This is a genomic window from Thioclava sp. (genome assembly GCF_048263065.1).
Classification (GTDB): domain Bacteria; phylum Pseudomonadota; class Alphaproteobacteria; order Rhodobacterales; family Rhodobacteraceae; genus Thioclava.
In genome coordinates this window covers 1-57,671 of record NZ_JBLXEM010000004.1, presented here as the reverse complement: position 1 = coordinate 57,671, position 57,671 = coordinate 1, and the positions used below count along the sequence as shown (strand labels likewise).

47 protein-coding genes, 1 tRNA gene and 2 pseudogenes (1 of these 50 running past the window's edge) are annotated in these 57,671 nt (G+C 59.1%); 13 read left to right on the top strand and 37 right to left on the bottom strand.

What is annotated here, in order from left to right:
- The 3 genes in view from pdhA to ACN0SD_RS07415 are tightly spaced (at most 12 nt apart) and all read left to right on the top strand, a layout consistent with a single transcriptional unit that may run on beyond the window.
- Positions 1-789, top strand: the 3' portion of a protein-coding gene (gene pdhA, locus ACN0SD_RS07425; protein WP_417807592.1) for a pyruvate dehydrogenase (acetyl-transferring) E1 component subunit alpha. Its footprint begins 237 nt before the window's first position; the window shows 789 of its 1,026 coding nt (coding positions 238-1,026); its start codon lies beyond the left edge, outside the window; it ends in the stop codon at positions 787-789.
- A 12-nt stretch (positions 790-801) separates the two neighbouring features.
- Complete coding sequence (locus tag ACN0SD_RS07420) at positions 802-2,172, top strand: pyruvate dehydrogenase complex E1 component subunit beta (protein ID WP_417807591.1); 1,371 nt, start codon at positions 802-804, stop codon at positions 2,170-2,172.
- A gap of 12 nt (positions 2,173-2,184) precedes the next feature.
- Complete coding sequence (locus tag ACN0SD_RS07415) at positions 2,185-3,483, top strand: pyruvate dehydrogenase complex dihydrolipoamide acetyltransferase (protein ID WP_417807590.1); 1,299 nt, start codon at positions 2,185-2,187, stop codon at positions 3,481-3,483.
- A 73-nt stretch (positions 3,484-3,556) separates the two neighbouring features.
- On the opposite strand, the gene cysE is transcribed toward ACN0SD_RS07415, so the two are convergent.
- The 12 genes from cysE to ACN0SD_RS07355 form a co-directional block, all read right to left on the bottom strand.
- The gene (gene cysE, locus ACN0SD_RS07410) at positions 3,557-4,363 is read right to left on the bottom strand and encodes a serine O-acetyltransferase (protein WP_417807589.1); all 807 of its coding nucleotides are present in this window, start codon (positions 4,361-4,363) and stop codon (positions 3,557-3,559) included.
- The gene (locus ACN0SD_RS07405) at positions 4,302-4,709 is read right to left on the bottom strand and encodes a hypothetical protein (protein WP_417807588.1); all 408 of its coding nucleotides are present in this window, start codon (positions 4,707-4,709) and stop codon (positions 4,302-4,304) included. Before ACN0SD_RS07405 ends, cysE begins: the two co-directional genes overlap by 62 nt.
- 3 nt (positions 4,710-4,712) lie before the next feature.
- On the bottom strand, positions 4,713-7,169 hold the full coding sequence (locus ACN0SD_RS07400) for a baseplate megatron protein TIM-barrel domain-containing protein (protein ID WP_417807587.1): 2,457 nt from the start codon (positions 7,167-7,169) through the stop codon (positions 4,713-4,715).
- Positions 7,099-7,428, bottom strand: a complete 330-nt coding sequence (locus ACN0SD_RS07395) for a hypothetical protein (RefSeq protein ID WP_417807586.1) — start codon at positions 7,426-7,428, stop codon at positions 7,099-7,101. Before ACN0SD_RS07395 ends, ACN0SD_RS07400 begins: the two co-directional genes overlap by 71 nt.
- A gap of 199 nt (positions 7,429-7,627) precedes the next feature.
- Positions 7,628-8,794, bottom strand: coding sequence for an endolytic transglycosylase MltG (gene mltG / locus ACN0SD_RS07390; RefSeq protein WP_417807816.1), 1,167 nt, complete (start codon positions 8,792-8,794; stop codon positions 7,628-7,630).
- Entirely contained in the window at positions 8,794-10,059 is a 1,266-nt protein-coding gene (gene fabF / locus ACN0SD_RS07385) for a beta-ketoacyl-ACP synthase II (protein ID WP_417807585.1), read from the bottom strand. The genes mltG and fabF overlap by 1 nt, the downstream gene beginning before the upstream one ends.
- Before the next feature lie 282 nt (positions 10,060-10,341).
- Positions 10,342-10,590 (bottom strand): hypothetical protein, encoded by a 249-nt coding sequence (locus tag ACN0SD_RS07380; protein WP_417807584.1) that lies wholly within the window; start codon positions 10,588-10,590, stop codon positions 10,342-10,344.
- On the bottom strand, positions 10,578-11,738 hold the full coding sequence (locus ACN0SD_RS07375; protein ID WP_417807583.1) for a GGDEF domain-containing protein: 1,161 nt from the start codon (positions 11,736-11,738) through the stop codon (positions 10,578-10,580). The genes ACN0SD_RS07380 and ACN0SD_RS07375 overlap by 13 nt, the downstream gene beginning before the upstream one ends.
- A gap of 204 nt (positions 11,739-11,942) precedes the next feature.
- Positions 11,943-12,176 (bottom strand): acyl carrier protein, encoded by a 234-nt coding sequence (locus ACN0SD_RS07370; RefSeq protein ID WP_038061267.1) that lies wholly within the window; start codon positions 12,174-12,176, stop codon positions 11,943-11,945.
- Positions 12,177-12,425: 249 nt separating this feature from the next.
- Complete coding sequence (gene fabG / locus ACN0SD_RS07365; protein WP_417807582.1) at positions 12,426-13,163, bottom strand: 3-oxoacyl-[acyl-carrier-protein] reductase; 738 nt, start codon at positions 13,161-13,163, stop codon at positions 12,426-12,428.
- A 79-nt stretch (positions 13,164-13,242) separates the two neighbouring features.
- Positions 13,243-14,172: an ACP S-malonyltransferase gene (gene fabD, locus ACN0SD_RS07360; RefSeq protein ID WP_417807581.1), complete on the bottom strand. Its 930-nt coding sequence runs from the start codon at positions 14,170-14,172 to the stop codon at positions 13,243-13,245.
- Between the two features lie 112 nt (positions 14,173-14,284).
- The gene (locus ACN0SD_RS07355) at positions 14,285-14,704 is read right to left on the bottom strand and encodes a glyoxalase superfamily protein (protein ID WP_417807580.1); all 420 of its coding nucleotides are present in this window, start codon (positions 14,702-14,704) and stop codon (positions 14,285-14,287) included.
- Between the two features lie 339 nt (positions 14,705-15,043).
- Between ACN0SD_RS07355 and ACN0SD_RS07350 the strand changes: the two genes are divergently transcribed.
- On the top strand, positions 15,044-15,646 hold the full coding sequence (locus ACN0SD_RS07350) for a DUF6998 domain-containing protein (protein ID WP_417807579.1): 603 nt from the start codon (positions 15,044-15,046) through the stop codon (positions 15,644-15,646).
- Between the two features lie 115 nt (positions 15,647-15,761).
- Here the strand turns inward: ACN0SD_RS07350 and glnA are convergent, their stop codons facing one another.
- Together glnA and ACN0SD_RS07340 are read right to left on the bottom strand one after the other, a co-directional pair.
- The gene (gene glnA, locus ACN0SD_RS07345) at positions 15,762-17,171 is read right to left on the bottom strand and encodes a type I glutamate--ammonia ligase (protein WP_417807578.1); all 1,410 of its coding nucleotides are present in this window, start codon (positions 17,169-17,171) and stop codon (positions 15,762-15,764) included.
- Positions 17,172-17,243: 72 nt separating this feature from the next.
- Positions 17,244-17,582, bottom strand: coding sequence for a P-II family nitrogen regulator (locus tag ACN0SD_RS07340; protein ID WP_038130849.1), 339 nt, complete (start codon positions 17,580-17,582; stop codon positions 17,244-17,246).
- 325 nt (positions 17,583-17,907) lie between these two features.
- Between ACN0SD_RS07340 and ACN0SD_RS07335 the strand changes: the two genes are divergently transcribed.
- Entirely contained in the window at positions 17,908-18,771 is an 864-nt protein-coding gene (locus ACN0SD_RS07335) for an NAD(P)H-hydrate dehydratase (protein WP_417807577.1), read from the top strand.
- Between the two features lie 45 nt (positions 18,772-18,816).
- On the opposite strand, the gene ACN0SD_RS07330 is transcribed toward ACN0SD_RS07335, so the two are convergent.
- A complete protein-coding gene (locus tag ACN0SD_RS07330; RefSeq protein ID WP_417807576.1) occupies positions 18,817-19,344 on the bottom strand; it encodes a Hint domain-containing protein in 528 nt (175 codons plus the stop codon).
- Between the two features lie 143 nt (positions 19,345-19,487).
- Between ACN0SD_RS07330 and ACN0SD_RS07325 the strand changes: the two genes are divergently transcribed.
- From ACN0SD_RS07325 to ACN0SD_RS07300, 6 genes are all read left to right on the top strand, one after another.
- A tRNA-Leu gene (locus tag ACN0SD_RS07325) sits at positions 19,488-19,571 on the top strand.
- Positions 19,572-19,833: 262 nt separating this feature from the next.
- Positions 19,834-21,282, top strand: coding sequence for an amidase (locus ACN0SD_RS07320; protein ID WP_417807575.1), 1,449 nt, complete (start codon positions 19,834-19,836; stop codon positions 21,280-21,282).
- A gap of 42 nt (positions 21,283-21,324) precedes the next feature.
- Positions 21,325-22,380, top strand: a complete 1,056-nt coding sequence (locus ACN0SD_RS07315; protein ID WP_417807574.1) for an ABC transporter ATP-binding protein — start codon at positions 21,325-21,327, stop codon at positions 22,378-22,380.
- On the top strand, positions 22,377-23,279 hold the full coding sequence (locus ACN0SD_RS07310) for an ABC transporter permease (protein WP_417807573.1): 903 nt from the start codon (positions 22,377-22,379) through the stop codon (positions 23,277-23,279). Before ACN0SD_RS07315 ends, ACN0SD_RS07310 begins: the two co-directional genes overlap by 4 nt.
- On the top strand, positions 23,272-24,078 hold the full coding sequence (locus ACN0SD_RS07305; RefSeq protein WP_417807572.1) for an ABC transporter permease: 807 nt from the start codon (positions 23,272-23,274) through the stop codon (positions 24,076-24,078). The genes ACN0SD_RS07310 and ACN0SD_RS07305 overlap by 8 nt, the downstream gene beginning before the upstream one ends.
- 30 nt (positions 24,079-24,108) lie before the next feature.
- The gene (locus tag ACN0SD_RS07300; RefSeq protein ID WP_417807571.1) at positions 24,109-25,134 is read left to right on the top strand and encodes an extracellular solute-binding protein; all 1,026 of its coding nucleotides are present in this window, start codon (positions 24,109-24,111) and stop codon (positions 25,132-25,134) included.
- 82 nt (positions 25,135-25,216) lie between these two features.
- Here ACN0SD_RS07300 and ACN0SD_RS07295 read toward each other — a convergent pair whose 3' ends face one another.
- Complete coding sequence (locus ACN0SD_RS07295; RefSeq protein ID WP_417807570.1) at positions 25,217-26,248, bottom strand: histone deacetylase family protein; 1,032 nt, start codon at positions 26,246-26,248, stop codon at positions 25,217-25,219.
- A 210-nt stretch (positions 26,249-26,458) separates the two neighbouring features.
- Here ACN0SD_RS07295 and ACN0SD_RS07290 point away from each other — a divergent pair.
- Positions 26,459-26,553 (top strand): annotated as a pseudogene (locus ACN0SD_RS07290) (IS481 family transposase); the annotation flags it as partial.
- A 688-nt stretch (positions 26,554-27,241) separates the two neighbouring features.
- Here ACN0SD_RS07290 and cysG read toward each other — a convergent pair.
- From cysG to ACN0SD_RS07215, 15 genes and pseudogenes are all read right to left on the bottom strand, one after another.
- Complete coding sequence (cysG, locus tag ACN0SD_RS07285) at positions 27,242-28,669, bottom strand: siroheme synthase CysG (RefSeq protein ID WP_417807569.1); 1,428 nt, start codon at positions 28,667-28,669, stop codon at positions 27,242-27,244.
- A 49-nt stretch (positions 28,670-28,718) separates the two neighbouring features.
- Positions 28,719-31,349: a molybdopterin-dependent oxidoreductase gene (locus ACN0SD_RS07280; RefSeq protein ID WP_417807568.1), complete on the bottom strand. Its 2,631-nt coding sequence runs from the start codon at positions 31,347-31,349 to the stop codon at positions 28,719-28,721.
- Positions 31,349-31,678, bottom strand: coding sequence for a nitrite reductase small subunit NirD (nirD, locus tag ACN0SD_RS07275; RefSeq protein WP_417807567.1), 330 nt, complete (start codon positions 31,676-31,678; stop codon positions 31,349-31,351). Before nirD ends, ACN0SD_RS07280 begins: the two co-directional genes overlap by 1 nt.
- Positions 31,675-34,107: a nitrite reductase large subunit NirB gene (gene nirB / locus ACN0SD_RS07270; protein WP_417807566.1), complete on the bottom strand. Its 2,433-nt coding sequence runs from the start codon at positions 34,105-34,107 to the stop codon at positions 31,675-31,677. The genes nirD and nirB overlap by 4 nt, the downstream gene beginning before the upstream one ends.
- A gap of 5 nt (positions 34,108-34,112) precedes the next feature.
- Positions 34,113-35,792, bottom strand: coding sequence for an ABC transporter ATP-binding protein (locus ACN0SD_RS07265; RefSeq protein ID WP_417807565.1), 1,680 nt, complete (start codon positions 35,790-35,792; stop codon positions 34,113-34,115).
- A 5-nt stretch (positions 35,793-35,797) separates the two neighbouring features.
- Complete coding sequence (locus ACN0SD_RS07260) at positions 35,798-36,880, bottom strand: ABC transporter permease (RefSeq protein ID WP_417807564.1); 1,083 nt, start codon at positions 36,878-36,880, stop codon at positions 35,798-35,800.
- 88 nt (positions 36,881-36,968) lie between these two features.
- Positions 36,969-38,336 carry a CmpA/NrtA family ABC transporter substrate-binding protein gene (locus ACN0SD_RS07255; protein WP_417807563.1) on the bottom strand — a complete coding sequence of 456 codons (1,368 nt, stop codon included), beginning with the start codon at positions 38,334-38,336 and terminating at the stop codon, positions 36,969-36,971.
- A gap of 269 nt (positions 38,337-38,605) precedes the next feature.
- On the bottom strand, positions 38,606-39,781 hold the full coding sequence (locus tag ACN0SD_RS07250; protein WP_417807562.1) for an ABC transporter substrate-binding protein: 1,176 nt from the start codon (positions 39,779-39,781) through the stop codon (positions 38,606-38,608).
- Complete coding sequence (locus tag ACN0SD_RS07245; protein ID WP_417807561.1) at positions 39,778-40,362, bottom strand: ANTAR domain-containing response regulator; 585 nt, start codon at positions 40,360-40,362, stop codon at positions 39,778-39,780. The genes ACN0SD_RS07250 and ACN0SD_RS07245 overlap by 4 nt, the downstream gene beginning before the upstream one ends.
- A 255-nt stretch (positions 40,363-40,617) precedes the next feature.
- A pseudogene (locus ACN0SD_RS07240) lies at positions 40,618-40,760 on the bottom strand (integrase core domain-containing protein); the annotation flags it as partial.
- A gap of 294 nt (positions 40,761-41,054) precedes the next feature.
- A complete protein-coding gene (locus tag ACN0SD_RS07235) occupies positions 41,055-42,230 on the bottom strand; it encodes a thiolase domain-containing protein (protein WP_417807560.1) in 1,176 nt (391 codons plus the stop codon).
- Between the two features lie 34 nt (positions 42,231-42,264).
- Positions 42,265-42,912 carry a CoA transferase subunit B gene (locus ACN0SD_RS07230; protein ID WP_417807559.1) on the bottom strand — a complete coding sequence of 216 codons (648 nt, stop codon included), beginning with the start codon at positions 42,910-42,912 and terminating at the stop codon, positions 42,265-42,267.
- The gene (locus ACN0SD_RS07225) at positions 42,909-43,616 is read right to left on the bottom strand and encodes a CoA transferase subunit A (RefSeq protein ID WP_417807558.1); all 708 of its coding nucleotides are present in this window, start codon (positions 43,614-43,616) and stop codon (positions 42,909-42,911) included. Before ACN0SD_RS07225 ends, ACN0SD_RS07230 begins: the two co-directional genes overlap by 4 nt.
- Complete coding sequence (gene rpoN, locus ACN0SD_RS07220) at positions 43,609-44,943, bottom strand: RNA polymerase factor sigma-54 (RefSeq protein ID WP_417807557.1); 1,335 nt, start codon at positions 44,941-44,943, stop codon at positions 43,609-43,611. The genes ACN0SD_RS07225 and rpoN overlap by 8 nt, the downstream gene beginning before the upstream one ends.
- A 24-nt stretch (positions 44,944-44,967) precedes the next feature.
- On the bottom strand, positions 44,968-46,254 hold the full coding sequence (locus ACN0SD_RS07215; RefSeq protein WP_417807556.1) for a CobW family GTP-binding protein: 1,287 nt from the start codon (positions 46,252-46,254) through the stop codon (positions 44,968-44,970).
- 516 nt (positions 46,255-46,770) lie between these two features.
- Here ACN0SD_RS07215 and ACN0SD_RS07210 point away from each other — a divergent pair.
- Complete coding sequence (locus ACN0SD_RS07210; protein ID WP_417807555.1) at positions 46,771-48,684, top strand: sigma-54-dependent Fis family transcriptional regulator; 1,914 nt, start codon at positions 46,771-46,773, stop codon at positions 48,682-48,684.
- Between the two features lie 87 nt (positions 48,685-48,771).
- Here ACN0SD_RS07210 and ACN0SD_RS07205 read toward each other — a convergent pair whose 3' ends face one another.
- The 6 genes from ACN0SD_RS07205 to ACN0SD_RS07180 form a co-directional block, all read right to left on the bottom strand.
- Positions 48,772-49,602: a hypothetical protein gene (locus ACN0SD_RS07205; RefSeq protein ID WP_417807554.1), complete on the bottom strand. Its 831-nt coding sequence runs from the start codon at positions 49,600-49,602 to the stop codon at positions 48,772-48,774.
- A complete protein-coding gene (locus ACN0SD_RS07200) occupies positions 49,599-51,863 on the bottom strand; it encodes a hydantoinase B/oxoprolinase family protein (protein ID WP_417807553.1) in 2,265 nt (754 codons plus the stop codon). Before ACN0SD_RS07200 ends, ACN0SD_RS07205 begins: the two co-directional genes overlap by 4 nt.
- 66 nt (positions 51,864-51,929) lie before the next feature.
- A complete protein-coding gene (locus tag ACN0SD_RS07195) occupies positions 51,930-54,086 on the bottom strand; it encodes a hydantoinase/oxoprolinase family protein (protein WP_417807552.1) in 2,157 nt (718 codons plus the stop codon).
- Between the two features lie 121 nt (positions 54,087-54,207).
- Entirely contained in the window at positions 54,208-54,606 is a 399-nt protein-coding gene (locus tag ACN0SD_RS07190) for an acetone carboxylase subunit gamma (protein WP_417807551.1), read from the bottom strand.
- 5 nt (positions 54,607-54,611) lie between these two features.
- Positions 54,612-56,546: a hydantoinase/oxoprolinase family protein gene (locus tag ACN0SD_RS07185; RefSeq protein ID WP_417807550.1), complete on the bottom strand. Its 1,935-nt coding sequence runs from the start codon at positions 56,544-56,546 to the stop codon at positions 54,612-54,614.
- A 644-nt stretch (positions 56,547-57,190) separates the two neighbouring features.
- Positions 57,191-57,592: an ATP-binding cassette domain-containing protein gene (locus ACN0SD_RS07180; RefSeq protein ID WP_417807815.1), complete on the bottom strand. Its 402-nt coding sequence runs from the start codon at positions 57,590-57,592 to the stop codon at positions 57,191-57,193.
- Positions 57,593-57,671: the final 79 nt, after the last annotated feature.

Genomic DNA, 57,671 nt, shown 5'->3' with positions numbered 1-57,671 from the left:
CGCGATCACGGTCATATGCTGGCCTGCGGGATGGACCCCAAGGGCGTGATGGCCGAGTTGACCGGGCGTGCGGATGGCTATTCCAAGGGCAAGGGCGGCTCGATGCACATGTTTAGCAAAGAGAAGCATTTCTACGGCGGTCACGGCATCGTCGGAGCACAGGTGCCGATTGGCGCGGGGCTTGCCTTTAGCGACAAGTATAAGGGTAATGATAACGTCACCTTCGCCTATTTCGGCGATGGCGCGGCAAATCAGGGCCAGGTGGCCGAGACCTATAACATGGCGCAGCTTTGGGATTTGCCGGTCGTGTTCGTGATCGAGAATAACCAATATGCGATGGGCACCAGCGTTCAGCGTGCCACCAAATCGCCCGACTTCTACGAGCGCGGCATCGCCTATGGCATTTCGGGCGAGGAAGTGGACGGCATGGATGTACTGGCAGTGAAAGCGGCGGGCGAAAAGGCCGTGGCGCATTGCCGCGCGGGCAAAGGCCCGTATATTCTTGAGATCAAGACCTATCGCTATCGTGGCCACTCGATGTCAGACCCTGCGAAATATCGCACCCGCGAAGAAGTGCAGAAAATCCGCGAAGAACGCGACGCGATTGAGCATGTGCGCCAGCTTTTGCTGACGGGAAAACATGCCACCGAGGAAGATCTCAAGGCGATCGACAAAGAGATCAAGCTGGTCGTGAATGAATCCGCCGAATTCGCCAAAGAAAGCCCCGAGCCTGCGCTTGAGGAACTTTGGACCGATATTTACGCCGATGCGGCGCCGCAAAACGCCTGAGGGGGACCGACAATGGCAACGAAGATTTTGATGCCCGCGCTGTCTCCGACGATGGAGGAAGGCACGCTTGCAAAATGGCTTAAGAAAGAGGGCGATACTGTTTCGTCCGGCGACATCTTGGCCGAGATCGAGACCGACAAGGCCACGATGGAATTCGAGGCCGTGGATGAGGGCGTGCTTGGCAAGATTTTGGTCGCGGAAGGCACCTCTGGCGTGAAGGTCAATGATCCGATCGCGGTGATGCTCGACGAGGGCGAGGATGCCTCGGCGGCAGATGAAGCCGAAGCACCGAAAGCAGCAGCCGAGGCCCCGGCCTCGGTGCCCGCACAAGCGAAAGCAGCCGAAGAGCCCGCCGATGTGCCCCGCCCCGATACCAGCCCCGACTGGCCCGAAGGCACGCCGATGAAAACGCAGACCGTGCGCGAAGCGTTGCGCGATGCGATGGCCGAAGAGATGCGGCGCGACGAGAACGTCTTTCTGATGGGCGAAGAAGTGGCCGAATATCAGGGCGCCTACAAGATCAGCCAAGGTTTGCTGGATGAGTTCGGCGCGAAACGCGTGATTGATACGCCGATCACCGAACACGGCTTTGCCGGTCTGGGCGTGGGTGCGGCCTTTGGCGGCTTGCGTCCGATTGTCGAGTTCATGACCTTCAATTTTGCGATGCAGGCGATTGACCATATCATCAACTCTGCCGCCAAGACGCTGTATATGTCGGGCGGCCAGATGGGCGCACCGATGGTGTTTCGCGGCCCCAATGGCGCTGCGGCGCGCGTGGGCGCGCAGCACTCTCAGGATTACGGTGCGTGGTATGCGCAAATTCCGGGCCTGAAAGTGGTGCAGCCCTATTCGGCAGCCGATGCCAAGGGGCTGTTGAAATCGGCCATTCGTGACCCGAACCCGGTGATCTTCCTTGAAAACGAAATCCTTTATGGTCGCTCGTTCGAAGTGCCGGATATTGAGGATTTCACCATCCCCTTCGGCAAGGCCAAGATCTGGCGCAAAGGCTCTGATGTGACCATCGTAAGCTGGAGTATCGGGGTGAGCCACGCCTTGGAAGCCGCTGAAAAACTTGCCAAAGATGGGATCGAGGCCGAGGTAATCGACCTGCGCACCCTGCGCCCGATCGACTATGATACGGTGCTGGCCTCGGTGATGAAAACCAACCGCTGCGTGACCGTCGAAGAGGGTTTCCCCGTCGCCTCGATGGGCAATCACCTGTCTGCGGTGATCATGGAACGTGCGTTTGATTATCTCGACGCGCCGGTGATCAACTGCACCGGCAAAGACGTGCCGATGCCCTATGCGGCCAACCTTGAACGACTTGCCCTGATCACCCCCGATGAGGTGGTTGAGGCGGTCAAAAAAGTAACCTACCGGTAAGGAGACAGAGTTATGGCTACGCAGATTTTGATGCCCGCCCTGTCGCCCACGATGGAGGAAGGCACGCTCGCGAAATGGCTCGTGAAGGAGGGCGACACGGTCTCCTCTGGCGACATTCTAGCCGAGATCGAAACCGACAAGGCGACGATGGAATTCGAAGCCGTGGAAGAAGGCGTGATCGGCAAAATCCTTGTGGCCGATGGCACTTCTGGCGTGAAGGTCAATGACCCGATTGCTGTGATGCTGGAAGAGGGCGAGGATGCCTCGGCTGCGGATGCGGCGGCGGCCCCGGCTACGTCGGCACCTGCAAAAGACGCTCCCAAGGCCGAAGCTGCGCCCAAGGCGGAAACGGCAAGCGCCGCCCCTGCCCCCGCAGCCCCGCAAAGCACGGATGGGAAACGTATTTTTGCCTCTCCTCTGGCGCGGCGCATCGCGGCGGATAAAGGTGTGGATCTAGCGACACTGTCGGGGTCAGGCCCGAAAGGCCGCATCGTGAAAGCCGATGTTGAGGCCGCAAAAGCAGGTGCCAAATCGGCCGTGCCCACGGCTCAGGCGGCGACCAGTGCCCCTGCTGCGCAGCAAGCTTCTGCTTCAGCCATCGCCAAGATGTACGAGGGGCGCGAATACGAAGAAATCGAGCTGAACGGGATGCGCAAAACAATTGCCGCGCGTCTGACCGAAGCCAAGCAAACGATCCCGCATTTCTATCTGCGCCGCTCGGTGAAGCTCGATGCGCTGATGAAGTTCCGCGGTGAGTTGAACGCACAGCTTTCGGGCCGTGGCGTTAAGCTTTCTGTCAATGATTTCATCATCAAAGCATGTGCGCTTGCGCTACAAGCGGTGCCGACTGCAAACGCTGTTTGGGCCGGGGATCGGGTGCTTCAGATGAAGGCGTCTGATGTTGCGGTGGCTGTCGCGATTGACGGTGGATTATTCACACCAGTCCTGCAAGACGCGGAAAACAAATCGCTTTCTGCGCTATCTGCCGAGATGAAAGACCTCGCCAAACGCGCACGTGATCGCAAATTGGCGCCCCACGAATATCAGGGCGGTAGCTTTGCTATTTCGAACCTTGGGATGATGGGCATCGAGAATTTCGACGCGGTCATCAACCCTCCTCACGGTGCAATTCTGGCAGTTGGGGCGGGAATCAAAACTCCGGTTGTAAATGGCGCAGGCGAAATCGAGGTAGCCACGGTCATGTCAATGACTCTCTCGGTCGACCACCGGGTGATCGACGGCGCGCTTGGGGCAGAACTGCTTCAGGCAATCTGCGAAAACTTGGAAAGTCCGATGTTGATGCTGGCCTGATCAGCCAACCCAAAAACGACGAAAACGCCGGGCGTATAATGCCCGGCGTTTTCATATGAGACGATTCTCATGATCATCTATTGTGCAGCAATTGATCCATTTCGGACGCTGGACGATCACAGCCCGCGTCGCCAACGATTTTTGCCGGAACGCCTGCGACAGTCTTGCAGCACGGAATGTCCATCAAAACGACCGATCCGGCAGCAATGCGGGAATTGTCGCCCACCTTGATATTTCCAAGTACCTTCGCACCAGCCCCGATCAGCACGCCATTGCCGATCTTGGGATGACGGTCCTCGTCCTCTTTGCCCGTTCCGCCCAGCGTCACCGAATGCAGCATCGAAACATTGTCACCCACAACCGCCGTCTCGCCAATCACGATCGAATGGGCGTGATCCATCATAACCCCGCGCCCGATACGCGCGCCGGGATGAATATCAACACCGAACAGTTCCGACGTGCGCATCTGCACGAAATACGCCATGTCGCGACGCCCTTGAACGAACAGCCAATGCGCGACGCGATAGGCTTGAAGTGCTTGAAACCCTTTGAAAAACAGAAGCGGCTGTAGCAAACGATGGCACGCCGGATCGCGCTCATGCACAGCCACCAAATCCGCGCGTGCCGCCTGCCCCAAATCGGGTTCCGAGCCATAGGCTTCATCGGCAATTTCACGCAAAATCTGCTCGCTCATCTCGCCCGAGGCCAGCTTCATCGAAAACCGATACGCCAAAGCCCGCTCAAGCGTTGGATGATGCAAAAGCCCGGCGTGAATCAGCGCCCCTAAAAGTGGCTCATCACGCACCGCCGCACGTGCCTCATCGCAAATCCGCGTCCAGACCGGATCTACCGCAGCCACTTTCGCCATATGTTTCGTCATCGGGCACTCCCTTTGTCGCACTTGAGCCTATCACATAGGCTGCCGGCCCGGTAGAGGAAGGGGCGCGTGCGATTTTCAGCGCAATCAAGGCCGTACACACCGCCGCAAGCGCGCGTAAATACTCGGGGTTTCCCGCATCTCGAGATCCGGCAGGATACCCCAGCGCCCATGACATCAGCGACCCGTTTCCCCATTTCGGGTGCGCGCGCCCTTCGCGCTCCCGATGTGCGTCAGCCTCCTCAACCTGTGATATCGCCTCAGCCAAGCGCGCGCCCCGTTGCGCGGAAGGCCACGTCATCACGACGCGCGCCAAGGCGATCAGATCGCCATCCAGAACGGGTCTCATCGCCTAGCCTGACACCGAGACCTGCGCGAACAACCCCGGCCCGTAAATGTCGGATATTTGCGCAACGGCGACCTCGAAACCGGCTACAATCCCATCTGCTGATTTCTGCGCCTGCGTATAGCTCCACTGCGGTCCGCTGACCTCCAGTTCACGCCGAATCTGCGCGCCCTCCATGACCCGCACGAGGTAGCGCTCACTCGCCTCGCCTAGGGGGACATCATAGCCCGACCAGTCATCACCCCCGATCCGGGTCCGCCGAATCCAGCGGATATCCCATCCGTTTGCGCTCACCTTAGCTTCAAGATGGCACGGCGAATAGGGACGCAGCCCGATCCCCGAAAATGCCTGAACGGTGTGAACGTAAGAGGCGTCATCATAAGCTCGCGACGCCGACCCGATGCGGTAATGACGCGCCAGATTGCGCAGGCTTGACGGTAACAAAATCTGATCTACGCCCCCCGTTAACAGGACGACAACGGATCCCTTGGGCCAGACCTGCGACATCAAACCGTTGCTGCCCAACTGCCCCCTTAGCCGCAAACTCAGATCATATATTCCGGATTCTACCGGAGTTGCCTCGCAAAACTGAAAGATCTCCCAATTATCCGAACTGCCATCGCCAATAGCCATCGCGTTGGCGCCGCCAAGCACCGCCTCTTCACTTACACTCGACAGCGTCCCCCAAGCCAGTTTGACACGCAGCGCCGTGCCTCTGTCCCACAACCCCGTTTGCGCAGCATTTAGCGCATTTTGCGTCTGTCCAATCACCGAGCGCCGGTCAATCGTAGTGTTACGCGCATAGCCTGCATCTTCAGCTGCATCATAGACGGCCACAGCTCCCGGCCACGGACTGGCCGTAACCGCTAAATGCGGCGAGTAAGGGTCTTCATCACCATTCAACAATGGCAGATCCAAAAATACTGGCGTCACCGGAACGGGCACCGCAAAGGGCTTGATGGTGATCTGCTCTTCCGCCTCATCGGAGGGCTCGTATATGCCGGGCTCCACGCGCACCGCGTCAACGGAAATGGCATCACCGCGTTCGATCCGATCAATCCGATAGCGCCGCGCGGCCTCATCATCCTCCAGCGTCACAACATCGCCCGGCCCAAGCCACCCAAGCGACGGCGGCAACACTAATCGCGCAGTATCGCGCGCCACCCGTGCCTCTGACAGCCAGCGCTGCGCAATGCGCATTCCTTCTGCGCGCGTCAGCGCAAGGGGCACTTCACCCGACGAGGCAGCGCTTGAGGTCTCGTCGGGAAACACTGCCTCAACGGCGCGGCTCTCGAAGCTGCCATCTGCCTCGACATAAGACAGCCGCACCCGACCCGCCATTTCCGCCTCGCTCGCTCTGCGCGTCTCAAGGCTTTGGGAATCCTCATCCAGCGCCAACTCGGGCAGATGCAAAACTTCATCCACACTCGCATCGCGCATCCGAAACACCAAAGTTCCATCACGCTCCAGCGCATCGAACCCATAGGCAAGGCTGAGCGATTGCAATGCACCGCGCGGGCTGATCGCGCCCTCAACACGGTAACCACGCACCACCCCGTAAACAGCACTCGTATCAATATCGTTCAGCCCCGCCGCCGCGCAGATCTCGCTGATCACATTGGACAAGGGCTGCGCAGTCGCGCGCCCTGAAATCCAGTGGCCACGCGCATAGTTGTCGCCATCCGACCAAACCTCGCCCAGCGCTGGAAATTGCGGATAGGGCCGCGTATCCCACGCCCAGACATGCGCGCGCGCCATATCGACCATCGTACCGCCGTAAACCTCGGACACCGGGTTGCGAGCACTTTCTCCCCAATAGCTCACCATAGCGCGCAAATATTGCATCTGGAGAAAGTCATCGCGCCGCCCATCGGAATAATGGGGCAGCGAACTTTCGGAGCTTTTGGGATCAAGAAATTTGTTGGGTTGGTTGGTGCCCTTATCGACCGCCGCACAGCCCATTTCATCTACCCAAGCGGCATCGAATTGCGGCCCACGCAGCGACTCTGGCTCGAATGCCGAAAACGCCTGCGCAATCGCCCCGTTGGGCCAAACCAGCCGCTTGCGCCCGGCCTCCCAGACTGGGCGGCGATCCGGGGGCGAGCATGCCAATATCCCGCTTTCGCCAAAGATCATCACCTCTCGCACCTGATCAAACGTCTCGCCTACCAGCGCCACACGCTGCGCCTGACCGGGGTCGAGCGGTTTTGCACCTTCCACGATGGAACGCACCCACTCGGCCCCGGCCCGCGTCTTGCCCGCACCGCGCCCGCCCATGATGACCCAGGATTTCCAGGCACCACTGGGGGGCAGCTGATGGGGCAGCGCCCAAAATTCGAATATCCACGGCAAGGCCAGAAGAGCATTGCCATCCAGCCCTTCGAGGAACGCATCAACGTCCGTCTGCGTCGCGCAGGCGAGCCAAGCGGCGCCCGATTTCAGCGCGGGCGCTGTCGAAATCAAGCGCGCCCTCTCGGCCGGTTGCGACCCCGGCAAGCTGTTTGCGGAGTTTCTCGACACGCGCTCTCTCCTCCATCACCAATTGAAAAGCGGTGCGCAGATCTTTGACTGCCAACACCGCCGCTTTCGCCTCTGAAACCTCACCGCGCCGCACCCCGTGCAACGCCGATGCCAGCTCCTCGGCCACATCCCTGTAGAGCGCCTCCGTCAGATCAAGAAGATCGACCGAAGCACCGCCCCCACCCACAGTTTCCTTATTCATGAAGTCCGAACCCACCCTTCAAAGTTGGTCCGTTCGAGAGACATGAAAAAACGCCGTCGGGTTTCCCCGCGGCGCTTGCCCACTTCTCCTAGCATGTACAATATCTACTTTAGGGCGTTCGCAAAGTCAATAACTAAATCTTAGGTTGCACAACGAAGTCAAACAAAAACCCGGAATGAACCGGGTTTTTGTAATGAAATCAGTTATCTGAACCGCCTTCTTTCGCCTTTTTCTCAAGCGCGCGCCAGTCCGCAACGTTCTTGTTATGCTCGGCGATTGTGGTTGCAAACGCATGTCCACCCGACCCATCGGCCACAAAGAACAGGTATTTGGTCGAATCAGGATGCAAAGCCGCCTCTATCGCTGCCCGCCCAGGATTCGCAATCGGCCCGGGTGGCAGACCGTCAATAACATAGGTGTTGTATGGGGTCGCCTTGCGCAGCTCAGACTGGCGCAAACCACGCCCCAACATCCCCTTGCCGCCCGTCACCCCGTAAATCACAGTCGGGTCCGTTTGCAGCTTCATCCCCTTCTCAAGCCGATTCACAAACACACTCGCAACCTGCGCACGCTCGGAAGGAACACCCGTTTCCTTCTCGACAATCGAGGCCATCGTCAACGCCTGTTCCGGGTTCGCATAGGGCAGCCCATCCGCGCGCCCCGCCCAGGCATTCGCCAAGATTTTCGCCTGCCGTGCCTCCATCTGGTTCACCAGCGCCTGACGATCCGCACCGCGCTTCACCTCATAGCTATCAGGCGCCAACGCACCTTCGGCAGGCACCTCGGCGATATCACCACTCAGGAACGGTGCCTCGCGCAGACCTTGCACGATCTGCCAGCTCGTCACCCCGTCAACCACCGTCACACGGGTGCGCACATCGGCCGCCTCGGCCTTGCTCTCGAACCCCTCCGGCGGTTTCTCCGTTTCGGGGTTATACTCGGCGACCTTCTGGTAATCCCCCGTCGCTGGATCCAACTCGCGCAGCAAGACTTCATTGCCACTCACGCCGATGCGAAACACCAACTCGGTCCCGCATGTCGAGGGCCCGCCCGCCGTAATCTGATCGACAATCCCCTGCATCGTAGAATGCGGCGCGATCAGATACGAGCCGAACTTAAGCTGGCTCGCCTTGTCCTGATACTGCGCACCAGTGCGGAAAATATAAGCCGAGCGGATCGCCCCACCAGCCTCAAGATCGCTCGAAACCCCGCGGATATTCGCCCCCGGCGCGACGCGCAAACACATCGCCTGGGCCAGCGGGCCCGGCTCGACATATTGCCGCTTTGCCCAAGCTACCAACCCCGCCAAGGCGATCATGAAAACAATCGCGAGCGTCAGGAAATTCGAGACGATATTGCGCCACATCATCCTTGCACCTTGCCCAGCACGAGGCTTGCATTGGTCCCGCCAAAGCCGAAACTGTTCGACAAAGCCACGTCGATCTTTCGTTTCACCGCAACCTTCGGTGCCAGATCCAAACTCGATCCTTCCGGTGGGTTATCCAAATTCAACGTCGGAGGCGCCACCTGATCGCGGATTGCAAGCACACAGAAGATCGCCTCCACCGCACCTGCCGCGCCCAGCAAATGACCGATTGAGGATTTCGTCGAACTCATCGTGGCGTTCTTGACGCCGTCTTCGCCCAGCATCCGCTCGACCGCGCCCAACTCAATCGTGTCCGCCATCGTCGAGGTGCCATGCGCGTTGATATAATCGACCTGCGCGGGCGCAATACCGGCGCGCTCCAAGGCCGCCTTCATCGCACGGAATCCGCCATCGCCATCTTCGGCAGGCGCGGTGATGTGATAAGCATCGCCAGATAGACCATAGCCCAAAACCTCGGCGTAAATCTTCGCGCCGCGTGCCTTGGCATGCTCGTATTCCTCAAGCACAACACAGCCCGCGCCCTCACCCATCACGAACCCGTCGCGATCCGCATCCCACGGACGGCTCGCCGCCTGCGGATCGTTGCCTCGCTTGGTCGACAGCGCCTTGCAGGCGTTAAACCCGGCAATCCCGATCTCGGACACCGGGCTTTCAGCACCGCCCGCGACCATCACATCGGCATCGCCCAGCATGATCAAACGTGCCGCATCGCCAATCGCATGCGCTCCTGTTGAACACGCCGTCACAACCGCGTGGTTTGGCCCCTTAAAGCCAAACCTGATCGAGACCTGCCCCGACACCAGATTGATCAGCGAGCCGGGAATAAAAAACGGGCTGACACGACGCGCCCCGCGCTCCTTCAACAAGACGGCCGTATCGGCAATTGTGCTCAGGCCACCGATGCCCGAGCCAATCATCACACCGGTGCGGCAACGGCTTTCCTCATCCGCAGGCGCCCAGCCTGAATCGCGCACCGCCTGCGTTGCCGCGGCCATCCCGTATAGAATGAAATCATCAACCTTGCGGCGCTCTTTGGGCTCCATCCAGTCATCAGGGTTAAACGTGCCATCGCTGCCATCGCCCACCGGAATCTCGCAAGCATATTTTGTTACCACGCCCGACGCATCAAAGCGCGAGATCGGCCCGGCCCCCGATTGGCCCGCAATCAGACGCGACCAGGTCTCCTCGACCCCGCATGCCAGCGGCGTAACCATTCCTAAACCTGTGACAACAACCCGGCGCATCCCGACCTCTTTCGCTGAAAACTCTCGAAAGTTCTGATACACGCGAGGCCCGCGCGGCGCAATCATCCAGACGAAACGCGCCTCCCCTTAGGCTGCGGCGCGCAAGTCTCCGCCACCCGCATTGTGACAAAGCCCATCCGGAGGCGCGCCGCCACTCTCTCACAAATGCCAGAAAACTCCGCGCGCGCCATCCCGAGCCCGCGCAGAATACGCACAGCGCGCGCACTGAGTGCTTGTAGCAACGGCGCAACCCACCTTCCCCGTTACACCGCTCAATTCACGCTAGGCCACGACTCGACGCCGCTCGGCCACGCAGTCAGGTCTCTCAGCCGACCGAAACTGGGCTTCAATCACAGGCTCCATCAAAGTCTCGATCCGCTCACCAAAGCCCTGCCCTTTCGCCAACAAAACGCGGTTACGCCCCAATTTCTTCGCCTCATACAACGCGCCATCCGTGCGCGCATAAATCTGCTGCATACTCGCCCCGACAAGCCATTGCGCCACCCCAATAGAGGCCGTCACGCGCTGCACAGAGCCATCATCGCGCGCGACGTGCACATCTTCGATACAGGTCGCAGCCGCTTGGCAACCTCATAGCTCTCGATCAGATCGGCGCCGGGTAAAATAACCGCAAACTCCTCACCGCCGACGCGCGCCAAAGTGTCTTCCCAGCGCATTTCCAGCCGCAACGCCTGCGCAACATGATGCAACACACGATCGCCCAGTTCATGCCCGCCCAGATCGTTGATCGCCTTGAAACGATCCAGATCGATCATCAACAGCGAAAACGTCGCGTTGCCATGCTCCGCCTGCGCGACCGCGCGCACAAAACGGCGCTCCAGCATCACCCGGTTGAACACCTTCGTAAGCCCATCGCGCAGCGCCAGATCAGACATCTTACGCTCCAATTGACGGCGCTTGTGATCGGCGCACTCCATCAAAACCGCCGTCACCACGATCAACGCGATATTAAAGCCCGTCAGCGCCGCGACCAGTAAAAAGACCTCGCTTTGGCCCTCCAACCAATTAGGCACCCGCATGAAAAGCCCGCCCAGAAAAAGCGGCGTCAAGATCCCGAGGAATAGCTGCATGCGCGCATTTCGCCCCGACGCATAAGGACCAAGAAGCACCCGCATCACGCCGCGATTGGCATGAATTGCGGCGATCGAGGTCGCCAGCGCAATCGTCATCACCCCCGTCGTCAAAGAGATTTGCCCCAGTATTTCTTGCTGCTGCCAGATCCCCGCAATCAGCAAAATCACGGTTAATCCCAGCGCCAGAAAGCACAACAGCGCACCCAAAGAATGAAACCGCGCCTCGCTAATCAGAAAGCCAGCCGCAATCATGCCCAGCACCAACGCCGTGTTCCACCCCATCATGTAAGCCCCGCCCACTCCAAAACCGGGCCCGAATTGCGGCACGAAACGCGCCATCACAATGGCCAGACACAGCCCCGCCAACGCGCTTGCGACGCGCAAATCGCGCCGCCGCGTCACCACCGCCCCCCACAAAAGCAGCACCAAGACGGATGTCATTTCATGTGTTTTATAGCTGTCGGCAAAAACACCAAACATCCGGTCCGAGTGCAAATAATGCCCAACCAACGGCCAAAGCGCGATCGCCGCCGCCAGCCAAGCCAAAGGGCGCACCAGAATTTGGGAAAGACGATAGACTGTCAAATTTTGGCTCCTAGCAACAAGGCGATGGCAATCATCCCACCGCGCGAAGGCTTCCGCCAAAGTAGAAAGATTTACTAAACAAAGGCTTAAGAACCAGCCTGTAAACCGGGAAATCAGTCAAAATAATCAAATCTGCTTACCGCAAATGCAAAACGGCGCCCCAAGCCGGAGCGCCGTTCACAATACTCTATCGCCAAAAGCGCGTTACGCGGCTTCCGTGATGAATTTCACTGCATCGCCAACAGTTTGAATGTTCTCAGCAGCGTCATCGGGGATCTCGATGCCGAACTCTTCTTCGAACGCCATGACCAGCTCAACGGTGTCAAGGCTGTCAGCGCCCAGGTCGTCGATGAACGAAGCGCTCTCGGTGACCTTGTCTTCTTCCACGCCGAGATGTTCCACGACGATCTTCTTCACGCGATCTGCGATGTCGCTCATGTCAATTCCTCAAATTCGAGGGCCTACGCCCAGTCTATGCTTAACACAGTCTATGCTCAACCCAGCCTATGCTCAATCAAGCGTCTCATCCGCCCCGACGGATCACGAGGCCGCAAGCAGGCCCCGCGCAACATGCGCCAAGCCCGTCTGCTGCGCTCATACCGATTGGTGTTGCTCAAGGCAAGCCGTTTTTAGCCCCGTCGCAAGCTGCAATTACCCTGAGGGCGCGCCAATGTTAGCGCGCAACACTTAGATCATCGACATACCGCCATTCACATGCAGCACAGCCCCCGTGACATAGCCCGCCTCAGGGCTTGCGAGATAGCGCACGGCGGCCGCGATTTCCTGCGGTGTTCCCATCCGGCCCACCGGAATTTGCCCCATCAAAGCGCCCTTTTGATCCTCGCTCAGCTTCTCTGTCATCGCCGTCGCAATAAAGCCCGGCGCCACGCAATTCACCGTCACACCACGGCTTGCCACCTCTTGCGCCATCGACTTTGACGCGCCCACAAGCCCCGCCTTGGCGGCGGCATAGTTCACCTGCCCCGGATTGCCGGTCTGCCCCACGATCGAGGTGATATTGATGATGCGGCCCCAGCGCGCCTTCATCATCGTGCGCAGTGATCCGCGCATCAAGCGAAACGCCGCCGTCAGGTTCACATCAATCACCGATTGCCAGTCGTCATCCGACATCCGCATACTCAGCCCGTCGCGCGTGATGCCGGCGTTGTTAACCAGAATATCCAAGCTGCCCATCGCTGCAATCGCCGCTTTCGGCAGCGCCTCAACCGACTCCGGATCACTCAGATTGGCCGGGCACACATGCGCGCCCTCACCCAACTCCGCCGCCAAAGCATCTAGCGGCTCCACCCGCGTGCCCGACAGTGCCACCACCGCACCACCGGCATGCAAAGCGCGCGCAATCTCGGCCCCGATACCCCCGGAAGCCCCAGTCACAAGCGCACATTTCCCTTTAAGATTAAACATCTACAACCCTTTCTTCATCCCGCTTTCATCTGGCCGAAAATACTCTTGGGGGTCCGGGGGAAGATCCCCCGGCGCGCCCTCAGGCTTTCAGCGCCGCGATATCTTCGGGCGTGCCCACGGCGCGGCAGGTGACATCCTTGGCGATGCGGCGGATCATCCCCGACAGCGCCTTGCCCGCACCAATTTCCCAAATCTCATCCACGCCTTGCCCCGCCATCCACGCGACACTCTCGCGCCAGCGCACTGAGCCCGTCACCTGCTCCACCAACAACTGCCGGATCAGGTCGGGATCGCTCACCGCCTCGGCGCGCACATTGGCCACCAGCGGCACCACCGGCGCCTTGATCGCAACATCTGCCAAAGCTGCCGCCATCGCATCGGCCGCGGGCTGCATCAACGCGCAATGGAACGGGGCTGACACCGGCAACATCACCGCGCGCTTGGCCCCGGCCTCTTTCGCCAGAACCGTGGCGCGCTCGACCGCCTCTTTATGACCCGAAATCACCACCTGCGACGGATCATTATCATTGGCCGCCTGACAAACCTGCCCCTGCGCCGCCGCCTCGGCAACTGCCGACGCTGCCGCAAAATCAAGCCCCAGCACAGCCGCCATCGCGCCCACACCCACCGGCACCGCCGATTGCATCGCCTTACCGCGCAGACGCAACAACCGCGCAGTATCGGCCAAACTCAACGATCCCGCCGCACACAACGCCGAATATTCGCCCAGCGAATGCCCGGCCACAAACGCCGCATCGCCAACCGAAAACCCCTCGGCCTCCAACGCGCGCATCGCGGCAATCGAGGTCGCCATCAGCGCAGGCTGCGCATTGGCCGTCAGCGTCAGAGCATCGGCCTCGCCCTCCCAGATCAGTGCGCTCAAGGGCTCACCCAAAGCCGCGTCCACCTCGTCAAACACCGCCTGCGCGGCCGGATAGGCCGTAGCCAACGCCCGCCCCATGCCAATCGTTTGCGCGCCCTGCCCGGGAAATACGAATGCTCGGCTCATCTCCACCCTCCTGCGTTTTCTTTGCAAAACCATTAACGCGCGTGCGCCCTTGGGGCAAGTTGTGCAAGCGGATAGGAAAAAGGCGAGGCATCACGCCCCGCCCCCTGAAACCTCAGCTCAAATCCAAATGCGCCACCCCGTCCGAACGTCGCCCGACCGAGCGCCCATCAGGCCCCAGCGTCGCGCGCACCCTCCGGCGCAAGGAACTAAACGCCGCGCTTTGCACCACATCCACAGGGCTATCGAGCGCAATCTCGATCTCGACATGCTCTGCCCCCTTGCGTTTGAGCGCATGCACGCGGCCCGTAATCGGCTGGCCCATATAGCGCCCGCGCACAACGTCACCCAAGGCAAACCCCTGCCCCACAGGCGCACGCAACCCCGCCGCCATCGTGTTCCAGTCGGCATGCCCCGAAGCCTGCGCATGGATCTCATAAGCGCGCGACAGACTAATCGGCTGCCCCGCGCGTTTCATAGCATCCGCCAGACGATGCGCCTGCGCCTTGGCCGCCTTGATATCTTTACCAATCATGTTCGTCTCCACGGGGGAAAACCCACCGCTCCGGTGCCCGCATTGCCGTAACGCCCCCGATAAAGGAGAGCCATCTATCCGGATTTCACCAAGGGAGAACCCCGCAGGCGGCTGGCATCCGGGTGCCAAGGCGAGGAAATGGGGGGCGTGGGGATCGCTGTCAAGGGTTGGGGGGAAGAGAGGGTAAGTGATCCGACTTGCCGTTCAACGTTGCGTCATTTCTATTGTATAGATGTCGCCATGGCGTCCAAAATGCGGAAGGATAGGCATGTCATTATCACAAACCCAAGTAATACAATCACTTGCCGAGGCTCTAGCATGGTTTGAGAAAGAGCTTGGGTGGGTGTCATTCCCGCAGAAATGAACCACCTGACGGGTCGTATTGGCGAACTCTATGCCGCTACGATCACAAGGGAGCAGATGGCGCCGGAAACCAACCAACGCGGCTACGACGTGATTAGTGCAGATAACGAACGCATATCAGTTAAGACTATCACATCCAGCGTGCATGTTTCGTTTAATGCTAACACATTTGATCAGGTTGACAGGGTAATGATACCCAGGGTGAACGTGGACGATGAAGAAGGGGTTTCGGTCGAAACTCTGCTTGATTGCTCTGCTGCTGATTTTCTAGAAAGATTCGGAAAAGACAGCGGAAAGCATGTATTCTCAGTATCATCCGGATCTAGGCCGAGGAAGTCGTTGGATAACCTTCAAATTTCCGATGAGGCGACATTCGGGAACCACCTCATAAGGCAGTATGAAAACGGAATGATCGAAGCGTTATTGGAGGGCAAAGTTCAATCAATAACTAAGCCTCATCTGCGCACAATCGCCGCTAAGATCGGTGTCGATTTACTCAATAGCAATTCAAACACCAAGAACGTACGCCAACTGGGTGCAAACATAATTAAGGCACTTCGCGCCATGGAAAGCCCCTAATATTACCTAAACAATTTCAACCGCGTACGGATTTTTTCTTCGCTTCTCTTTTGCCCCCCAAACCAAAAAAAGGGCGCCCGCAGGCGCCCTTTCCGTCATTCCATCACGCCCTGCCTCAGCAGGAGTAATACAACTTATATTCCACCGGGTGGGGGCAATGCTCGTAGGCGTAAACCTCTTCCCATTTCAGGCCCATATAGCCTTCAAGCTGACCCTTGGTGAACACATCGCCTGCCAGCAAGAACTCGTGGTCTTCTTCCAGCGCCACAAGTGCCTCACGCAACGAACCACAGACGGTTGGGATCGCGGCCAACTCTTCGGGGGGCAGATCATACAGATCCTTATCCGAGGACGGGCCGGGGTCGATCTTGTTTTTGATGCCGTCAAGACCAGCCATCAGCAGCGCTGCAAAGCACAGATAGGGGTTGGCCGAGGGATCGGGGAAGCGCGCCTCGACACGTTTTGCCTTGGGGGATTCAGCCCACGGAATACGCACACAGCCCGAGCGGTTGCGGGCGGAATAGGCGCGCAGCACGGGGGCCTCAAAGCCCGGGATCAGGCGTTTGTAGCTGTTGGTCGAGGGGTTGGTGATCGCATTCAGCGCCTTGGCGTGCTTCAGGATACCACCGATGAAATACAGCGCCTCTTGGCTCAGATCGGCGTATTTATCGCCTGCAAACAACGGCTTGCCGTCTTTCCAGATCGACATGTTAACGTGCATTCCAGTGCCGTTATCACCCGAGATGGGCTTGGGCATAAACGTAGCCGACTTGCCGTAGGCATGCGCGACGTTGTGGATGACGTATTTGTATTTCTGGATCTCGTCGGCCTGATGGGTCAACGAACCAAAGATCAGACCCAACTCGTGCTGACAGCTCGCCACTTCGTGGTGATGCTTGTCGACCTTCATCCCCATGCGCTTCATGGTGGAGAGCATTTCCGAACGCAGATCCTGCGCCTCGTCAATCGGGTTGACCGGGAAATAGCCGCCCTTCACGCCGGGGCGATGGCCCATGTTGCCCATCTCATAGGACGTGTCGGTGTTCCACGAGGCGTCAATCGCATCGACCTCGAAGGACACTTTGTTCATCTCGACCGAATAGCGCACATCGTCGAACAGGAAGAATTCAGCTTCCGGCCCCCAGAACGACTCGTCACCAATACCCGACGCGATCAGATAGGCCTCGGCCTTTTCTGCCGTGCCGCGCGGATCGCGATCATAAGCCTCACCCGTGTCGGGCTCGACCACGGTGCAATGCACGCACATGGTTTTTTCGGCGTAGAAGGGGTCGATGTAAACCGAGCCCGCATCGGGGATCAGTTTCATGTCGGATTGGTCAATCGACTTCCAACCGGCAATCGACGAGCCGTCAAACATAAAGCCGTCTTCAAAGAAGTCTTCATCGACTTCCGTGTTGATCAGCGTGACGTGCTGTAGCTTGCCGCGCGGATCGGTAAACCGGACGTCGACATATTCGACCTCCTCGTCCTTCATCAGCTTTACAGCGTCCTTAATCTTGCTCATGTCGCTAAATCCCTTTCGTTGAGCGTTGGGAAGGCCCCGACCCGAAGGCGCGTGGGGCCGAATTGGGAAAACTTACAACGCGTCGTCGCCGGATTCGCCGGTTCTGATGCGGATCGCCTGCTCCATCGAAGAGACGAATATCTTGCCGTCACCGATCTTTTCGGTGCGCGCGGCCTGCGTGATCGCCTCGATGGCGGCATCGACCATATCGTCGGGCAGCACCATCTCGATCTTCACTTTGGGTAGGAAATCCACAACATATTCAGCGCCGCGATACAGCTCCGTATGTCCTTTTTGACGACCGAACCCTTTGACTTCGATCACAGAAAGCCCTTGAATTCCGACTTCCTGAAGCGCTTCTTTCACTTCATCAAGCTTGAAGGGTTTAATGATCGCTTCAACTTTTTTCATGCCGCCGACTCCCCCGTCTGGTCGTGTTACCGACCCTCTCAGACCACTTTCCACCAGCCCTCGCAATCGGCTAGGCTGGGCGCGTCGGAGGAGAGGCCGGGAAACCCAATTGCGCGCTAGTTTTTCAGGCTTGTCGCACAAAAAATAAGCAGTTTAGGAACAATTCGTCGTGGGAGCTGAGTGAAATGACATCGAAACGCCAGTTCCTGCGACACTCGAGCATTGTAGCCCTCCCCCTAAAGCCGTTTACCAATTCCTCAAACCTTGCTGGTAATCTGCATCTGCCCCTTACCGCACACCCCATGCTTTTCTGACGGAGGCCCCAATGACCCGCCAAATCGCGCTGACCGAGCAGATGCGCGCCAGCCTCGCCAAATCGCCGGAGGCGCATAAATACGGCCACGGACACGCCTTGGTGTTGTCGGGCGGTGCGGGCCAAGGCGGCGCTGCGCGTCTAGCCGCGCGGGCGGCGCTGCGTGTTGGCGCGGGGCTCGTCACCATCGCGGCCCCCACGGCCTCGTTTTATGAACAGGCCGCGCAACTCACCGCCGTTATGCTCACCGCCCTGCCCGACAGCTACAGCCTGCGCGGCTTGCTGCAAGATGACCGCGTCAACGCGCTGTGTCTTGGCCCCGGTCTCGGGCAAAAGCGCGCCGCTGAAATGGTGCCAGCCGCGCTTTGGGGGGCGCGCGCGACGGTGCTGGATGCGGATGCACTGACCGCGTTTGAGGACGACCCGGATCGTCTCTTTACCCAAACCCATGACAAGGTAGTGCTCACGCCGCATCTGGGAGAGTTTCGTCGCCTCTTTCCCGATCTCGCTGAAACGCTAGGTGCGGGCCCCGATGCGACCCAAAGCAAACTTGACGCCACAAGCGCCGCCGCAAAACGCGCGGGCTGTACTGTGTTGCTCAAAGGGGCAGAAACCACAATCGCAACGCCTGACGGCGAAACCGCGCTACATTGCGCAGCAGGCGCGCGCGCGGCGCCGTGGCTCGCCACCGCAGGCGCAGGCGATGTGCTTGCTGGCATCATCACCGGGCTAATGGCGCGCGGGCTATCCCCGTTTGAGGCGGCCTGCACCGGCGCGTGGCTGCATGTCGAAGCCGCCCGCACCTTTGGCCCCGGCCTCATCGCCGAAGATCTGCCCGAAACCCTCCCCCACGTCTTTCGCGACATCGGGCTTTAAGTTTCAATACATCAAACGCATCCAGCGACATGGATGCCGCGTCCTTTATACCGTAACCCGCGCAGGCGTCATCGCGATTTCAACCCCATCGGCATAGATCACTTCGGGGGCGTCAAATTGCAGCGCAAACAGGCGCGCGCGCGCCGTGACTTGGGTCACATACTGCCCGTCAACAACTGAACACGCCGCCACCAACGCCTCGCGTTTGCCGTAAATCAGTTTGACGCGCCAATCGCGCAGCAACAACCGCGCCTGTGGCCCCAGCAGCAACGGCGCTCCGGGGCGATCATGCCCAAGTGCACCGGGCGCAACCCGCACCAGCGGCCCGACATAGTCGCCCCTTAGCACGGCGCGCAGCTCGCGCGTGCCAGATCGCGTCACGATCCGGTCGCCCGGCTCAAGATACTCAACTGGCAAAGCGCCCTCTGACGTGTAAATCCGCGCGCCTTGTGCAATCGCACCTGCCAATTCGCGACTATTGGCGCGCGCATGATCGCGCGCGTCCGCTTTCAAATCGATCAATTCGTGCAACAAAGCGCTTGCCCCATCGCACCCCGGACCGGTTCTGTCCATGGTTACCCCTACTCGTCTGCCTCAAGTTTTGTGGCGTCTTTTGCGCCTTTCCAACAACTTAGGCGCATATTCGCACAAGTTACGAGCGAAAAATCACTTCCCCCCTTTCCAGCGCGCAAAGCTGTTGCTATTACGCCCCGCATGCGGGTGTGGCGGAACTGGTAGACGCACCAGATTTAGGTTCTGGCGCCTTTGGCGTGGGGGTTCGAGTCCCTTCACCCGCACCATCAACTTCGGTTGAGGTCATTCATTTCATTGAACAACAAGCACTTGCGTTGATGTCCCGGGCATATCCTTGGACACGACAGGTACATTTCGATGGCCGTCGCGATGAAGCTGAAGCATGTCGACGAATTGGCGGGAGGCCGTAAACGATTCCGCAGAGGCTAGCCTAGTCATGTGGCCGAGGTGATGTTTCGGCGATTACCGTTGACAGGGTGCGGACCCTCGGCAATCCTGACCTAGATCACTGACAGAAAGTGGAAATCCATGCAATCAGGCAGGCTTGACGATGCGACGGCTCTGGCACAGAAGGTCGCATCAGGCGCTGTATCGGCGAGCGAATTGCTGGATGACGCACTCGCGCGGGTCAGCGCCTTGAACCCGCATCTGAACGCGGTGGTGAACCTGCAAGAAGAGGCCGCGCGCGCTGCCATCCGCGCCGGGCTTCCCGATGGTCCCTTCAAGGGCGTGCCCTTTCTGCTGAAGGATCTCGGCGCCGAGGCGATCGATTTTCCCGGCGATAACGGGTCGAACCTGCTGCGAAATACGCGTTACAGCTATGACAGCGAACTCTTCATCCGCATGCGTGCCACCGGGGTCGTGACCTTCGGGCGCACAACATCGCCCGAAGGTGGCATCGGTCCTGTGACAGAGGCGGCTGTCTATGGCGGGCCGACGCGCAACCCTTGGGATTTGTCGCGCACATCGGGGGGCTCCTCGGGGGGCGCGGGCGCAGCGGTCGCGGCAGGCATCATCCCGATGGCGCATGGCTCGGATGGGGGCGGCTCGATCCGTATTCCCGCCTCCAGTTGCGGGCTGTTCGGATTCAAGGCGACCCGCGCGCGCTTTCCCGATGGGCCAGCCGCCGGAGAGGGGTGGGCGGGCATGGCGATCGAAGGGTTCCTGTCGCGCTCGGTGCGCGACAATGCCACGATGATGGATGCCTGCGCTGGCCCCGATGCGGGCGCACCCTACGCAGCCCCCGCGATGGAGACGAGCTATAGCGCCGCGATCGCGCGCCCGCCGCGCCGCTTGCGGATCGGCGTATGCGACACGACCTTTACCGGCACCCCAATCCATCCCGATTGCCGGACCGCCGTGGAAAACACCGCCCGCCTGCTGGAAACGCTGGGCCATGAGGTGACACCGACCTGCCCCAGCGCGGACCATATGGGCATGATGCGGGCTTGGACGCAGATCGTGGCCTGCGGCACGGCCCTTTCGGTGCGATCTACGCTACGCCGACTGGGGCGCGATCTGGTACCGGGCGATCTGCAGGGCGTATCCCGCGCGGCAATCCGCTATGCCAGCGCGATCAGTGGCGCGGATTATCTGCAAGCGGTCGAGGCCGTCCACAGCTACGGGCGTGAGATGGCGGCCGCATTTGCGGATTACGATATCCTGTTATCCGCGACACTGGCCGAACCACCGGCCAAGGTCGGCAGGTTTACCCATGATCGCGACGATTACGAAGCCTATCGCATCGGCGCGGGCGGGGTTTTCGAATATTCGCCGTTCTGTGCGACCTTCAATGCCAGCGGCCAGCCCGCCGCCACCGTGCCGATGAATTGGAATGCCCAAGGCCTGCCGATCGGCGTGCATCTTGCCGCCCCGTTCGGGCAGGATGCGACACTGATCGCCTTGTGCGCAGAATGTGAGCAGGCTCAGCCTTGGGCGCAGCGCCTGCCCCCGATGACCACCGAAATCCTTGACTGAAAAGTTAAATCGGCGCAGCGTTTCCCAGAAGGGGTTCTTATCTTGAGTAACAAGTATGCCATCAAGGCGCAGAATGTCGGCAAGATATATGGCGAAGGAGCCTCGGCGGTAACCGCATTGGGCGATGTCTCGATCGACATCCGGCAGGGAGAGTTTTTCACGCTTCTCGGCCCCTCGGGCTGTGGCAAAACCACGCTTCTGCGCTGCATCGCGGGGTTTGAAACGCCGACGTCGGGCAAAATCCTGCTATCGGGGCGCGACATCACTTACACGCCGCCCAATCAACGCCCGGTCAATACAGTTTTCCAATCTTACGCGCTGTTTCCCCACCTCACGGTCTCCGAGAATGTCGGGTTCGGCCTCAAGATGCAGGGCAAATCGCGCGCCGAGATCGACGCGGCCACGAAACGCGTTCTCGCGCTCGTCAAGCTTTCGGATTTCGCGGATCGTTTGCCCCAGCAGATGTCAGGGGGCCAGCAGCAGCGGGTCGCCCTTGCCCGCGCGCTTGCCCCCGCCCCCGAGGTGCTTTTGCTGGACGAGCCGCTTTCGGCGCTCGACCTCAAGCTGCGCAAGGAAATGCAGAGCGAACTGAAACGGCTTCAGGTGGAAACCGGGATCACCTTCATCTTCGTCACCCACGATCAGGAAGAGGCGCTGACGATGTCGGATCGGATCGGGGTTATGTCGGCGGGGCAGCTGCTGCAGGTGGGAACGCCGCGCGAGATCTACAATCACCCGGTCAACCGCTTCGTCGCGGATTTCATCGGCGAGACAAATTTCCTGCCAGGCCATGTGCAGGACGGCAAGGTGCGCATCGGTTCGGGGGATCAGTTCGAGGTGGTACTTGGCGACAAGACCGGCGCCGTCACTTTGGCCATCCGCCCCGAGCAAATCGCGATCGGCGCCCCGGGCTCGGGGCTTGCGGCCAAGGTGGTCGAGACGACCTATCTGGGCACCGACACGCATTACACCGTCGCGCTAAGCGATGACAGCCGCCTCATCGTGCGGGTGCAAAGCAACATGGGCGCGGCGCTCGAGATTGGCGATGCGCTGGATGTCGTCATCGACGCGCAGGCGGTGCAGGTGCTCGAAGCATGAAACGCACGAAATCCCGTAACCGCAACGCCACCAATGGCTGGTTGCTGTCGACCCCCGCGCTGTTGCTTCTGTTCATCGCGGCCACGGGCCCGTTGCTGATCGTGGTGACCTATTCGTTTCTCGCGAAGGGCGACTATTCCGGTGTGCGCTGGATATTGTCGGGCGACGGATGGTTCCGCGTTCTCTTCGAAAAAGACATTTTCGACGGCACGATCAGCTTTGCGGATGCGAACCTGTCGATTATCTGGCGCTCGGTCAGGCTCTCTGTGATGACGACGGTGATCACCTTCGTACTGGGGCTGCCAACGGCGTGGTTCATCGCCACGCGGCCCAGCGCGCAACGCGGATTCTGGCTGTTTCTCATCACCATTCCGTTCTGGACCAACCTGCTGATCCGCACCTTCGCGATCATGGAGGTGATCCGCAACCAAGGTCTGCTCAACACCTTCCTGATGCATTTCGGGCTGATCTCCGAGCCGATCCAGATCCTTTATACCGATACCGCCGTGCTGATCGGGATGGCCTATGTCTACCTTCCGCTGATGGTGCTGCCACTGTTTGCCGCCATCGACCGGTTCGATTTCAACCTGATCGAGGCTGGCTACGACCTTTACGCCTCGCGGCTCAAGATCCTGCGCTGGGTGATACTGCCCATCATCCGTCCCGGCATTGTGGCCGGTTGCATCCTAACCTTCATCCCAAGCCTTGGCGCCTATGTCACGCCGCGCGTGCTGGGGGGTGGCAAGAACATGATGATCGGGAATTTCATCGAGCTGCAATTCGGACAGGGTCAAAACTGGCCCCTTGGGGCCGCGCTCTCGACGGTCCTGCTGGTGATCGTCCTCGGATCGCTCGTGATCTACACCCGAATGTCGGCGCGGGAGAACATTGATGGCTAAGGCTCGCAAATTCGACGTCACCGCCCTGCCCGGTTTCACCTTCGTGGCGCTGATGTCTTTCGTCCTGCTTTATGCGCCCATCGTCACGCTGGTGATCTATTCGTTCAACGGGGGAAATTCCGTCAATCAATGGGGCGGGTTCTCGCTGGAGTGGTATAGGGTTGCCGCGCGCAACGAAGCCGTGCAGGGGGCTGCGCTGCGCTCGTTCATCATCGCGCTCTCGGCCTCGGCAATTGCGACGACCGTTGCGACGATGGCGGCATTGGGCACAACACGACGCGCCAAATATCGCGGCCAGACCTTTATCTATATCGTGATCAACCAGCCTTTGATGGTACCCGAGATCGTCACCGCGGTGGCCCTGTTGTTGTTCTTCTCATCAATCAAGATCGCCACTGGTTACTCGGGGCTGGGCTATCTGATCTTGGCGCATTCGGCATTCTGCGTGCCCTTCGCCTATCTGCCGATCAAGGCCCGCCTAGAGGGGATGGATATCGCGATGGAGACGGCAGCGGCGGATCTTTACGCCACGCCTTGGCAGACCTTTCGCTACGTGACCCTGCCGCTCCTGATGCCCGGCGTGATCGCGGGCGCGATGCTTGCCTTCATCATTTCGCTTGATGACGTCATCATCACAGAATTCGTAAAATCGGCGGGGCAGGATACGCTGCCCACTTACATGCTTGGGCAGCTGCGCCGTGCCCTGACGCCAGAGGTCAACGCGATCTCGACCGCCCTGCTGGGCATCAGCGTTGTGATCCTCACGATATTCTTTCTTGTTACCCGCAAGCGGGGCTAACCCGTGCAACCCAACAATCAGGAGACCCTCATGAAGACGCTCGCCCTTGCCAGTGCGGCATTGCTTATCAGTTCATTTGCGGCCCATGCCGAAGGCGAATTGAACCTCTACAACTGGGGCAATTACACGAGCCCTGAAATGATCGAAAAGTTCACCGCTGAAACCGGTATCAAGGTCACGATTACCGATTACGACAGCAACACCACAGCACTTGCCAAGGTCGAGGCGGGCGGCTCGGGGTTCGATCTCGTGGTGCCCTCGGCCAATTACGTGCCGATCTTCGTGCAAAAGGGGCTGCTGGCGGAACTTGATCATTCACGCCTGTCCAATATCGGCAATATCGATCCGAAATGGGTGGACGTGCCGTGGGACAAGGGGCGGATGCACACGATCCCGTGGCTCTGGGGCTCGACGGGGATTGCCGTCAACAAATCTGTCTATTCGGGTGATGTGAACACGTCCGAAATCTTCCTCGACCCGCCCGCCGAACTGGTCGGCAAGATCAACGTCGTTCCCGAGATGTCCGATGTCATGGCGCTGGCCATTTTTAACGCGGGCGGCGAGGCCTGCACCGAGGATCTTACGATCCTGAAAAAGGTGCGCGACCGGTTGAAGGCGGCAAAACCATCTTGGCTTTCGATGGATTACGGCACGACCGACAAGCTGTCCTCGGGCGATTACGCAGCCTCAGTGAACTGGAACGGCTCCACAATGCGCGCGCGCATCAACAATCCTGACATCGTTTACGGATACCCGCGCGAGGGCTACCCGCTGTTCATGGATTCGGTCGGTATCCTGTCGGATGCAAAGAATGTCGACGAAGCCTACAAGTTCCTCGACTTCATCATGATCCCCGAGAATGCCGCGATGCTGTCGAGCTTTGCGCGCTATGCGAACGGCATCTCCGGCTCGGAGCCATTCATGCCCGAAGACATGAAAACCGCGCCTGAAATCGTCGTGCCCGCAGAGTTGGTTTCGGCCGGGCGCTTCTTGCCGACCTGCCCGCAACCGGCGACGGAACTGTACACGGCGATCTGGACCGACCTCGTCAAGTAAGCACGCCCAATGAAACAGGAATGGCGGGGCTCATTACGGGTCCCGCCATTTTCATTGGTCATGCATGGCTTAGCCGCCAAGGTCAGGCATCGAGGAACCCTTCGAGCACATTGACGGTATTGATCCCGACCTCCTCTACTGCGTAGCCGCCTTCCATGCAGAACACGGTGGGAAGCTTCATGCGACCGATACGACGCCCCGCATCGGTGAAATCCTCGCTTTCCAGTTTGAAAAAGCTGATCGGATCCTTCTTGAAGGCATCCACGCCCAGCGAGACGACAAGCGCCTCTGCGCCCCAAGCGCCGATCTTTGCGATCGCGTCATCCAAAGCGCGCGCCCATTCGTCATAGCCCGTGCCGGGTGGCATCGGATAGTTGAGGTTGCACCCCTCGCCTGCCCCGCGTCCGGTCTCATCTCCGTAACCTATGAAATGCGGATAGGCCTGTTGCGGAGCGCCATGCAAGGAGGCGAACAACACATCGGCGCGCTCGTAAAACAGATCCTGCGTGCCATTTCCGTGGTGGAAATCGATATCAAGGATCGCCACGCGGCCAACGCCCGCATCACGAAACATTTGCGCGACCACGGCGGCATTGTTGATAAAGCAATACCCGCCGAACTGATCAGCCGTTGCATGATGCCCCGGCGGGCGGCACAGTGCGAATGCCGCCGTCGCGCCCGACGCAACATGGCGCTGCGCGGATTGCGCCGATGCCACCGAGGACAGCGCCGCACCCCAGGTGCCCCGCGTCATCGCAGTCTCCGACGCGTGGCAGTAATAGCCGACCTTGCCGTCGATGCTTTCGGGGATGCGATCCAGATGCATGCCCCGTGCGGGAATGTTCGAGGCGATGATCTCGCCCGCATTGCCCGCCGCTTTCCACGCATCCCAAGCCGTTTCAAGAAACTGCAAATAGCCCGGATCCAGCAAACTCCGAACCGGTGCCATGTCCACGGCGTCAGGTGCCACGATATCGCCAAACCCACGCTCCTTCAGGCGATTAAGCACGTATTCGACGCGCGACGGGCGCTCATAGGGCGTGACCAGCTCACCACCCGACAGCTCTGCTTGCGGAAAATGGAGGCGGTGGTTTTCACTATAGAATATGCGCATGTTCGGGTTCGCCCTTTCGATTCACTGCAGCCCAGCCGCAGTCCTGCGAGATATCACAGCATAGGTCGAAAAATCGCGAACATTCTAGGCATTTAATCCCATGAATTGATGGTGCGATTTTTTCTCAGCATTGTATGGCAGCACTATTGGACAAGTTCCTCATCGGAACGCCACGATCCCGTAGACTGGCAAGTGAATGCGCGCCTTCGCGATGACTGTCTCTATCCCTGTAGCCTTCGACTCCACAGCAGAGACGGTCGGCGTTGCATCGCTGCCTACCGCGACATGGCATCTCTCGCCTGCCCGGCGCGTCACAGGAAGGGACATTTCGGCGCGCTCGCCCATGAGCGGATACCGGAGTTCTGGAATTGCCTCTAGAGCGTGCGGTTGCGAGTGCCAGAGCGACGGTTTTCTAGGCTCCTATTCCGATCTGCTCAAAAGAAACCTGTCATGTCTGATTTCTCTCTCCCCATCTCTCCTTCTTTCAAAGAACCTTTTTCTTCGTCCGACCGCGCAACCCCAATTGAACCGCGCCGGCTCCGGCATCGGCCTCATTATTCTTCAGTCGCTCCACGAAGCGTTTGACGTAAGTTGGCGGGATGAGCCGCACGATAGCCGAGTTCGCCGATCTAACTACCCAATAAATGAGTTCCGCCACAGGCTTTCATCGCGACAACACTTGGCTACGAATCTTTGAAGAAGGTAAGCACTTCGTCCGTGCGCACCTTCCCGTGCAGAACAGGCTTGCCCACTCTGTGCGGCCTGAAACCCATTCTCCGCCAAGTCGACCCCAAACAGTGATACGCCCATCCTCCGTTGTGGATCATCGAACATTCACTTTTGCGCATCGATGCCATCAAGGGGCTGTCGCATCATCTAAGCCCTGCCCGGCAGTAGTCTATTCACAAACTACACGCGGGGTCGCATAGGCAGCGCCCAGCGTGATCTGCGCACAAAACCCCGCCGGACCGTCAGAACGGCAGATATACACGTTCACACCGCCACCGCGCCTAGCGCCAAAGGCCATGCCTGAGATGCTGTAATCTCGGGGATTTTCGCCTCTCGCGCCGCATTTTGTGGCCACGTTACCAGCAAGATGGCGCAGCCCTCGATAGCGTGACGCGCAATGACGTCGGCCATCGAAGACACCGTAGCCGTAAAATGGCGTTCGTTGGGTTTGGACACCTCTATCGCGATATCGACCGGGCTTTGCGGTGGAATTCCCTGACGCAGCAACTGGTTGGCAAGGCGCGCGGCCTGGCGGACCGACATATAAAAGGCGGTGGTCGTGCCGGGGCCGGACAAACGCGCGCTATCGGGAAATGGATCCTCCGCGCACCCCGTGCCCGTTGCCAGCACAAGCGTATTGGCAACGCCGCGCTCGGTCAGGCTGCGGCCCAGCGAGGCACCAGCGGCGGCAGCGGCGGTAATACCCGGCACCAGCTCAATCGGGATTCCGGCAGCGCGTGCGGCGTCTATCTCTTCTGTGGCGCGCCCGAAAATCCCCGGATCGCCGGATTTGAGCCGCACCACGCGCCGCCCTTGGCGCGCATGTGCAACGATGATCTGGTTGATCCGCTCTTGTGGCCAGCTATTCGCGCCAACATGTTTGCCCACGAACACCCGCTCGGCATCGCGGCGCGCCAGTTCCAGCACCTCAACATCCACCAACCGGTCATAAAAAATGACATCGGCTTCCTGCAAACGTTCAACCGCGCGCAGGGTCAAAAGGTCTCGCGCCCCCGGCCCCGCGCCGACCAGCGAGATATGACCGGTGGCAGCAGTCTCGGGCGCCCGGCCTGCGGCGATGGCGTCTTTGATGGCCTGCGCGGCCTTGCGTTCGTGACCTCGCGTCCAGTCAGTGCGCGGCGCACCCTTGAATACCCACGCCCAAAGCGCGCGGCGCGGCGCACGTGCAACGCGTCGGTCCACACTGGGGCGCAGCCGTCCGGCCAGCGCCGCCAGCCCGCCCAGATTTTGCGGCAGTAGCTGTTCCAATCGGGTCTTGATGTCGCGCGCCAGAACCGGCGCGGTGCCTTCGCTGCCGATCGCGACAACCACCGGATCGCGATCCACGATTGCAGGCGTTGTAATATCACACAGATCAGGCTGATCCACGACATTTACCGGGCAGCGCGCGGCCTTGGCAAGCGCATGGGCCGCCGCATCAAACCCCGGACAGCCCGTCGCGATAAAGGCCATGGCGGCATCCTCAAACACCTGCGCGCAGAGCGACATCTCGTGGCGCGCCCTGCCCGCTTGCACGAGCCCTTGCAACTCGTCCTCCAGCACCTGTGCGATCAGCACAAGCGTGGCATCCGTCTTGAGCATCAGGCGCGCCTTTTGCGCGGCCTGCTCACCCCCGCCGACGATCACGACACGGCGGTCGGTGGTGCGGATAAACATTGGGAACGCTTTCATGGCGCTTTTCCTTTCAGGCGGTAAGGTGCGCGGACATATTGGGACAGGTTCATTCGGCGGCCTCGCGGATTTGAACGCGTTGCAACAGCTCTGCAATTTCGGGACGACACGATCCGCAATTGGTGCCCGCCCCGATAGCCGCGCCAATGGCATCGACGCTAAGCAAATTATCCGCCTCGATCGCCTCAATGATGGTGTTGATCCCAATGCCAAAACACGAACACAGGATCGGCCCCGCATTGGGCACATCTGCAGGTATTCTGCCACTCAACGCATCAGCGGTTTCACTACCGGGTAAACCCGCCAGATAATCGCGCATCACCGCGACCGGAGTGCGCGACACGAACACCGCGCCGATCAGCACGCCGTTCTCATGCAAAGCGATCCGTGCGGTGCCACGCTTGGCGTCAATTATGGATGCAGCGTCGGCATGAGGGGCCGCGAATAGCCGCCGCGCCTCGGCCTCCCAATCCGCAATGCTGCAGTTGCCTGCAAGCTCTGCGCGATACCCGCTTTTGGTTCGCACCAGCGCCCAATACTCGCTATCCAGCGCCATCGCATCGCGTGACACGGCAAAGCCATACCACGTTGCGTCAAAGCGCATCACGCTCACAACGCTTGCCTTGCTTTCGGGCTGGCCGGACACCGGGTCGGTCACAGCCGCAACCACTGTGTCAATGCGCGCCGAAGGGGCCGTTTGCTCCGTCCAATGCATCGGCGCAAAGACTTGTCCGGGCTGCACCGCGTCGGTGATGCGCGCGCGCAAGATCGCCTGGCCCGTCGGGCTTCTCAGTTGCACCAGATCCGCCGCCGCAATGCCAAGACCAGCCGCATCATCGGGGTGAATTTCAAGAAACGGTTCGGCCAGATGCGCCGAAAGACGCGGACTTAGCGCGGTGCGCGTCATCGTGTGCCACTGATCGCGCAACCGCCCGGTATTGAGGCGAAACGGATAGCGCGCCCCGGTGCGGGCGGCGGGCGGTTGCCATGTTACAGGCAGCAACCGCGCCTTGCCATCAGGGTGGTAAAACGCACCATCCGCAAAGAACCGCCCGCCCGAGCGATCCCGCGTGATCGGCCAGCGTTGCGGTTCAAAGGCGTCATAGTCGGCGTCGCTAATATCGCAAAGACCCGAGATATCAAAATCGCGCCCGAGCTTGCCCGCAATGCCCGACAGCGCAGCGTATTCGCGCAGGATCTCGGCTGGATTTGCATATTCGAACGCGCGCTTGAACCCCATGCGCCGCCCGACCTCGGCGATGATCTCCCAGTCAGGGCGCGCCTGCCCCGGTGCGGGCAGCACCGCGCGTTGGCGGCTGATCGTACGGTCGGTATTGGTGACGGTACCGTCCTTTTCCCCCCAAGCCGTTGCGGGCAGCAACACATCAGCCAGCCGCGCGGTATCGGTGGCGGCGGTGATGTCGCTGACCACGGTAAACGGGCAGTCCGCGATTGCCGCGCGCACCGCATCCGCATCAGGCATCGAAACGGCGGGGTTGGTGTGGATGATCCACAGCGCCTTGATGCGCCCGTCCCCCACTGCGCGAAACATATCGACCGCCTTGAGACCGGGCGCATCGGGCACAAAAGGCACGTCCCAAAATTGGCGCACAGCCGCGCGGTGATCGGGATTTTCCAGATCGAGATGGCAGGCCAGCATGTTGGCCAATCCGCCCACCTCGCGCCCACCCATCGCATTGGGCTGCCCCGTGACCGATAACGGCCCGCAGCCCGGCGTGCCGATCCGGCCCGTGGCAAGATGGCAATTGAGAATAGCGTTGACCTTATCGGTGCCGCTGCTGGATTGGTTCACACCTTGGCTAAAGATCGTGACGACCTTTGGCGTATTGATCCAAAGCTGGCAGAACTGCGCAAGCTGGGATTCGCTTAGGCCCGTGACGCTGGTATCGTCGGATTGCGCCGCATGAAGTGCCGCCTTGAACCCGTTGGTATGGCGCAGGAAATCAGGATCGAGCGCGCCTGCCGTGTTAATCTCACTCAACAGCCGATTGAACAGCGCCACATCCGAGCCCGGCTGCAACGCCAGATGCAAATCCGCCCCGTCGCAGCTTGCCGTGCGGCGCGGATCAATCACCACGATTTTGGTGCCGCGTTTCTTGCGCGCCACCAGCAGACGTTGATACAAAACCGGATGGCACCACGCCAGATTTGACCCCACCAGCACCACCAGATCGGCCTGCTCGATATCTTCGTGGGTGCCGGGCACGGTATCGGTGCCAAAGGCGCGTTTATGCCCCGCCACCGAGGACGCCATGCACAGGCGCGAATTGGTGTCGATATTGGCCGAGCCGATGAAACCTTTCATCAGCTTGTTGGCGACGTAGTAATCCTCGCTTAGCAATTGGCCCGAGACGTAAATCGCCACAGAGTCGCGCCCGTGCTCGGCGATGGTGCGTGAAAACCGATCCGCCACCAGTTGCAGCGCGGTGTCCCAATCGCTGTCTTGCCCGTCCACGCGCGGCGCCAGCAACCGGTTCTCCAACCCCACGGTTTCGCCAAGCGCCGAGCCCTTCGAACAGAGCCGCCCGAAATTTGCCGGATGATCGGGATCGCCGCGCACCTTTAGCCCGCCCTGCCCGTCGGGGTTCAAAAGCACACCACACCCGACCCCGCAATACGGACAGGTAGAGCGCGTCACGCCAAGGTCGCAGCCGCCCATCACGCCGCACTCCGCGCAGCCAGCTTCGTGCCGTCAATCAACACGCGCCCCGACTCCAGACGGAGAGGAAAGGTCGCGATCGACCCGTCTTCGCCCTGCGCCTGCCCGGTATTGAGATCAAACACCCAGTTGTGCAGCGGGCAGGTCACGGATTGCCCATGCACGATGCCCTCGGACAGCGGCCCGCCCTTGTGCGGGCAGCGATCTGCGGCGGCGAACACCTCGCCCTCGCCGGTGCGAAAGAGCGCGACGCATCCAAGCGCGGTTTTGATCTTGCGCGCGCCTCGTAGCGGGATGTCGTCGATTGCGCCTATGTCGATCCAGCTCATTGTGCAGCCTCCAATGTCAGATCCGCGAGCGGCTGGAAGGCGCGGGCCTCCTTGGCGTGCTCGGCCCATGGGTCTTTGCGATAAATCGATTGCGACAGCTCGAACGCGGCGATCAGGCGCGCGCGCTCGTCGAGATCATCGACAACGCGGGCCTTCACCCAATCCAGCCCGGCCTTAGCGACCCATTTATAGGCCCGATCCAGATATTTGGCGTTTTCACGATATAGCTGGACAAAGGCGATCGTCAGGTCGATCGCCTCTTGTTCCGTCGCGGCATCAGCAAGGCGTTCGGTTTCCTTCAGGTCCATGCCCGCCGCGCCCGCAACGCCAATCTGATAGCCGCTATCGACGCAAATGATGCCCACATCCTTGCAGGTAGATTCCGCACAATTGCGCGGACACCCCGAAACACCCAGCTTGACCTTATGCGGTGTCCACGACCCCCACAGGATCTTTTCCAGCTTGATGCCAAGACCGGTGCTGTCTTGCGTGCCAAAGCGGCAATGATCGGTGCCCACGCAGGTTTTCACCGTGCGCAGCCCCTTGGAATAGGCGTGGCCCGAAACCAGCCCCGCCTTGTTCAGATCGTCCCAAATATGGGGCAAATCCTCGCCCTTGACGCCCAGCAGATCAATGCGCTGACCGCCGGTGACCTTGACCGTTGGCACATCGTATTTCTCGGCCGCATCGGCGATGGCGCGCAATTCAGCGGCGTTAGTGATGCCTCCCCACATCCGCGGCACAACCGAGAACGTGCCGTCTTTCTGGATATTGGCGTGCTTGCGTTCGTTCACAAACCGGCTTTGCGGGTCGTCTTGATATTGCAGCGGCCAATCGGCCAGCAGATAGAAATTCACCGCCGGGCGGCAGATGTGACAGCCGTTGCGGGTCTTCCAACCCAGTTCCTGCCAGACCGCCTCTTGGCTTTGCAGCTCTTGCGATTTGATCAGGCGCCGGATGTCTTCGTGGCTGAGATCGCAGCAGGTGCAAATCGGCTGGGCCGTGGGCATTTCAAAAGCATCGCCCAGCGTGACCTGCAAAAGCTGCTCGACGAGCCCGGTGCAGGTGCCGCAAGACGCGCTGGCCTTGGTCTGCGCTTTGACAGCGCCAAGATCGGTCGCGCCGCCCTTGATGGCCTCAACAATAGTGCCTTTACAAATGCCGTTGCAGCCGCAAATCTCCGCCTCAGGCGGCAATGCTGCAACGGCTGAGAGAGGGTCCGCTTGGTCACCCCCCTGATAGGCCGGGCCAAAGATCAGCGTCTCGCGCATGTCTTCAATGTCGGTGCCGTCCTTGATCAGCCCGAAGAACCAGTTGCCATCTGCGGTATCGCCATACATCACGGCCCCGACCAGACGGTCGTCTTCGATCACAAGGCGCTTGTAGACGCCGCGCGCGGGATCGCGAAACACGATATCCTCGCGCCCCGAACCTTCAGCGAAATCGCCCGCGCTGAACAGATCGCAGCCCGTGACCTTGAGCTTGGTGGCGGTGTCCTTGGCCACAAACGCATCGGCCTTGTCCAGCAGCGAGTGCGCAAGCACCTTGGCCTGATCGTAAAGCGGTGCGACAAGACCAAAGAGGTTGCCGTCGAACTCGACACATTCGCCAACAGCGTAAATGTCGGGATCAGAGGTTTGCAGTTGCGCGTTAACCTCGATGCCGCGCGCCACGCTGAGCCCCGCATCGGTCGCGAGCCGGGTTTCGGGGCGGATCCCAACGGCCATTACCACAAGATCGGCGGGCAACAGCTCGTCGCCCTCAAGCAGCACCGCTTCGACATGATCGTCGCCAAGGATCGCATTCGTCGAGGCTGTGGTGCGGATCGTAATGCCGCGTTTCTCCAGATCCTTGCGCAGCAGATAACCCGCCGCCTCGTCAAGCTGGCGCTCCATCAGATGGCCCATCAGGTGCACGACGGTGACCTTCATCCCGCGCTCTGCCAGACCGGCTGCGGCCTCTAGGCCCAGCAAACCGCCCCCGATCACAACCGCGCTTCCGCCCTTGGCAGAGGCCTCGATCATGGCGTTGGTGTCATCAAGATCGCGGTAAGTGATCACGCCCGGCAGGTCCTTGCCCTGCACCGGAATGATGAAGGGCGCAGACCCCGTCGCGATCACGAGTTTGTCGTACGGGACCGACCCGTTTTGCCCCTCGAGCACTTTGGCCTTTGGGTCGATCCCGACCACATGCTCGCCAAAGCGGCAGGTTACGTTATGGGTGGTGTAGAAATCATCGTCATGCGTGACGATTTCGGCGTAGGTTTTTTCGCCCGACAGGACCGGCGATAGCATGATCCGGTTGTAATTTCCGCGCGCTTCCGCGTTGAACAACGTGATGTTGTAAGCCTCTGGTGCATTCTCGACCAGTTGCTCGATCACGCGCCCCGAAGCCATGCCAGCCCCGATGATTACTAGGTTCTGTTTCATCTGTTTCACTCCGCCGCAATGGCCTTGGAGGCCGGTTTCGTGGGTTTTGCGCCATGTTCGTATTCTTCAAGAAAATCGAGCACTTCCTGGCGATATCCGTAGTAATCGGGATGCTCGAGCAGCGCCTTGCGTGTGCGCGGGCGAGGCAGGTCCACCTTGGTGATTTTGCCGATTGTGGCTTGCGGCCCGTTGGTCATCATCACCACCCGGTCGGCCAGCAAGATCGCCTCGTCGACATCATGGGTGACGCAGATCGCTGTGACTTTGGTGCGCGACCACACCTCCATCAGCACCTCTTGCAATTCCCAGCGCGTCAGGCTGTCGAGCATGCCAAACGGTTCATCCAGCAGCAGCAATTTCGGCGACAGCGCAAAGGCGCGCGCAATGCCCACCCGCTGCTGCATGCCGTTGGACAAATCACAGGCGGGCTTGTCCATCGCATCCGCCAACCCGACGCGTTCAAGGTAGTATTCCACCACATCCTGACGCTCGGCCCGGCTGGCATTGGGGTAGACCTTATCCGCGCCGACCGCGACGTTTTCCTTAGCGCTCAGCCACGGGAACAAGTTGGGAGACTGGAACACCACAGCGCGCTCGGGGTCGGCCCCCTCGACGTGACGGCCATCCAGTTTGATTGAACCCTTGGAGATATCATTCAGCCCCGCCGCCATCGTCAGCACCGTGGATTTGCCACAGCCGGAATGGCCGATCAGGCTGATAAACTCACCCCGATCCACTTTAAGATCGAAATTCTCAACCACCGTCAGCGGGCCTTTGGGCGTGGGATAGATCTTGTGCAGTTGCGAAAAATCAAGAAAGCGGTCGTCGATCAGCCCCTTTTGCGCCTCTTTCACAACGCTCGGCACGCCGTGGATCGGCGTCACATCCGGCAGTTGGCGCGCGCCTTCGATCTTGGCCTCGATCCCCACATCCATCAGATATTTGGTCACATCCGCGCGCAGGCGTTTGAACACATCATTGCTGTTCATCTCCATCCGGTCGCGCGGGCGCGGGATCGTGACCTGAAACTCTGCGCCAAGCGTGCCATCGGGGTTCAGCGCGATGATGCGATCGGCAAGGATGATCGCCTCATCCACGTCATTGGTGATCAGCACACAGGTCTTTTTCTCGGCCTCCCAGATGCGCTCGATCTCGGTGGCCAGATTGGCCCGTGTCAGCGCATCAAGGGCGGAAAGCGGTTCATCCAGCAGCAGCATCTCGGGGGTCATCGCCAGCGCGCGCGCCACGTTGACGCGTTGGCGCATCCCGCCAGACAACTCTGCCGGGCGGCGCGTGGCGGCGTGCCCCAGCCCCACCATATCGACGTAAAAGGCGACTTTTTCGGCCTTGGCCGCCTTGGACAGACCGGGAAAGACCGTATCCACCGCAAGCCCGACATTGCCACTGACCGTCAGCCACGGCATCAGCGAGTAGCTTTGAAAAATCACGCCACGCTCGGGGCTAGGGCCTTTGATTGGTGCGCCTTTAAAGGTGACGCTGCCCGTGCTCGGCTGTTCCAGCCCCGCCATCAGGTTGATCAGCGTCGTCTTGCCAGTGCCCGAAAAGCCAAGGATCACCAGAAACTCGCCGTCCTGCACATCCAGATCAATCCCATTGAGAACGTCTGCGCGATGCAGCCCTTCGCCAAAAGATTTCGACACGCTGTTGAGTTGTAAAATTGACATGACGCTCACCGATTATTCGTGAAGGTAAAAAGCGATTGCAGCGCGAACATCACCCGATCCAGCAGGAAGCCAATGATCCCGATGGTAAAGACGGCCACCATGATCTTGGCCAATGAACTGCTGGAGCCGTTCTGGAACTCGTCCCAGACGAATTTCCCAAGGCCGGGGTTTTGCGCCAACATCTCGGCCGCGATCAGCACCATCCAACCAACACCAAGGCTTAGGCGCAGCCCGGTAAAGATCAGCGGTAGCGCCGAGGGCAGAACCAGCTTAGTGATCTTGGTATAGGTGTTCATTTTCAACACCTTCGAGACATTCACCAGATCCTTGTCGATCGACTCCACCCCTAACGCGGTGTTGATCAGCGTCGGCCACAGAGAACATAGCGTCACGGTAATCGCCGAAATCAGGAAGGATTTGGCAAACCAGCCATCAGGCGTGACGTAAACCGCACTGACGATCATCGTGACAATCGGCAGCCATGCCAGCGGCGACACCGGTTTGAAAATCTGGATCAGCGGGTTCAGCGCGGCATTGGTTGTCGGCGACAGCCCCGCCGCGATCCCCAAAGGCACAGCCACCGCGGTGCCGATCAGAAAGCCGAAAAACACGGTTTTGATCGAGGTCCAGATCAGCGTGTAATAGGTCGGAGCGCCGGTATAGGCGACGGTCTTGACCTCATCGGCGCGACCCGCATCAATCAAACGCTGATTGCGCGCGTCCACCATCGCCTCGAACTTGGCCTTTTTCGCGTTTTTGGCCTGCGCGTCTTGGTTCAGCTTGACCACTTCGCTCCAGACTGCGCTTGGCCCCGGAACCGCACCGAGCGAGGTTTGCACCTTGGGCGCCAGCACGCCCCACATCACCAGAAACGCCACGATCGCCAGAAGCGGCACCACAAGCAGGCGCCAGACCTCTTTCATCTGGGCGCGCGGATTGTCCCCGGCAGCAGCCTTGAGCATCGGCGTCAGCCAGGACAGGCCCAGGATTTGAAACCATTTATCAGCCTTGTTGAGGCGGGTAAAAAACCGGGCGCGGCGCGCTTCGCGCTCTGCGGTCTGGGTGAAATTGGGATCGACGGTTGTCATCGTAACAGTCCTTTATGGCAAAGTCTTGAGGGCGCGACAGCTTGGCCGCGCGGGCACCTGCCGCCACGGTTGGCGGCAGGCAGAGAGATCAGCCATCGACCTCATTACCCTTGACGGTTTGCGCGCCTTTCAGGCCAATCGGCAGGCTTTCAAGATAAGCGTTAGGGGTGTGGCCATCGTAAGCGATGCCATCAATGATATCGGCGGCGGGCGTCGGGGCCTTGTAGCCATCGCTGTCCCACGGGAAATCCGCCTCGTTTGCCAGCCCCTCATCGACCAGCGCGCGCGCGGCCTTGAGGTAAATCTCGGGCTTGTAGACCGATTTGGCGGTCTCATCATACCAAGCGTCTGTTTTCGGCTCGGCAATCTGCCCCCAGCGGCGCATCTGCGTCAGATACCAGATGGCGTCTGAGTAAAACGGATAGGTCGCGTTGTGGCGAAAGAAGACGTTAAAATCGGGAATGTCGCGCTTGTCGCCCTTTTCAAACTCAAAGAACCCGGTCATCGAATTGGCGATCACCTCGGCATCCGCGCCCACATATTCCGGGCGGCTCAGGATTTCGACAGCCTCGGGGCGGTTGGCGTTGTCGTTCTCATCAAGCCAGATCGCCGCGCGGATCAGCGCCTTGGTCAAAGCCTGCGTGGTGTTGGGGTTCTCTTGCGCAAATTCCGCCGTGATTCCAAAGACTTTCTCGGGGTTGTTCTTCCACAGCTCGTAATCGGTGATGACTGGCACGCCGATCCCTTTGAACATCGCCTGCTGGTTCCACGGCTCGCCCACGCAGTAGCCGTTGATCGTGCCAGCCTCTAGCGTCGAGGGCATTTGCGGCGGCGGCGTGACCGACAGGAACACATCCGCGCTAATCTGCCCCGTCACGTTCTGCGGGCTGTAGTAGCCGGGGTTCAGCCCACCGGCCGCCAGCCAGTAGCGCAGCTCGTAATTATGGGTCGAGACGGGGAAAACCATGCCCATGTTAAAGGACTTTCCCTCTGCCTTGAACTGCGCAACGACGGGTGCCAAAGCTTTGGCTGAAATCGGGTGCTGCGGGCGGCCATCTTTCATTTTGGGAATATGGGGCAGCATCTCTTTCCAGACTTCGTTGCTGACAGTGATGCCATTGCCGTTCAGATCCATCGAAAACGGCGTGACGATATGGGCCTTGGTGCCGTAGCCGATCGTCGCGGCAAGCGGTTGACCCGCCAGCATATGCGCGCCGTCCAACTGCCCGCCGATCACACCATCCAGCAAAACCTTCCAGTTCGCCTGCGCCTCTAGCGTGACAAACAGGCCCTCATCCAGAAAATAGCCGTTCTCATAGGCCACGGCGAGCGGTGCCATATCCGTCAGTTTGATAAAGCCAAAGGTCAGCTCGTCTTTTTCAAGGTTCAGCGTTTCGGCAAAAGCGGGGCTTGCCAATGCGGTCGTCGTAGCCAGGCTCAGGAGGAGCATTTTCATGGTGTGTCCTTTGGTTCGTAGCACCCGGTGCGGGAGGAAAGACCGGGTAGAAAAACGCAAAAAAAGGCCGTTCACTGACCACCGAAACTTTTCGGTAGAAAGTGAGCGACCTTGCTCAGGGTGTCCCTGTGATGGGAGAAATTCCGTCCGACCTACGCCATTGCAGGTCGATGTCTTGGTTATGCGGCAGCGCAGCATTTCGGGGAATAGAAAACTGGCGGTGTCGCTAAACTTCGCCCCACTCCTGCACGAAACTGCTTAAAATATACTCACTCAGGCGCGGATGGGTCGAAAATGCGGCCATCGAAAAACATATCGGGCAGCAAACACAGCGCGCCATGGGCCGAGGCCACCGAGGTCGGGTGACGAATCGAACCCTCAAGTTTTTCCGAAGCGCCGGGCAGATCAATGCCCGCCCCCACCAGATGACGGCGATGCAGGTCAGAGCGGAAAACGCGCGCCACATCATCAAGCGCCACCGTCGCGCCCGGTTGATGCGCGTGGCCAAGCTGGGCGGCGATCCATTTGGCTTGGCTGCGCCATGGAAAGGTTGCAGCGCCTGCGTGAAATTCCAAAAACCGCGCGACCTGACGCTGCTCACCGCGCCCCGAAACCGTGAGTTGGCCCGACAAGGCGCGATCAATCAGCTCGGCGGGCACATCCAGATAGGATTTGCGCGACAGGATCTCGGCCACGGTGGTCTGGCTTTCAGGCTTGGACAGCCAGCGCCCCGCCCGCCAGACCGCACGCATCAAGCGCCCCAGCAGATCCGGCTCGGTCTCGGCCCAGTCCGTGCGCACCGCGAGAACCTTTTCAGGGGCAAAATTCCAGATCGCCTCGCCGGGCAATAACAGCGCCCCGGCCCCCTGATCGACCGCCACAGACCCCCACGGCTCGCCCACACAAAACGCATCGACATCGCCTGACGCCAGCGCGCTTGCCATCAAGGGTGGCGGCACGGTGTGAATCTCGATGCCGTTTTCGCCCAGTGCCGTGGCTGCGCTCCAATAGCGCAACAGCTCGACATGCATGGAAAACGGAAACGGCACACCAAAGGTCAGCGGCCCCTCGCGCACCTGCGCCAGTGCCTTGGCCGCCTTGACCGGATCAGCGAAGTCGAAATCATAGCCGATCGCGCGCAGCTTGGTTTCGAGCGCACGGCTGATCCCGATGACGTTGCCATTGACCGAGAGCACAGACACCGCCGAAATCGCGGTCGTCACCCCGCCAAGGCCCATTGCCATCGCCACCGGCACCGGCGAAAGCAGATGCGCCGCGTCCACGCGCCCAAAGGCCAGCATATCGCGCACCGATGACCAAGACGGCGCAGCAATCAGATCAAGCGAGATGCCCTCTGCCTCGGCAAAGCCCATCTCCTGCGCAATAATCAGCGGGGCTGCATCCACCAGCGGCATGTAAGCGACAGAAAGCGTGACCGTCTTCATCCCAATAGCCCCGATGCCGTCACTAGCGCCTCTGCCACATCGGCCACACGCCGCCCCTGATCCATTGCCGTTTTGCGCAAAAGCGCGTAGGCCGCGTCCTCATCGATGCCCTTGGCCTTCATCAACAGCCCCTTGGCGCGGTCGATCACCTTGCGCTCTTGCAATGCGCGCCGGGTCTCGGCCAATTCATTGCGCATCTGGCGCACCATTCGAAATCGCGCGATGGCTGTATTCATGATCGGCTTGATACGCTCGGGCGACAATCCGTCCACCACATAAGCCGAAACACCCGCCTCGATCGCGGTCTGCGCCAATCCACCCGCCGCAGCTGACACGAACATCGCAACCGGACGTTCCAACGGGCCAGAGGCCAGCGTCAACTCCTCCATCATGTCGCGCGTTGGATTGTCGATATCAATCAGCACAATATCGGGCGCATGGGCCGCGATCTTGCGCGCAAGTCCACTGGCATTGCCGATCACAAACACGTCGCAGTCGTTGGTGTCCTTGAGCGCATCAACAATTGCAATCGCGCGATCGCGATCTTGCTCAACAACAACGACTGTCAATCTGGATGTCATGTTCGGGGCGTGCCTCAAAGCGCGCGCCACGGCAATAGATTTACCCGCCTCGCCACACGTCCCTCGTAAAAATGGCGCGCGTTTGCCTACGTTTTCATCGCTGGAGAAAGAAAACAGGCATCGTTGAGCTGCTCCCAACCAATGGACAGGATCTGGCGTAAGTTAAGCTACTCTTTGGACCTGCTGATCCGTTGGACGGCAGGGCTTGCAAGGCAAGTCCCGAGAGCCGGGGTTGGTTGTTTCATTTCGCTGGCAATAGTTCACAGCGGGCGGTTTGCCGCCAAGAGCCAAATGTAGGCGCTTATGATTGTAGAGTTCCATCCACTTTCTGACACCAGCCTTCGCTTCTGATCCCGTTTCTAGGCATGCAAAGAGACGCAATCGTATTTCAGGCTCCGCCGCGCCAAAACCTTGAATGTGTGTCAGCCCATCTTCGTCAACTCCTCCGGCGTCGTCCAGATCGCCGCCTCGCTGTCGAAAAAATCTCGTTGCGCGAAGCACCCAAACCCGAAGTGGCCGGAACTTACTTGGCCGTTGACACATTGCCGCCCCCAACCACAGCAAGCGCCCACCCGTAGCGCAAGACAGATGCCCTGCGCTACGGAAAATTGCGCAACCAATCTCTGGACATAGATACCCAATAGGGTTCGGTCACAGAGGGACAAAAGCACAAGCCCGTCAAAGACTAAGCGTCATGTCCGGTCAGCGAAGAGAACCGATGCGTAGTTGGCGACAGCAGCGCCGCCCATATTGAACACAAGCCCGCAAGAAGCATCGGAACGCTGCATGTCCCCTGCTTGTCCCGTTAGCTGTCGATAGGACAAGGCGTGCATCGAAACCCCCGTGGCCCCGACCGGATGGCCCTTGGCTTTCAACCCGCCAGAGAGATTGACTGGCGTCGCTCCATCGGCAAGGACGCGGCCCTCATCGATTGCCCGGGCGCCTTTACCTTTCGGCGCCAACCCCATCGCCTCATACGTCATCAGTTCGGCCGGGGTAAAACAGTCATGAACCTCTGCGAAATCAAGATCATCCACCGTGATCCCAGCAGCCTGATAGGCCATACGGATAGCCCGTTCAGGTCCCTCAAAATCTGAGATCATCCGACGGCTCAGCGGCAAAAAATCGGACACATGTTCAGCGGCACCAAAACGAACCCGTTTCTTGGCAGAGGCACCCGCCCCAGCCTTGGTGCTTAGCACCACAGCCGCCGCCCCATCAGAGACAAGCGAGCAATCGCTTAGCCGCAATGGCGGGGCAATCAACGGGTTCTTTTCACTCACTTCACGACAAAATTCATAGGGCATCTCCTTGTGCATCTGGGCCAAGGGGTTTTTCATCGCATTGCTGTGGTTCTTAGCTGCAATCTTGGCCAAGACGTCCATCTGATCGCCAAAGCGCTCATTATATTGCTGCGCCGCCAGTGCAAAAAGTTGGGGAAAACTCAGCCCATCCTCTGCCGGATCATAGTGATAGCCCGCAGACGCCAGCGCCGTCGTCACCTCTGGCGTAGACCGATGCGTCATCTTTTCGACCCCGATCACAAGCACATTTCGCGCCTTGCCTGCAGCCATGAGATTTAACCCTGCATGGATCGCTGCCGAACCGGATGCGCACGCATTTTCACAGCGCGTCGCCGGTTTGAACCGGAACGCCGGATCTATTTGATGGATCAACGAAGACGGGAATCCATCGGCCACCAAACCAGCATTGAAATGGCCAAGGAATACGGCATCGATGTCGGCAGGATCCACCTCGGATTCTGCGAGCGCCTCACGCCCGGCCATTATGATTAACTCTTCAAGAGTTTCCTGCAAGCGGCCAAACTTTGTGTGTCCGCTGCCAATGATACAAGCATCAGTTGTCATGTTTCTCTCCATATTTTCAATCTGTTGTCGGGACTTATTTACCGACGATGGTCGCCTCCGTTGCGGCGCGCAGATATTCTTCCGTGACCCCGTCCGCGCATTCGACGATCTTGAGGCCACCCTCAACCACGTCCAGAACACCTAGATTGGTGATCACCCGATCCACCACGCCAAGCCCCGTCAGCGGTAGTGTGCATTCTTTCAAAAGCTTGCTCTCGCCGTGCTTGTTGGTGTGATCCATTACCACCACAACGCGGCGCACACCCGCGACCAGGTCCATAGCGCCCCCCATGCCCTTAACCAGCTTGCGAGGGATCATCCAGTTTGCCAGATCGCCCTTTTCGTCCACTTCCATCGCCCCCAAAATCGCCATCGCAATCTTGCCGCCGCGGATCATGCCAAAAGAAAACGCGCTGTCGAAATAGGCGGTATTGGGCAACTCAGTGATGGTCTGTTTGCCCGCATTGATTAGGTCCGCATCCTCTTCGCCCTCATAAGGAAACGGGCCCATGCCTAGCATACCATTTTCCGATTGCAGCGTGACGTTGACGCCCTCGGGGATGAAGTTCGGAACCAGCGTCGGGATGCCGATCCCAAGGTTCACATAGGTGCCGTCTTCAAGTTCCTGCGCAGCGCGCGCCGCCATCTGATTGCGGTCCCAACCTTTGATGTCCCCGCTCATTCTGCTGCCTCCTTCTGGCGCACGGTCCGGTGTTCAATTCGGTTCTCATGCTCGCCCTGAATGAGGCGGTGGACATAGACACCGGGCATATGGATGTGATCCGGATCGAGGCTACCCACTGGAACAATTTCCTCAACTTCCATGATGCAGACTTTGCCACACATGGCTGCGGGTGGATTGAAATTGCGGGCGGTTTTACGGAAAATCGCATTCCCCGTCTCGTCCGCTTTCCACGCTTTCACGATGGAAATATCAGCGAGAATTGCCTCTTCAAGGATATAGGTTTCGCCGTTGAAGTCCTTATGCTCCTTACCCTCGGCGATCACCGTGCCGACGCCGGTCTTGGTGTAAAACCCCGGTATACCTGTGCCACCTGCACGCATGCGCTCAGCCAAAGTCCCCTGCGGATTGAACTCAAGCTCTAGATCGCCCGATAGGTATTGCCGCATAAACTCCGCGTTTTCGCCGACATAGGACGCCATCATCTTCTTGATCTGGCGCGTCTCCAAAAGCTTGCCAAGACCGACCCCATCAAGGCCGCAATTGTTCGAGGCCACTGTCAGGTCCTTGACCCCGCTCTCGACTAAAGCGTCGATCAACAACTCAGGAATGCCACAAATACCAAAGCCCCCGGCCGCGACCAGTAACCCGTCTTCTAACAATCCATCAAAAGCCGCTCGCGCGCTTTCGAATAGTTTACTCATCTCTTCTCTCTCCCATTTTTCTCATACGTTGTGCCGCGCTGGGAAACCCGGAGTCTCGACGCCGGTTGGACACGGTCCGGCGCGACACATTGAGCCCCCGTTCTGCAAGACGCGAAGCCAGCTCTTTGTCGGTCAAAGGTCGCGATGCGCGCTCTGTCTTGATCAGCTCTGCAATGTGAGCCGAAATTGCCTCAGCGGGGACATGCGACCCATCCCGATGCTCCGCTCCCCCACGCGCGAAAAAGGCCCGCAACGGCAGCATTCCCCGCGGCGTCTGAATCAAAAGCCCGTTGCGCACCCGATTGACTGTGGTTTCATGCACCCCCAGTTTTTCGGCAACATCGGCGCAGCTCAAAGGTTTGAGATGCATCGGTCCGCGTTCGAGAAATCCCTGCTGCACGGCCAAAACATGCGCGGCCACATCCAGCACAAGACTGTTGCGCCGCGCCAAGGTGCGTTCTAGCCACCGAGCCTCGCTAAGCGCTTCTCGGTGCTCTGTTCCTTCGATCGCGGTTACCGCAATGCGCGGCGCAGTCGAAGAATTAAGGCTGACATGCCACTGACCAAGCGTGTCGCGCTCTGCGATCAGGTCAGGGGCACGCCGCAACTCAGGCGCATCTTCGAAATGGGCGCCCGGTTTCGGATCCAGTCGGCGCAGTCGCGTCACCAAAGCTGCCAGTTCTTCGGCCTCGACCTCGCATTGGGCCAAAAGCCCTGCACTGTCGCCCTCAGCCAACAGGGGCAAGGCCTCTAGGAGGCGCGCCATCGGAGGGGTAAGATCGCCTGCCTCCTCAAGTTGCAGCCGCAAGCATTCGGATAAAGATCGCGCAAACAACCCGGCGGGTTCGACCCCATGTAACCGTTTCAAAACCGCCTCAGCCTCGGCATGCGAACAGCCCGCTTGTCGTGAAATCTCCACCACGCTGGCACCGAGCCATCCGCTGGGCTCTAGGTGTTCAACGAACACCATGGCAATGTCGCGTTCCCGTGCATTTCGAATAACCAACCCGACCTGGCGAACAACATGGGCGTAAAGACCATCGGAACGCGCCGCCAGAAGATCAACCTCATCGCCGCTGCCCAGAAACGAGGGGCGCCAATGCCCACGCACTGCACGCCGCTCGATCTCTGGGGGGGCTGTTTCGGGATTGTCTGGTCCGATCTGCGGGATGGTGAGCGAAAGACAGGGGTTATCCACACATTCCTCAATGAGAAACCCGGCCAGATCGGCGTGATCCATCTGCAAAAACCCAATCGCGCGCTGCATCACCTGCGTGAGGCGTTGCGATGTGCTTTGCTGCAGATGAAGGCTCGTTATCCCACGCATGAGACGGCCATATCGGTCTGGGGTCTATCCATTTCGCTTTGCCTCTCGCAGAAACCGCGGCTGGATCACAAAAGCCTCTGAGATGAGGGTTTCTTGCGGGGTGAAGGGCGCACGTTCCAAAAGCCAGTTACGGGTCGGCAACCCCGGCTTGCCCGCAGAGCGCCGGAGCGCCTCCCGGTCGCCGGGAACCTGCGCCAAACGATCCCGGATCGCTTGTTCGTCGCGCTCTGTAAGGTCTTCGCCAATCACCACCAGACGACCGACACCATCAGCCAGCGGGCCGGTCTTGGGCCAGTTCGCAAGTTTGACCGGCGCATACGCAACATCTTCAACACATTGCAACGCCATCGGCACGTCCAACCCGGGCAAAGCCACAAGTCCCTTCACCCGCAAAATCTTGCCCGCATAGTCCGACAGGATCTCACCAAGGGTCACCGCGAGGCCACGCCAACCCGGTGCAACCTCAAAGCGCACAACAAAGCTGCGCACCCGACCGGTATGCAATTTCGCAGACCCGCCTGCCTGTGATTGCAAAGCCCCATGCCCCATCGGTGCCATCGGGACCAACGGCTTGCTCATCGTTTCCGGCACAGCCGCCATCAGGCCCGGCCCTAACCATGTGTCAAGCGTAGCGGGCGCGTCCTCTTCTGCATACAGACCACTTGCGAACAGATCAGCGGGATCGCAGGCACCCTGATCAAGACGGATGCGCGGCGCGGTCGGGTTCAACTCGGTCAGAACGCGAGCAACGGCCTCCTGCTCAACCTGCCCTGCCACATCGCATTTCGAGAGCAACAAGCGATCAGCCATCGAAATCTGAACGACGGCTTCTCGGTGGCGCGCAATCTGATCACGCACGCGGGTAGTGTCGACAACGGTCAGAACCCCATCACAACGGAACCGACCAGAAACCTGTCGATCCTCCATCAAAGCGCGCAGCACAGGTCCGGGATCTGCCAGTCCCGTGGTTTCAATTAGGATGCGGCTAACTGGGTCGATTTCGCGCTTGGCCATCTGGTCATGAAGGCGCATCAGGGCCGCCATCAAATCCCCCTGAACAGTGCAGCATAGACACCCACTATCGAGAATCACCAAAGCATCATCGATTCGCTCTACAAGGTGGTGATCTATGCCGACATCACCCAGTTCATTGATGAAAACCGCCACACCGGCCATATCCCGCCGCATCACAAGACGATTTAAAAGTGTGGTTTTTCCAGCCCCTAAAAAGCCCGTTAAAATCGTCACGGGGATGCGCCCACTGGCTTTGATCGGCATGACCTGACCAAAAATTTTTGTTCTCGCCGCCATAAAACTCCCCCTCTTCCACCAAAGGAGAAGCAGGTTTGTTACCGTGCCCCCTGCCCGCTCACAACTCAAGGGGTTAGCCACCCAACAAAAAACGATAACTTCTGCAACCCGGACGCACCCGTTCGAAATTCGGTCGTTTTGCAATTTGCAATTGGCAGGCGACGTCAACGAATACGCCCATAATGGCGGCTGCTGTTGCAGAGATTATCTAAGATCCCATCTCACGCGCATGACACGCCAACCAGCGATGCCCCAAGCTCAGCGGCCGTCCCTATCCCCTTTCAAGACAAGTTGCCTACAACAAATTTGGTGTTAGGCTTTGCGCATATCATGTTGCGCGCCCCGCGCATTGGGGCGGGAAACACAGTAAGGTTTCGAGGAGGGAACCGCTGTGTTTTGCGGGATATGCCGCCAGCATCACCCCGGAGGAGACACCGAATGCCTGCAACGGCCTTACGGCAAAGATTTTCGCAGCCGGATAAAGACGCTCAAATCTCGACCGCATGGGAACAGTTCATGGCGGGACAAGATGGCGAGACGGATGCTCTACGGCGATTAATAGACGATTCTTGGCGGCGCTGCCACGGCACTGTGGACCCCAGCCGCGGCGGCGCTCCACCCCCGGTGCAGGGAGACGCGCTGTACGATATTCTGACCGACAGTAACGACTTGATCAAAGCCAGCAGCACGATCATCGCGTCGGCCCGCGACTTTCTGTTTGAGACGGGCACCGTGATGGTGCTGACAGATGCCGCGGGCGCAGTTCTCAGCGTCGAAGGAGACCGCGCTCTGCAAGATGGAACAGAAGCCATTCACCTGATAGCGGGCGCGGATTGGAGTGAGGGTGCCGTTGGCACCAATGCGATCGGTACAGCTATTGAAATCGGGCAGCCAATTCAAATTCATTCCTCCGAACACTATTGTTCTGGGATTCAACGTTGGTCTTGTTCAGCCAATGTGATCCGCGACCCCTCGAACGGCGCGATTATCGGTGCGCTAGATATTTCGGGGTTAAATGACAGTTACAGCCGCCATAGCCTCTCGTTGGCGATTACCGCAGCGGGACGGATCGAAAACCGTCTCGCTCAGCGCGAAATGAACCTTCGATATCGCCTGCTTGATCACTGTCTCGACCGGCTTCACAAATCGGGAAGCGACGGGATCATCGTTTTTGATCGCTCAGGCACGCCAATCAAAACCAACGAACGCGCTGCTGCGCTGATGACGGAATTGGCCAAAAGCCATGGATTGTCTGACATGGCGATCCGCGATGTCACCATGCCTTGGCGCAAAGGGCAGGTCTCGCCAGAGAAATTGCCCAAATGGGTCGAGCGCGATTGGATTGAATCAATCGTAATTGATGGAGAACGGCTTGGCTCCGTGCTGGTGTTGCCGGATCGTTCCGCAATGGTGCGCCGTACGCCGCAACGCAAATTGCTGCAAGCCAGCGACACAAAGACTGGGCAAGATCCTTTTGCACGGTTGAGTGGCGCGTCCCCCCCTTATCTCGAAGCTCTGCGCCGGGCGCGTCTCTTGGCGAAAAGCCCCGCGCCTGTGCTTCTGCTCGGCGAGACTGGCGTGGGCAAAGACGCATTTGCACAGGCCCTGCATGAAAGCGGCCCGCAAGCCCAAGGACCGTTTGTGGCAGTAAACTGTGGCGGGTTTTCACGCGAGCTTTTGACCAGCGAATTGTTTGGCTACGCTGAAGGGGCCTTTACCGGCGCCCGACGTGGCGGCATGAAAGGTAAGATCGAAGCATCCGACGGCGGCACGTTGTTTCTTGATGAGATCGGAGAGATGCCGCTTGATTTGCAGCCGCACCTGCTACGTGTTCTGGAAACGGGCGAAGTTTACCGTATTGGTGAAAACACCCCTCGCAAAATCAAACTACGCCTCATTTCCGCGACAAACCGCGATCTAAAAACTGCGGTCGCAGAGGATCGATTCAGGATGGATTTATTCTATCGCATCGCGGTGACATCGCTCACGATTCCCGCGCTCAGGGAACGGGCAACAGATATCCCTGCACTGTCGCAACACTTGCTACGCCAAATCGCGAAACGCTACGACAGTGCCGCGCCCAAGGTCGATCCCGCCCTCTACGATACTTTAGCCGGATATCATTGGCCGGGTAATATCCGTGAGCTGCGCAACGTCCTTGAGGGAATGTTCTTGGAGAGTGGAGGCGAGGATTTGTGCGCTGATCACATTCCGTTAGATCTGCAATCACCCACGCAAACACCCGGGGCAGAGACGGGTGAGCTTACGCCTCTGCAACAGGCTGAACGCACCGCTATCGTCACGGCGATTGAGCGCAACCGAGGGAATTTAACCTCGGTTGCCCGAGATCTGGGGATCGCCAAAAGCACCCTTTATATCCGCCTGGACAAGTTGGATCTGAAAGACACCTTGGCACAATTGCGCCGATAGCTTTGGCCCAAATAGCCTTGAAAACAAACGGCACCCCGAATTCGGGATGCCGACGTCATAAGCTTCGGGGTGAAGGATTAGAGCCGATCAGGCAGGAAGACCTTGCAGCCGGACAACTGCATCCAGAACGGCCTCAGGTGGATGATGCACGGGAACTGACGCATACAGGAACTGTGCAGGGCCCGCTTGGGGAATATCCTCGCCGTTAAACAGGGCGGCGCTTACGTCGAGGCCTTGAACGCCCTCGCCCGTCCCGATTACGGCATCGAATGGCGCCTCTTGCCCCGGCGCGACGCCGCGACCGACCACAGCCCAGCGATAGTGCTTTGCCGCATTGAAAAGAGGGGCATAGGACGCAACAGCCCCAGGCTGTTCCCCCTCTTCAAGAAGCAAGCCACCAACCGAACGTTGGGCAACACAACGAATGAAATCAGCAACATACATGGCCGCATCTTCGGTCGTATCCGCATCCACCTCTGGGGCACGGCCGGCGAGTGTCTGGGCTTCGGCAAGCCATGCGCCCGGTGCCGGCAGAGAGAGGACTAAGGGGCATTGGCCCTGAAGATGCGCTCCCACGGCCTCGGCCACCTCATCAAGCAGCGCGCGCGGCCCTGCCTCTTCAAGCATGCGGCGCAAAGGAAAGGTTGCGCGCTTTTTCGACCCCATCTCTGCGGCAAGATCGGGATGGTGTGAAATCCACGAGCGGAACAATTCACCCACATCCACCACAGCAACATCGGAACGTAAAAGCCCGCGCGCCTGCGTGAAAAAGGAGAGGTATTTTGCTGCCCCCTCGGCCCAAGGATCGCCGCCTTCGCCCAGCAGAAGACGACGGGCATAGCCCGACGCCTCCAACCAGACTCGCAGCGCCTTTGTGCCCGTCGCATCAGGCAGATCATCTGCGAGGTATTTGCTCATTTCTTTTCGCCCCCCGCGATGCCTGCAGCTTCAAGACGGGCCTCAAGCTCAGCAATGCGCACATCTTTCGGGTGCACCATATAATTCGGCTTCGGCTCATTGGCTGTACGCGTCACATCAGGGGCGCCCATGTAAAGCGTATCAATATCATCGCCCCAGCATCCGAAATAGGGCAAATGCGCAGGAGGTTTGGGTTGATTCCATTTCGCGATGAACTCCGAATATGGCGTAGAGCGGGCAATACGGGCTTGCCTTTCTTCCTCACGCGCCAACTCGGTCGCCTCGAAATCGATCGCCAAGGTCGCGTGATCGAACACCACCTTATAAAGACGCGCCGCGACTTCCGACGACATCAAACCGTCTTCAATGTCTTTCACGACAGCCACTGGGTCGCGTTCGAGAAGATCACCATAGCCCGCGCCGGCGCCTTGACTGATCATGAACAATTCACCGCGTTTTGAAATTTCAAAGCCCATACCCATGTGATGGGTAGAGTACTTCGCGTCTTCAAAGGGTTGCTCGTTCATGATCTCCTCGATCGAGTGACGGAATTTCTCCGGCTCGTTTTGCAAGATTTCATAGACATCCACGTCCTTGACCTTGCACAGCGGATAGGTGCCGCAAGCATAGCCGCCAAAAAGCCCCTGAATCGGCGGAATTTTTGCCCCCTCGGCGGTGGTCATAAAGCCCCATTGATCCGAGTCTTTCGTTGCCACCATCATGCTATACCCCTGACCGCCACGGTATTTTCCGGGCGCAATCGCATCACGGGTCATCTTCTTGGAGACGAGCTGCAGGAAGGGAACTTCTTCCTCGTTCAACTCCTGTTCGCCGATATCTGCCATCGTCGCAAAGATCGGAGCCAGTGCGTGTTCCCCGTCGCGATCCGAAGTCGCGCCTGCCCCCATGCCGTTCAGATCAGCACAGAGATTGCCTAGCGTCTCGCCATGCTGGCTCACGCCTCCCCAAATGAAGGTATTGATCATGTTGAAGGTCGGCGCATGGACCTTGGTGAATTTCTCGGGGCAGGAGTAGAGGAACTTTGCCACCGCATGCTGACCCGCTGTAAAGCCAGTGAAAATCGACATCAGAGATTGCGAATTCGGGGCATCATAGGAACAGTTCACGATCGAATGTGGATCGGTGAGAACCTCAATCGGGGCAAAAGCCGCCTGTCCGCGCGGCAAATCGGGCCAGACGTAGCAAAGGAAAACCTGTGACAACATCCCCTTGAGACCCGCAACGATGGTGTTGGTCGCCCGGTTGGTAAACTCAGGGCTGGAACCGCGGAAATCAAAGATTAGCCGGTCGCCCATTTTGGTGAGTTTGCAGTTGATCTTGACGACACAGTTTTCGCGCAGGGTGGAGTCCTGAATGACATAGCTGCGCACAGTCATGTCCGGCCATTCTGAGATGCGGCGTTTCACCTCGGTGCGCACGTTTTCCATGGTCAGACGCAAGGTCGACGTCAGCGCGTCGGGCCCATATGAAGTTAGCGTTTCCTCAAGCCGCTGCTTGATCCGCAGACAGGCAAAAAGTTTCACCTTCATATCTTCATATTGAAGCTTCGGCTCACGCACCGAGTTTTGCAGGAAAGTCAGAACGTCGCGTTTGATCTGATAGTTTTCCACCACTTTGAAGGGTGACATCTTGAGCCCTTCATCCGAAGGGCTTTCGGCCATTGAGGGCATACCGCCAGGTTCGATCGCGCCGTTCTCGCCTTCGTGCACGGTGGATGCGACCCAGCAGAGCAGTTTGCCCTCGTGGAAGATAGGCAGGATCATCGACTGGTCGGTGTTGTGAACGTTACCGTAGCGCGAGTCATTGTGGATGAAACCATCCCCCTCGTGGACCCCCACAGTCGGGTCGTTCAGCCAGTTCTTGATAATGAACTTGATCGGATGGTGGACCAATGCAGAAAAGATCAGCACGCCACCGGCAGAGGCAATAGCCAGATCGCCCGATGCGGAATAGACGCCGGTGATCACGTCGCCCCATTTCGCACCCGGAGCAGCCCCCATCTGTTCGACCATCTCGTAGCCTTCATCACAGCCAGATTGGATCCGGTCGCGGATTTTCGCGATGACGTGGCTGTCTGATACCTTTTCAATGGCCTCGTTCTCATCGGCGGTGCGCGGCATCAGATCATGGTTTTGCATAATCTCAGGATCAGGCCCAAGGAACAGCGTGGTGTCATCAAGGAACTTCTTGATCAGGTCCATTTCGTTCGGCATCGGGGCCGAGGTTTCGAAATCTTTCATAATGCTTCCTCCAGTCGGGTTGAGGGATCACCCCGGCGCTCCTCCGCGCGCCGGGGGGCCCGGATATTAGTGGGTGGTTACAGGCTTCTCGTTGCGCAGGAACCACGTTGCCCCTTGTTTCGCCGCGACAAGCGTCCAGCCTGGATCGACAAGGAAGGTCGTCACGTCAGAGGCGACAATCGCAGGCCCTTCGATCTCGACGCCCGGAGCAAGATCCTTGCGGGCCCAAACCGGTGTCTCAATTGGCCCGTCCTGCCCTACGAAATGGCAAATGCGCGTGTTGCTCGGCGTAGGTGGTGCCTGACGCGCCGCTTTCTCGACTGGCTTGATGTCGTCGAACTTGACGGTCTCATGTCTGGCATAGGTAGCGACGCGAATTGTGTTGATCCGGATCCCTGCCTCAGGGGCCTGAGAGCCTTCCCCAAAACGTTTGCCGTAGTCGGTCGAGAATTGCGAAATCATCGCCAGAACATCCGCCGGGCCACGCAACTCATGCTGCGGAATGACTGCCGTGGTTTGCACCAACTGGTTGCCGTAACGCATATCCAGCTCCAGATCGTGGCAGATATCCTCAGCGGCCACGCCTTGACGCAACAAGTCCTGACGCCCTTTCTCTTTGAGTCCCATCACGATGCTGTTGAAACGGCTATAGTCGTCAAAGATGTGGCGCGTGTTGCTGTCGTAGAGCACGAGGTACATCGACTGTTCGTGGATATGCAGCTGGTGCATATTGCCCGCGCCCACGGCCGAGAAGACGGACGAAAGCGGCGGCGCAAGGATCTTGTCGATCGACAGGTTCTGCGCGATGCCACAGCAGTGCAGAGGGCCGTTGCCACCATAGGCCAGCATGGTGAAGTCCTTGGGGTCATAGCCCCGTGCGCGCAACTCGGTGAACAGGCCGTTGGCCATATTGTCATCGACCTTCTCGCGGATCAGCTTGGCGGCCTCAATGACCTCGCAATCCAACTCGTCGCAGATCGTGTCCTCGATGACGGCCTTGGCCCGGCGCGGGTTAAGCGGAATCGACCCGCCCGCATAGTTTTCTGCGTCGAGATAACCCAACAGAAGATCGGCGTCGGTGACGGTTGGCTTCATGCCGCCACGGTCGTAGCACGCCGGACCCGGATCCGAGCCAGCACTTTCCGGGCCGCACTGAACCGTCTTATACATCCGGTCATAGGAAGCGACCGAGCCACCGCCCGCGCCTAGGGTCACTAGGTGGACCATCGGCACAGAGACCAACCAGCGGTCGATCACCGGGTTGAAATCATAGTGTTTCACCCCGCCTTCGACGACGATGCCGATGTCATAGGACGTGCCGCCCATGTCGGTGGCAACCACGTTGCCTAGTTCCGCCTGCAGCGACAGGTGCTCGGATGCGCCGATCCCGGACACAGGGCCAGAGTGGATCGTTTGCAAAGCATCGGTCGAATTGAGTTGTGCCATACCGCCGGAATTGTGAATCACCAGCATCGGCTTGTCATAGGTGTGCGCGCGCAAGTTCTGTTCGAGTTGCGACAGCGCGTGATACATCGTCGAGTGCAGATAACCATCGATAATAGCGGAGGTAGAGCGGACATATTCGCCCTTCCGACCAGCCACCTGATGCGACAGGATCACCGGAATTGCGCCCAAAAGATGTGAGGGATATTCCTCCAGCAGGATCTCTTCGATGCGCTGTTCATGAACCGGATTCACCACCGCATTCACCAAGGCCACAACGACAATTTGCGCGCCACGGTCCACGAGTTCGCGCAGTTGACGACGCACATCAGCCTCGTCCAGCGCCATGACTTGATTTCCTTTGAAATCAAGCCGTTCCCGCACGCCGCGGATCATATGCGCCTCAACCAGCGGGGCGGGTCGTTGCGCATTGGGCATGTCTTGTTTGCTAATGTTATCAAGACCTTCGCCGTAGCCCCGCGAGCGGCTAAGCGGCACGGTCGCCTCAAAGCCCGCCGAGACCAACATGCCGATCTTCGGCCCTTTGTGTTCGATCAAAGCATTGGTACCAAGCGTCGTGGCATAGCGAACGCTATCCACTTCGGTCAGAACTTTCTCAAGATCAACGTCCAGCACCTGACAGGCTTTGCCCAATGCTTCGTTGAACCCCATGGCAAGGTTGTGGTGCGTGGTGAGTGCTTTGGTTTCGATATATTGCTCGCCCCAAACGACGAAACAGTCAGTGAACGTGCCACCGATATCAACGGATACGCGTTTCATTCTCTCTCCCTCTCGTGACCTCGCACGGCCGCCCTCCTCGACGGACGAACCCGGGTCTTGCTTCTGTGAGATGATGGATGGTCCGCCCAAGCCTTTGACGCAGGCGAACTGGTGATTTCACTTAGTGGCTGTGTGCGCGGCCCTGTGCCACGACGGGACCCGCGTCCGGCAGCATGTCCGGCCCCCGCGCGGCCCATTGGGCCTTGAGTGCGGCGACATCGACCTGCATATCCCAAAGCGGGGGATGTCCGGGAATAGCGTATTCCGTTTCCACCTGCGTGCCGCAATTGGGGCAACAGAACTCAAGAATTCGCACCCATTCGGGGTCAGGGCTAAAGGTAAAGCGGTACTTGTCCGGGTCGATCACTGGTGGGTGAATCTCGCGCGGATCACGGTTGTGAACCAACAGCCCCTCTTTGTAATTTCCCTCTGCCGGAGCAATCACATGATCGCAAACACGGCATTCCCATTTTTCACTCTCTAGGTCGATCCGCAGATACTCAGTCATCGGAATTTTCATCAGCCTTACTCCTCCAAGTCCAGAATGACATCGCCGGCCTCAGACACGGCGAAACTCCAGCCCGCAGGAATACGGGCGGTAAAATAATCCTCTTCAAGAATTGCAGGTCCCGCCGCAAAATCGCCCGGCTTCATCGTGTTCAGACGATAAACCGGGAGGTCGATCCGCCCCTGATCCGGGACCAGAACATTGCGGGTGCCTGAGGGCGTCGCTTTGTTGCTGCGGCTGACGGATACCTGCGTATTCTCACTTTGGCGCAGCGATTTCACTGCGGCCAGTTCAAGCTCAACTGCATCGGCGTTGCTCAGCTCTGCCGGGAAGTTTTCGGACCCATTCAGATCATAAACTGTTTCGATGTCCCCAGTCTGTGCCACCAGACGGCTAGAAATCGCGTAGCTCCCTTCCTCATACCCTTCAGCGAACATGTCGCGCGCGGCTTTCTGTTTGAGGCTGTCCAAAGTGAGCTTGAGCGCAGCACTCGTATGTTCTGGAAGATCCACCGCGTAGTTTTGCGACACGTTGCATGCCCCAATCCCGTATGCAGAAAAGACCGCTGCCATTGCCGGAATTGCCACACGCTTGATCCCGGCCTTTTCGGCTACGCCGCAGGCATTCAATGGGCCAGCGCCGCCAAAAGCCATCAGAACAGTGTCCTTGGAAATCGTCGTAAACCGGTGCAATTCGGCTGCGATCTTTTCCTCGAACGCATCAGACATCGCCTGCAACGCAGTATCGAGCGAAAGACCCAAAGGCGTGCCGACGTTGCTCATCACAGCCGCTTCGGCCCGAGCCACATCAAGGCCCATTCCGCCGCCAAAATACGACCCCGGGTCTAGAAGACCGGCTAGAAGACTTGCATCCGTGATCGTTGCCTCTTTGCCTCCGCGCCCAAAGCATGCCGGCCCCGGCAAAGCTCCGACACTCTCAGGTCCGATAGCTATTTTTCCGTCTTCCGCTTTGAAGACAGAGCTGCCCCCGGCCCCGGCACTGGAAATCTCACAGAGCGGGAAAGACACAGAGATACCTTCGACATTGCCGCGGCGGATTTCAGCTACTTTTCCGTCAGTGCATTGGCCGATGTCTGTTGTGGTTCCTCCAACATCGATCGAGACCGCGTCGCGGAACCCATACATTTCGGCAAATGCCCTCATACCTTCCATGCCGCCCCGCGGACCGGAAGAATACGTTTTAATCGCAACGGTCTTTGCCACGCGCGAAGCGTCGCCATCATTGCGAAAGATGAGTAGCGGCCTTTTGGTGCGATAGTCGCGCAGTCGATTTTCCGCCTGAAACAGGAACGCTTCCATCGAGGTGTGCAAGAATGAGTTGATCAACGCCGACCAAACCCGGCGCTCTGGGGCGCGGTCAACCGTCAGGTCAGATGCATACAGCACCGGAACGGCACCCAGCAGATGGCGCGGATACTTCCGCAAGACGATTTTCTTGACCTTATCCTCATCGGCATGAAAGTCCTCACCGCTGAACGACACGACCAGACGGTTTGCGCCTTTTGCCGTAAGTTCATTGATCGTTTTAACGACCTCGACTTCTGCCTCCGCCCCCTCAAGGATCGCAGTATCGACAAAGGCCGCTCGACCACCAACCAGAGCGTCGTAGATATCAGGGTCATGTGCGCGCAATTCTGCTGGCAGATCCGTCGCCGCGCTGTCTAGAATGAGCCCCAATTTGGGCCCCTTGCGCTCACATATTGCGTTGGTGCCTTGCGTCGTTGAATAGCGGATCAGCTCCACCTCTTCGAGCAAACGCTTCACATCTTCAGCCCCGTAGAGGGTCTCAGACGCCTTTTGCAGGCCCTCGAAAAAACACTTCGAAAGATCGTAAGGCGTGGTCAAAACCTTAGTCTTTTTTACGCCCTCGTCTGACATGATGCAGACATCAGTCAACGTCCCGCCGTTATCGATATTGATCTGAAATGCCATAGTGCAGCTTTCCTCCCGTTCTGATTGCCTAGGACAAATTTGCCCCCACGGCGCAGACTCTGCGCCCAGCTATTCCCGGCTGGCGCACGACCTCCTCAGTCGCCCTACCCGCCGTGACACGCCTGCCAACAGGAGAAGCAGGAAGAGTTCCAAAACTCATCTTTCTGCGGCACACGAAGGCTGCCCATTGAAAACAAACAGATTTTTCTTGGGGAACGTTGCGTAAACTGAGAGCAGGTTTTCAATGCGTCCGTAATCCGTACGTTTGCGTCCGCAGAACCGTCCGGCGTAAAGTTGGAGATATGCCGTTCCTCGCACAACATTGCCTTTAACCTCCCCAGCTTGGATCGAAAGAGGTTTTCATGACCAAGGATCAACGCGCGTTTCAGCGCAAATTAGGGAAATGCTGAGCAGATGCCGCGTTTACGCCCGCGCGTCAGGAGTTGCCGTCACGCTGGCTTCAGGCGCCGCGCAACGATCCGTCCTTTCGCCTCACCCGCTCAACGCCACTGTCCGTCTCAATGGGTCGCACCGCGCTCGCCCGAATGCTACAGCGTCTCGACTCCCCCTAGATGAAGATCGCCGTATAACCCTATGCACCGAAACCGAAATATGCTTTTCGCACTGCGTCTGAGTCTGCCAACTTAGGCGCGCGTGCCAGACATCGCCATGCGTCCGTGATCCATCAGATAGCCGCGGTCGGCAAGCGCCAGAAACGCGATATTCTGCTCGGCAATCAGCAACGATGTTCCGGTCCCGATCACCTCTTTCAGCGTCTCGATCACCTGGCTTACAAAGACCGGCGCGAGCCCCGACGAGGGCTCGTCGAGCAAGATCAGGTCCGCCCCCGACATCAGCGACTTGGCAACGCCCAGCATCATGCGCTCCCCGCCCGATAGTGACGCCGCTGCGGCCCGCTGCTTTTTCACGAGATCGGGAAACATCTGATACATTTGATCGGCCCGCTGCCGCGCCTGCGCCCCCGACAGCGCATAGGCACCAAGTCGCAGATTTTCAGCAATCGACAGCGTCGGGAAAACCCCCAGTTCGGGGGTGCGGACGAAAAGTTGGACTATCTTGGAGATAGTTCATGTACAGCTACGAAGACCGAATGCGCGCGGTTGA

Coding starts and splice junctions, on each gene's coding strand:
- ACN0SD_RS07420 (WP_417807591.1), top strand. CDS start 802: ATGGCAACGAAGATTTTGATGCCCGCGCTGTCTCCGACGATGGAGGAA.
- ACN0SD_RS07415 (WP_417807590.1), top strand. CDS start 2,185: ATGGCTACGCAGATTTTGATGCCCGCCCTGTCGCCCACGATGGAGGAA.
- cysE (WP_417807589.1), bottom strand. CDS start 4,363: ATGACGAAACATATGGCGAAAGTGGCTGCGGTAGATCCGGTCTGGACG.
- ACN0SD_RS07405 (WP_417807588.1), bottom strand. CDS start 4,709: ATGAGACCCGTTCTGGATGGCGATCTGATCGCCTTGGCGCGCGTCGTG.
- ACN0SD_RS07395 (WP_417807586.1), bottom strand. CDS start 7,428: ATGAATAAGGAAACTGTGGGTGGGGGCGGTGCTTCGGTCGATCTTCTT.
- mltG (WP_417807816.1), bottom strand. CDS start 8,794: ATGTGGCGCAATATCGTCTCGAATTTCCTGACGCTCGCGATTGTTTTC.
- fabF (WP_417807585.1), bottom strand. CDS start 10,059: ATGCGCCGGGTTGTTGTCACAGGTTTAGGAATGGTTACGCCGCTGGCA.
- ACN0SD_RS07370 (WP_038061267.1), bottom strand. CDS start 12,176: ATGAGCGACATCGCAGATCGCGTGAAGAAGATCGTCGTGGAACATCTC.
- fabG (WP_417807582.1), bottom strand. CDS start 13,163: ATGTTTAATCTTAAAGGGAAATGTGCGCTTGTGACTGGGGCTTCCGGG.
- fabD (WP_417807581.1), bottom strand. CDS start 14,172: ATGAGCCGAGCATTCGTATTTCCCGGGCAGGGCGCGCAAACGATTGGC.
- ACN0SD_RS07355 (WP_417807580.1), bottom strand. CDS start 14,704: ATGATTGGTAAAGATATCAAGGCGGCCAAGGCGCAGGCGCATCGTCTG.
- glnA (WP_417807578.1), bottom strand. CDS start 17,171: ATGAGCAAGATTAAGGACGCTGTAAAGCTGATGAAGGACGAGGAGGTC.
- ACN0SD_RS07340 (WP_038130849.1), bottom strand. CDS start 17,582: ATGAAAAAAGTTGAAGCGATCATTAAACCCTTCAAGCTTGATGAAGTG.
- ACN0SD_RS07335 (WP_417807577.1), top strand. CDS start 17,908: ATGACCCGCCAAATCGCGCTGACCGAGCAGATGCGCGCCAGCCTCGCC.
- ACN0SD_RS07330 (WP_417807576.1), bottom strand. CDS start 19,344: ATGGACAGAACCGGTCCGGGGTGCGATGGGGCAAGCGCTTTGTTGCAC.
- ACN0SD_RS07320 (WP_417807575.1), top strand. CDS start 19,834: ATGCAATCAGGCAGGCTTGACGATGCGACGGCTCTGGCACAGAAGGTC.
- ACN0SD_RS07310 (WP_417807573.1), top strand. CDS start 22,377: ATGAAACGCACGAAATCCCGTAACCGCAACGCCACCAATGGCTGGTTG.
- ACN0SD_RS07305 (WP_417807572.1), top strand. CDS start 23,272: ATGGCTAAGGCTCGCAAATTCGACGTCACCGCCCTGCCCGGTTTCACC.
- ACN0SD_RS07300 (WP_417807571.1), top strand. CDS start 24,109: ATGAAGACGCTCGCCCTTGCCAGTGCGGCATTGCTTATCAGTTCATTT.
- ACN0SD_RS07295 (WP_417807570.1), bottom strand. CDS start 26,248: ATGCGCATATTCTATAGTGAAAACCACCGCCTCCATTTTCCGCAAGCA.
- cysG (WP_417807569.1), bottom strand. CDS start 28,669: ATGAAAGCGTTCCCAATGTTTATCCGCACCACCGACCGCCGTGTCGTG.
- ACN0SD_RS07280 (WP_417807568.1), bottom strand. CDS start 31,349: ATGGGCGGCTGCGACCTTGGCGTGACGCGCTCTACCTGTCCGTATTGC.
- nirD (WP_417807567.1), bottom strand. CDS start 31,678: ATGAGCTGGATCGACATAGGCGCAATCGACGACATCCCGCTACGAGGC.
- nirB (WP_417807566.1), bottom strand. CDS start 34,107: ATGAAACAGAACCTAGTAATCATCGGGGCTGGCATGGCTTCGGGGCGC.
- ACN0SD_RS07265 (WP_417807565.1), bottom strand. CDS start 35,792: ATGTCAATTTTACAACTCAACAGCGTGTCGAAATCTTTTGGCGAAGGG.
- ACN0SD_RS07260 (WP_417807564.1), bottom strand. CDS start 36,880: ATGACAACCGTCGATCCCAATTTCACCCAGACCGCAGAGCGCGAAGCG.
- ACN0SD_RS07255 (WP_417807563.1), bottom strand. CDS start 38,336: ATGAAAATGCTCCTCCTGAGCCTGGCTACGACGACCGCATTGGCAAGC.
- ACN0SD_RS07250 (WP_417807562.1), bottom strand. CDS start 39,781: ATGAAGACGGTCACGCTTTCTGTCGCTTACATGCCGCTGGTGGATGCA.
- ACN0SD_RS07245 (WP_417807561.1), bottom strand. CDS start 40,362: ATGACATCCAGATTGACAGTCGTTGTTGTTGAGCAAGATCGCGATCGC.
- ACN0SD_RS07235 (WP_417807560.1), bottom strand. CDS start 42,230: ATGACAACTGATGCTTGTATCATTGGCAGCGGACACACAAAGTTTGGC.
- ACN0SD_RS07230 (WP_417807559.1), bottom strand. CDS start 42,912: ATGAGCGGGGACATCAAAGGTTGGGACCGCAATCAGATGGCGGCGCGC.
- ACN0SD_RS07225 (WP_417807558.1), bottom strand. CDS start 43,616: ATGAGTAAACTATTCGAAAGCGCGCGAGCGGCTTTTGATGGATTGTTA.
- rpoN (WP_417807557.1), bottom strand. CDS start 44,943: ATGCGTGGGATAACGAGCCTTCATCTGCAGCAAAGCACATCGCAACGC.
- ACN0SD_RS07215 (WP_417807556.1), bottom strand. CDS start 46,254: ATGGCGGCGAGAACAAAAATTTTTGGTCAGGTCATGCCGATCAAAGCC.
- ACN0SD_RS07210 (WP_417807555.1), top strand. CDS start 46,771: ATGGCGGGACAAGATGGCGAGACGGATGCTCTACGGCGATTAATAGAC.
- ACN0SD_RS07205 (WP_417807554.1), bottom strand. CDS start 49,602: ATGAGCAAATACCTCGCAGATGATCTGCCTGATGCGACGGGCACAAAG.
- ACN0SD_RS07200 (WP_417807553.1), bottom strand. CDS start 51,863: ATGAAAGATTTCGAAACCTCGGCCCCGATGCCGAACGAAATGGACCTG.
- ACN0SD_RS07195 (WP_417807552.1), bottom strand. CDS start 54,086: ATGAAACGCGTATCCGTTGATATCGGTGGCACGTTCACTGACTGTTTC.
- ACN0SD_RS07190 (WP_417807551.1), bottom strand. CDS start 54,606: ATGAAAATTCCGATGACTGAGTATCTGCGGATCGACCTAGAGAGTGAA.
- ACN0SD_RS07185 (WP_417807550.1), bottom strand. CDS start 56,546: ATGGCATTTCAGATCAATATCGATAACGGCGGGACGTTGACTGATGTC.